The following is a 57,671-nucleotide window of genomic DNA, read 5'->3' on the forward strand; positions in this document are numbered from 1 at the left end:
ATGAACTATTACAATCACGAGCGCATCAAGAAAAAACTAAAAGGCATGAGCCCGGTACAGTACCGAACTCATGCCTCACAGGCTGCATAACATAAATGTCTAACTTTTGGGGGTCAGTTCACAACTGGCGGTTTTTTGTGGGCTCATTATGAAGGGTAAGCGTCGGTGCTGATAATAGCCGATAGAAGCTTGCGCATCGATCGCGTGCCGACTTTATCCATGATTTTCTCGATGTGTACTTTGACTGTTTTCTCACTGATAAAGCAATAATCTGCGATTTCTTTGTTGCTATAACCACGCAAAGCGATCAGGCTAATAATTTCGGCTTCACGCGTTGTAAGGACATGTCGAGATGCAAAATGTGTGATAACAGAAGGTAGTTTGGTAGGAAGAAGATTTCTTACAAGATTCTCTTGAACAGTGGGCATGCGTAAACGACCTCAATATCTCAATAAATGTCTAGCGTATCCTTTATTCTAACAGAATTAGCTATCCAATAGCAGGGAAGGGCGTGTCGAATTTCCAAATTTTTATGTAATTTCTGTCGAGTGAATCTTATGAAATACGGATTCCCTGGTTAATTGAAGCCGTCTGTACAAGTGTGGAAAGAGTGGAGACTAGCATCTTTCTAATCCTTGCTTTGAATTACAAGCAAGAGGCCTGAGGATAGGTCGATGAGACCCTCTGGTTCAAGGAGAATATTACTGATGCCAAGCGACATCCCAATTTCAAGCGTTGCTTGATGAAGGGGATATTGGAAGCCATGCAACGTAATTCCCTTGACCTCTAGGCTCAATGGGAGAAGGGAAGTATGGGTGTAAGGACCCTTCTTCACGGGAGTGGGTCGATCAATCACCATAATGAGATTATTAGCATCCATAATCGCACAGGGAATGCCGTGCGCGATGCCCTTGCGAAGCAAATGCACATTGGCAAGGGAGTGATCGAACCGTGTGCCTAACGCGCCAACGAGCAGAATTTGGCTTGGCTTTTGATCCAGCGCCCAATTAAAAGCCATTTCCGTATCCGTCAGATCCTTATAAATCGGATCACAGTCTATGAATTCTTGGCTAGAAGCTCGAATGAGGGCGAGCTCCTCGGTTGTAACGGAGTCGAAATCTCCCATCGAAATATGAGGGAGATAGCCATTTTGAATGAGAAAGAGAGCCCCACGATCGGAACCAACCAGAATATCATCCGCGCGAATCTCCTCAATCGCCCAATCGCCAAGTGTGCCGCCTGTAATTATCATTATGCGTGTCATATAAGAATCCCCCGGGGAAAAATTAACCAATGTATTCCCCTTAGTATAGCACAGAAGAGTAAAAAACCGAGAAGCCATAGAGGCCGCTCGGTTTCTTGGCAGGATGCACGCTTAGTGCAGCTTAGGTTCTTGCATCTACACGCTTACGCATGGGGTTAAGTTCAGACTGATCGTGATCAATTTCCGCCTCATCGGCAAAGCCTTGCAGCTCATACGTACTGCGGCCCAGAACCAGATCGGCGGGGAACTCATCACCTCGTTTAAGTGTAACCTCTTGCCCAGCTTCATTGGCGTAAATACCATCGGTTTCGACCGTATCGCCAGTCATGGGATCCATCGATTTGTTCTTCGACATTCAACATGCCTCCTTTCCTGTTGCTTATCCTTACCATTTCCAAGGTGGCAGGAAATTATGAGGAGAATCATGTAGAATGAGAAGGTCATCATAGCTTGTACGCAGAGAGGAATGAAAGACATGGCTTTATGGGGGACGATCGTGAACGCAGTTGCCATTATTATCGGTGGATTATTAGGCATCCTGCTGCCCCGCATCTCAGAAAGTATAAAAAACACAGTTCTGCAGGGCCTAGGGCTCGCAATCACTGTGTTAGGTATTACAATGGCACTCAAATCAGATCAAATTGTGCTCGTTATCATGAGCATTGTGATTGGCGGTATTCTTGGAGAGCTCATGCGGATAGAAGCGAATCTGACCAAACTTGGCGACTGGCTGCAGACCAAGATAAGCAAGCAACCGGCATCTCATCCAGCAGCGCCAACTAGTATATCGGAAGGCTTCGTCACCTGCACGCTAGTTTATTGCATCGGCGCTATGGCGATACTAGGCCCTTTGGATGGCGGGCTGCGGCATAATCATGATATTTTATACACCAAGTCATTGCTGGACGGGTTCTTATCCATCATATTCGCATCCACCTTGGGGATTGGCGTTGTCTTCTCTGCCGCATCCGTGTTTGTGATGCAAGGAACGATTGCCTTGTTGGCAACCGTGATCGCCATGGCGTTCAGCCAAGCGTCTCTGGATGCCATGATTGTTCAAATTACCGCAGTAGGCGGAGTTTTGGTCATTGGTGTCGGGATCAATATTTTGCAAATCAGAAAAATCAACGTGGCCAACATGTTACCTTCACTGGTCATTGCCGCGGCAGCGGTGCCTCTGCAACAGTTCATAACGGAGTGGCTGCATCGCTAGATTTACCCAGCGGAGCCGTTAAATTTGTAGCCAACGCCGCGTACCGTAATGATGTAGCGGGGCTCAGCTGGATTAAGTTCGATTTTTTTGCGTAAGTTGCTAATATGTACAATGAGTGTGCGCGGATCGCCCATGCTGTCCAAGCTCCAGATAAGTTCAAAGAGGTGTTCGATTTTATAGACACGGTTAGGCGTCTTGGCCATTAGGGAGAGCAGGTCAAATTCTTTGGCTGAAAGGGAGATCGTTTGTCCATTCGCTCGTACGATGTGGCTCACGAGATCGATTTCTAAACCAGGGAATTTCACCAATTGGGGATCATCTTGATGCTGCTCGCGAATCGAGTTGCGGCGAAGAAGTGCTTTGACCCGGGCTACAAGCTGACTTGGGCTGAATGGCTTCGTCATATAATCATCGCCACCCATGCTAAGACCAAGAATGATGTCAATATCCTCACTTTTACATGAAATGAATAGGATGGGCGTATTACTCGTTTTGCGGAGCTGACGACACACCTCTATACCATCAAGTCCTGGCAGCAAAATATCCAGAATAATAAGATCAGGCTTATGTTCTTTAACAATGCCAAACACATCATGTCCGTTATTGGCACTAATCACTTTGTAGCCTTCACGCGCCAAGTAGAGTTGAATTAACTGGACAATTTCTGGTTCGTCATCAACGACTAAAATGGTTTCTCCTGCCATGTTTGAAATCCCCCTCAGTGATGAAACAACTCCTAAAGTAAGAAGGGTGTTTCCCTCTCTCAAATATTACATATATTACCTACATTATAGAACGATTCTCCTAATAATTTCTATCCATTTATTGACAATGAGGGGGTTCTCGCATGCAAAATGGACACATTTAGGTAGAAAGTAGGGTTCGGGTCTTCTGAAATGGAGGAAGTCGACAGCAATCGCTAATTTTCGACCTTTTGGCGGATTTGTTCCCTAGTCATGGGAATCTGATATTCGGAAAGAACAGGCGAGAAATAAACCGCTACACACGAGTCCCAAACTCTGCCGTAACGGTTTTTTGTCATATCCCCAGTATTTACTCGTAGCGATTTTGGTAACTTTCTAGGATGATAGAAGGAATCATAACGAATCGAATAGGGGATGAGACAAGGTGAAATCCAAACGTGGATGGCGAAGGCTTGTTGTGGCCCTAGTCGTTGTCGGTGCGATATGTCAGGTTAGCTTTGTGTACAAACAAGAGGTTTTCGCAGGGGCTACGGTGGCTCAGGGGAAGTTTAATATGTCCTACTTATTCAGTGGAGCTCCAAGCACGTATACGTCACAAGTCAATAAGAGCGGTGATACCTTAGACGTGGTCTCGCCGAGTTATTATCATATTAACGAAAATGGCCGTTTAGAGGTGACGGATCTACAAGCGTCCTTCATCACGGAGATGCACAAACAAGGGAAGAGAGTTGTCCCTTTTCTAAGTAACGATTTCGACAGAATGATTGGTGAAAAAGCGATCGATGAACGCGAAACACTGGTGAAAGAACTCGTTGCAAGTATCAAAGCCAATCAACTTGATGGCATTCAGTTAGATATTGAAAATGTAGGAGCAGAATACCGAGACAAGTATACCGATTTTGTTAAAAGGCTGCGCGCAGAGCTGCCGGGTACGATGGAGGTATCTGTTGCTGTCGCCGCGAATCCAACAGGGTCTACGACGAACTGGATTGGTCTGTATGACTATAAAGCATTGGCAGCGGTCAGTGATTATCTGATGGTCATGACCTATGATGAGAGCTATCCTGGCGATCCTACACCGGGTCCTGTTGCTAGTCTGCCCTTCGTCGAGAAATCCATTCAGTATGCATTGTCCCAAGCTCCGGCGAATAAAATCGTGTTGGGCATGCCGTTATATGGCCGCTATTGGAACCAAGATCCTGCATCCGATGGGGCAGGGATCGCTGCTAGAAGCGTTCAAAAGCTGGTTGACCAATATCAAGGGACAGTCCGTTATGATACAGCAAGCCAGTCACCCGTTGCTACCTTCACAATTCAAGCAACGGATGTGCAAGCAACCGTGAACGGTAAAGAATTAGCTGCCGGTACTTACACAGTTTGGTTCGATAATGAGCAATCGATGAAAGCGAAGCTGAAATTAGTAGGGAAATATCAGTTGAAAGGGACTGGCAGCTGGAGCTTAAATCAAGAGTCTGACGATACTTGGAGTTACTATCAGCTATGGGCCGATGGTTTTTACTTCACCGATATGCAAAAGCATTGGGCGCAGGCCGACGTCCTGAGCGCCGCGAACCGCGGCTGGATGGTTGGTACAGCCGCAGACCAGTTCGCGCCCGACGCGGCGCTCACAAGGGCAGAAGCCGCGACGATTATCGTGCGCGCGCTTGGGTTAGAGAGCGCGGCGTCCACCGTTGCCGCGTTCAAGGATGTGCCTGCGACCCACTGGGCGTCGCAGAATATCGGGATCGCGCAGCAGAACGGGCTGATGCAAGGCATCAGCAGTGATCGCTTCGCGCCCGATCAGAGCATGACGCGGGAGCAGATGAGTGTGCTGCTCTCCCGCGCCTTAAAGCTGACCACGCCAGTGAGCGGCGTGGCAAAGACGTTCACGGACGTGCCAGCGGATAGCTGGTCGGCAGAGGCCATTGCTGCGATGAGCAGCAGGGGCCTTGTCGACGGCTTCGAAGGCGGCACGTTCCGCCCGCTCGCGTCCTTGACGCGAGCGCAGATGGCTGCGCTGCTGAGCCGCGCACAGCCGCTGCTCACGCAGTGATAGGCAAAGGGTCCCAAGCCATGTGTGGCGAGGGACCTTCTTTTTTTGCGATAAGGTGTATTCGTGGCATGAATGCACTTGCGAAGGAGCTTGCAAAATTGCAAAAAAGCAACTATTTCTGCCTGCGCCCGCCATTTTGGTAGCTTTAGGCGCTAAAGGATGCCTTTTCGCACGTATTCCTCTTTTTAAGCTGTGTACGCCGAAAATAAGTGTATTATTGCATTTTTGACTTTTGCGCTTACACTTCCCTATGCCTTCTTATCGTCCGTGTAACACGTAGCGCCATTTCAATCCCTACGTTGGTTTAGATTGTTGCTGTTGGGTAACGAAGACCATACGTGGCGGTTTGTTCTCAGTAGTTTCTGTCGGCTTCGTTGGAATATCACCAAGCGCATCATCGGTCCCTGTATATACGAACGTCTTTTGTCCCTTGGGACCAGGTTTATTGGTTACGAATTGACGGATGTTTTTGATACGGGTTTCCGACCTCGTTACGCGATTGCTGCCAATTTGAAAAAGAGATGAAGCCGCGACTCCGAGAATGCGTATGTTACGAACCGTAATATAACTTCCTAAGTTATCCACACACATTGTGAAAGGTTCGGGAGGCTGAGGGATAGGAAAAGGTCGTTGGTAGAAAGGATAAGCCGCGAAGCTACCCTCGTTCCCATAATAAATAGGTACTTCACGCTGTACGGCAAAGACTCTGTTCTGCAAGGCTGTATAAACATTATCCCCTGCATGCATCGTACTTGATGAGCCTATGCTATTGATATAAATATTGCCAACAATCGATAGTCGTGCCATTGCTATCCCTCCGAAGGAAGTGGAACGAAAGGGGAGATGATGACCGATTCCGGAGGCGTGTCAAACATCGAAGATAAGGTGATGACCTCCGTATCCCCAATCAGGAAAACGGATGAACTGGATACCCCAACGATACGGACATCGCCAACGCAGATTTGTTTGTTTTCTACATGTAAATTAAACATCTTTAGCCCTTCTCTCCCTTAAAATAGTTGATGTAAATGCAGCCATTTATTTGGGCAGACTGGATATGTAAGTCTCAATCGCGGTAAGGATGTCTTGCTTTGTTTTGTCCATAATGTTATTGGTTACAGCCTCCAACGGTTCTTTGAACCCAACGCCGCGGTATTGATTTACATAATGTTGAATGCGCGTATCGAGCTGCTTGCGAATATCATCGATGATCAAATCTTTGTAATCCTCATCGAGTGGATGCTGATATTTATGTTCAAGGTTGTTAATATCACCCTGTACGCCAAATTGCAGATACTGTTCAATGCCGCTAGCAACATCTGCTTGAATGTCTTTACCTTGCTTTGCAGCTTCTCCGCGCACTGCCTCTTGACCCGCGCCGATCCCACCACCTGGCCCTGCCCCCTGATATTGACCGCCCTGGTAAAAAGGATTCATATCCATGGGAGCCATGCCGCCACCGTTACTTTCTTTGTTCAAGGAATTACCGTTTACACTGAGGTCCTCAATTTGATCTATTGCGCTGGGACTGATTCCGATCGTGAGCGTTCCGTCTAGCTTTTCAACTTTAAGCTGATCAAAATTATATTCTATTTTATCAATATGAATGCGCTTCTCGTCCTTCAAGGCTTTCAGATCCGCCTGCAGCTTATTTACGGTTTGCTCTAATTTATCGATGCGCTGTTTCTGCATGTCGACATAGCTGCAGAGTTGTTGGGCCCATTGCTGCCACGTGATCGCATTATTCATTCGAGAATGCACCTCCTTCCGGATGACTCCGATAGTTCAAGGACTGCCTGGCTAATCTTGAAGCGCAGCAAATAAAGTTTAGTTAAGCATTATGTCGGTGCTGGCAAAGGAACAAGGGCTACAGGGTTAACCTCACTTGTTCCAAGCTCAGGGGCAGGCTCTACGAAGCCGCCTGTATTGTATAGATTAGACAAGGAACGAATCGAACCTGCTGTGCCAATTTGGAGGACCGAAGAGTTGGCGACAGAGTTTACTTTTAGCTGCTGAATCATAATGGTTTGATGGATGGTCCAGTTCATAGGCCGTGGAACACCTCGCTCTAGGCTGACAATTGTCAGAGGATATTGCCGCTCGCATTCGCATCAATAAAGTCAGAATCATTGGTGACTGTCGTACTGTACGTATTATAAACACGTGGGAAATCCCCGGTGTTAAATGAACCGGCTCCGGCAAAAGTCTTGGAGGAGCTAGTAGGTGAAATAATAAAGGAATCGCCGAAATGAACGACAGAGCTGGAGCCGACACTAATAATTTTCACATTCCCGACGATAGCTGGCATAATCCGATCCCCCTTGCGTTATCACACCTACAGTATATGAGGTATCCGCCTAGAGGTGCTCTGAATTTTCGGGAGGGTGTCACATCGGGACGTAGGCACATATACTGTTAGCAAAATGAGGTGATAGGCTTGAGCGGATTTAATCGCCATCCTTGGCTGAAGTGGGAACAGGTTGAGAAGTTTCTTGGACAAAAGCTGCCGTTCGCCGAAAAAGGGCAGACCTTTCTAGATAATATGACGTGGGCTGAAGGATATGTACAGGACATGCTGAAAAAAGCGATGCCAGGCATGGATGCCAGCATTTCCTCCTCTGGTGCCATTGGTACAGAGATTTTTGAAACACATGAGCATGTCATTATTAAGGTGAAAATTGCGAAGGAAGAAGATCCAAGAGCGCTCCAAGTGTTCGTCAAATCGAATCAAATTAAGCTGACAGGATTTACGAATGGGAAGAATCGCATTGTAAAAGTGCCAACGTTGGTGGTGCCGAGAACTGCCAATGTCACCTATAAGCAGCGAGTATTGGAGATCAAGATTCGCAAGCGCGGGTTGAAGGAGAGCTACCATGAGGCGTATATCCGGTACTAGTCACCGCGTAGTAACCGAAAGAACCCCCTTAGGCCGTATGGCTGAGGGGGTTCTGTTGGTTGGTGGGTAGCACGGGCCGAAAATGAAAACAAATGGATTATATGCAGCTAATTTCAGTATTTCCTCACTCGATCGCCCAAATAGCCAATAATAACGGCAGAAAATCCAGCTATTTTGTTTTATCACGCAAAAAGAGCCGAAATAGATGGAGGTTTTCCATCTAATCCGACTCTCGTTTATTTGCTAATTAAGCAGTGGCTGCCATTAACTTACTACAGCACGCGACGTGCTGTCATATAACGGGAAGCCCACGTGCCGCTGTTCATGTCGGTGATACGTACACCGCCAGCGCCGTAAGTTTGAAGGATTTTGTTATTGCCCATGTAGATTGCAACGTGGTGAATCACACCAGGTTTGCCTGGGATCGAGTAAAATACCAAATCGCCAACACGCAGATTGCCACGGGAAACATACTTACCTACACGTGCTTGTTGTTGAGATGTACGCGGCAGACTAACGCCTACTTTTTTAAATACATATTGTGTAAAGGAAGAACAGTCAAAGTTACGTGTTTGACCTGAAGTTGCTCCGAATTTGTAAGGTGTTCCTAAATATCTTTTACCAATAGAAATAACTTGGCTGCCTCTCGAAGTCGACGTTGCTGATGCTGTAAGCGCTGTAGCATTGGTTACTTCTGTAGATGTAGCCGCTTCCGCTTTACCTGGTGCACCTGCTGCAATGACTGATAATCCTATAGATACGGATAATGCCGTAACGACTAATTTTTTGTACCAAGTTTTTTGTGGGTTTTTCATGGGGTTTGCCTCCTTAGAGTTTTCGCTGAGTTTTCGCCAATCTATCTTGCATTGAAGACAATGGTAAGCTTCAATTGAATGTTGGCAAGAATAGAATCTTGGTCAGTTGACTCTTAATTTGAGTAACCTTGCGATGTGGTTGTCCACCTGAGACTCAGTATACCAGATGAAAATTGCCCTATTATTTACCATGCAACCTTTTAAATAGCGCTATAACAGGGGGAAAGCTCAATTCTGAGAGAATGATGAGAATCCCCTTATAATGTTCTTATTGACAGGATTGTGGAAGCGTTACAACAGCCGTGGAGCCTAGTCCTAGACTACTTTGGATCTCTATGGTTCCTTGATGTTTTTGTACAATATGTTGGGCAATAGCGAGTCCAAGACCTGCTCCACCTTGCTTACGGTTCCTAGCTTTATCAGACCGATAGAAGCGGTCAAAGACATGGGGAAGGTCCTCTTCAGCGATGCCGATACCTTGATCCATGACTTCAATGATCACGCGTTTCTCTTGCAAACAGATGCGAATATCCACGATCTTCTGACTATATTTTAAAGCGTTGTCTATTAAAATAATAAGCAACTGCCTAATCTGATAGGCATCGCCAGTCATCGGGAGTTCCTTCATATTGTGTTCGGACTGTACCCGAATCTCTCGGGAAGAAGTAACGCGGAGAGACGCGGCAGTCTGCTCTACCAGTGGAATAAGGTCGAAATCGGTATTCTGCTCACAATTTTCACGGTTCTTATTGGTGAGCGACAGCAGATTTTGCGTGAGCAGTTTCAGCTGGGCGGACTCAGACACGATGGCCTCTAGGGCTTCTTCGCGCAATTGATCATTGCTAGAAGCCCATCTGCGCAAAAGGCTTGCGTAGCTTTCAATAATCGTTAGCGGGGTTCTAAGCTCATGAGACGCATCGGCGAGGAATTGCTCCTGTTTACGAAACATCTCTTGCAGTCTATCGATCATGCGATTAAACGTGTTGCCAAGCATCATCAGTTCATCATTTGCTTGGTTATCAGGCAGTGTGATATGACGGAATGAACCGCTCTCCTCAATGTTTTGCATGGTAGCGATGAATTGTTTAAGCGGTCGAAACAGCACATTGGTATAAAAATAACCCCCAATCAGAGCCAATATGAGCGCACCAATGGAAGTCAGGACAAGAATGGAGATCAACATTTCGGAGTACATGCCAAGTCTTCGCAGGCTGCGTCCTATTTCTAAAAGGGCTACTTGTTTACCATCTTTGAACACGGGTGTCCGAACGAATAGTATGATGCCATCTGCATCTGTTAATAGAGTTTCAGACGCCTTAGTCGAATAGCTTGCAGGGTAACTGGCCAGATTGGTATCGGAATAAATCTCATGTGCGACCTTCGAATCTGGTGTAATATATCGCAGCATCTCTTGTGGGATGAGGAGCTCATCCATTTGCATATTATCTTTCCAATACTCGGGATGGTTAGGCAGATCCTTCAGCAACAAAGCGCTGGCTTTATCCTTCAATAGGTCAATTTCACCCTTCGTTGTCACACGGATAAACATGTAATAAACGAAAGTAAAGCTAAAGAATAGGATGACCATTAAGCCAATGGACACCCAGAGTGTAATTTTTAGTCTTAAGCTCATACAGGCTCCTGCCCATCCGCGGGGGTGGAACTACCATCGGATACGGCCTCTTTCGATTTAATTAAATAGCCGATGCCGCGAATCGTCTGAATCAGCTTCGTGGTAAAGGGCTTGTCCACTTTCTGACGTAAATAGCGGATATATACGTCCACAACGTTCGTATCCCCGATAAAATCATAGCCCCACACCTCGCTGATAATTTGCTCCCGCGTCATGACCTCATTCTGATGCTGAATGAGGAATCGCAGCAAATCAAACTCCGTTGGTGTCAGCTCTATGGCCGTGCCCTCGCGCGAGACCGCGCGGCTCTTCAAATCCATCGTGAGGTCATCGATTTTCAGCAAATGATCCTGTTCAGGCACTTGCTCTTGCAGACTTTTCTGCCGGAGCAGACTGCGAATGCGGGCTAACAGTTCTACTGTGGCAAAAGGCTTCGTGACATAATCGTTGGCGCCCTGATCCAGCCCGCTGACGCGATCAGGAATAGCATCGCGTGCAGTGAGGAGAATGACAGGCAGTGTGGCATTAACCTGTCTAAGACGTCTTAGAACTTCCAGTCCGTTGAGTTCTGGGAGCATAACGTCAAGAAGGATGAGATCCCATCCTTCTTGATCTAAGGCAGCTTCAAGACCTGAGCGTCCATCTCCACAAATAAGCACCTCATACCCTTCATGCTCAAGCTCTAACTGGAGCACACGAGCAATACGTTCTTCATCTTCAATCAACAATATGCGGCTCATAGCGGATCATGTTCACTCCCAAGCCACTGCATGCAGTGGTAGTTATTTAGTCAGATTCGGAATCCAGAAAACCTCTTCGCATTTGATAAAAGATTGCAGAAATTCCGGTTCGACTGGAATCTGCGAACGATAAGCAAGCAACGCTTGCCACTTGCAATAGGCTTGAGCCAACGTCAATGGTCGACGGATCGGCGGAGGCCAAGGTACGTTCAACGGAACGCGATGGCCCTCTACAAGGTGGGCTTCGAAAGGAAGCTCCGGTGTAATGCCTCTTGGCCATGGCCACTGGGATTCCGCACCGCTATGGATTAAATATGTGTAAACCGCACCTGCATACCCAGTTTGCAGGACGGCTTCCATGACGAAAGCATGGGCCGCGGCATGGTCGAGATGGGTATCAGCAGCATCCGTGACATAAATCTCATGAGGCTGCAGCATCGTGATTATGGCCTTCGTATCACCGAGGGCGCAAGCTTTCCGATACGGAGCGGGGCAGCCGTAATACATCGAGTGAAAATCAGGCACGAGCCCGCCGTAGGTCGCCTGTCGCTGCGTGAAACGCTGCTGAAAGGGCGGCATCGCGCCCGTAGTGGCATATACGCGGCCCAGCCCGGCATCCGGATAGCCCAGGAACGTCAAATCCTGTGGGCGAAGCCCAATCAGCGCTGCGGCTGCCAGAGTCTCTTGCTGGCGTATACGCGCCAGCTCCAAGTAATGCTCAGGCCCTAGCTCTTCTGGGGGGTTGCCGAATAAGAGGGTAGCCGCTTCCGGGTAGCCATCGCCGTTCGTGAAGAACACGACATGAACTCTCTTGCCACAGGCAATGGCGTCCATGATTGTGCCAGCTGTCCCGAGTATTTCATCATCGGGATGCGGAGCAAATATAAGCAAATCAACCGGGTATTTCTTCAACACGATTCCTCCCACGCATACATTAATCAATGATATTAATGTATGTGGGCAGAAGCGGATGCGTGTTAACCCAACCTACTTCCAGCCAGGAAATAAGGGGGTTGTAGGTTCTGGAAGACGGAATCCGCTGATAAAGGCGCATCCGATTCCCCAAGCTAAGATCATCCAGATGAGAAAGACTATCGCTTGTTTACGGCTTCCTTTCCCTTGTTTCATCCAATAGGTCATTTGCTGGATAGCAATGAGGATGGATGGAATCGTAAGAGCGGTCAATTTAATCCACATTATTGACTAATCTCATCCTCTCTTAAGTAATAAGGAGCGCCTTGAACACCAATTTGATAAATATTCGCGTCAACCTTGAACTGGACGTCGACTTCAGGGAAAATAGTTTCCCAATCCTTCTCGATCTTTTTCCACAGTTTTGGATACTTCCGATAGACCGATTGTCCGAGACCTACGTTGTCCGTCTTGTAAGTTGTTTGCAGGGTGTGGAAGAGCTTCTGATAGCACTGCGTTAGTTGTTCTTGAAAGGACGCATCGAGCTTCTCCATAATAGCCGGATCACTTGGATCCAGCTTCGTTCGATTATCCATGATACGACCTGTAGCTGTAATTTCCACAATAAAATGTGGTTGCTGATCGGGGGAGACTTTCACTCGTTTCTTCGCTTTTAGCGTAGTAACCCGAACAGACAATTTATTTTCCTGATCAGGGAGAGCTACGTCCACGTCGCCGAATGGCTTTCTGCCTAGCAGACTCGTAAGCGCGATCGCTTGCATATCATCCACATACCCGACCAATGTGGTTTTATTAAATAAGGCAACGCTTCTCAACAGAATTTTACCGTCATGATCCTTGGAGAATGCCGCTGCAACGGGCTCAATGCCGGTTGCAGCGGAGGAGGCATAGAAATTGCGGAGCATGGAAGGAATTTGCATTTTACGAACAATGATTTCCCGTAAAGCTTCTTCTTTCGTGGCTTCCAAGGAATAATCCGACTCGACGAGACTTTTGGCATCGGTATCCCTAGCAATAACAAGATAGGTGCGCAATCGATTTTTGGGGTTTCTTGAAATCAAATCTAGGAAGGGCGCCATGTTTTGTCGAGCTAAGGATTCTCCGACCATGAAGATCCTGCGGTGTGACGGCAACGCATCTCTTGAGAGCTTTCGCTCTAGCTTTATGGTCATCGCTTCTATATTTTCACCATAATCGACGAGCGGCATGTACGTCTTCTGTTGCGTGCCACCACTTGTGGTTAATTGGCCGGCACCAATCGATTTGGGAATTGCAACTTGAACATAGCCGCGGTACTTGCCTGTATCCGTCATGAGATCAAAGGCAGAAAGCTGCAGAATGGCAATGTCATTAATTTCTTTGCGATCCCAGCACCCCGTTAGCAGGATAAGAATCATCGTATACGTCATCAGTTGACTCATTTTTCTCATCATTCGTGCCTCTTGGTATCCGCCTCTGGCGGCGTTGCAACCAGATCACGGTCAAGAATCCAATGCGGAGAACGGACTAGAAAGTCCCGCAGTCCTTTTAACCGCAAAGGTCCAATTGGAGATAAGTAGGGAACGCCAACAGAGCGGATTCCCGTCAAATAGAGGGCAAGCGTAAAGAGTCCCAGCAGGATTCCGACGAAACCGAGCGTGCCAGCGAGCAAGAGCAGCAACAAGCGCATGATTCGAATAGAAAAGGTCATGTTATAGCGCGGAATCATGAAGGAAGCGATTCCCGTCACGGAAACAACGATGACCATGGGTGTAGATACGATGCCAGCTTGCACAACCGCTTGCCCGATAACAAGAGCACCGACGATACTGACGGTTTGTCCCATGACGCGTGGTAATCTCAGTATCGCTTCCCGGAGTGCTTCAAATGTAATTTCCATGATGAGGGCCTCGACCATAGCTGGGAACGGGGAGGCTTCACGAGCCCCTGCAACAGCAAGCAATAGATTCGTAGGCAGCATTTCAGGATGGAAGGTTGTGATGGCCACATAGAGCGAAGGCAATAGTAGAGCTAGAATGATTGACAAAGAGCGAATGAACCGTATGAAGGTTGCACTGGTGAACATCAAGTAGTAGTCTTCGCTGGACTGAAAAGCCGACCAGAATTGAAAAGGAGCGATTAACACGAAAGGCGTATTATTGGTGAAAATAGAGACTTTCCCTTCTAGGAGGGCGCCTGCCACCACGTCTGGCCTTTCCGTGTATTCCATAGTAGGGAAAATGCTGAAGGGATTATCCCGAATTAGTTCTTCGATATAGCTGCTTTCCAGTACGGCATCAATATGAATAGCGGATAATCGCTTTATGATTTCATCGACAATTTCTTGATCCGCAATACCGTCCAAATAAATGAGCCGTACTTCCGTTTGGCTGAGCGCTCCGATCTGCCAGGTTTTAATCCGCATTTTATCTGTTTTCAAACGGCGACGCAGCAAGGCAACATTCGTTTCCAAATGTTCTGTAAAGCCTTCTCTTGGGCCGCGGACTCCAGATTCTGTTTGAGGCTGCTCGATACTACGATGGGGCAGGCAGGCCAAATTGGCCAATTGCACCTGCATCTCCCCTTGCTCGGCGACCATTACAAAGCCAATAAGCAGGCTATCGATTAATGTTTCAAAGAGATTGGTTCTTTTGATTTCAGGCGACAGAATGTGGGAAGAGAGGGTCTCTGTTGTTGATTCTGCTTCGGATATGGGCTTAGTTATTTCACGTTCAATCCGCTCTGCGTCAACCAAGCCTGAGATGTAGGCTATGAGGGTAGAACGGATGTGTACAAAGACTAAATCTGGATCGTGATCAAGCTGCTGATTGATATCCGTTTGCAGCTGAGTAATATCAATAGCTTCATCAACAGGCGTTTGTTGCATCCACTTCTCCCTCCTTAGCTCTCTACGCTGCGTTTTCTGAATACCCCGTTCAGGATGAAAATAACCAATGGGATTAGGACGAATAAAGGAAGTTCGATAATCCAGGGCACAACTTTTAGGCCTACAAAAATATGGCTGGCAATGTTTTTGGCTGTATAGATGGAAATCAACCAAATCAGCAAAGCGACTGGTATAATCACCACACGGTGATTTTCCGTTTTCCACTGCATGGTGATCATTGTGCATGCCGCGTAGGCGTACAGAATGATTTTGAACAAGCCGCCTGTAATGAAAGTTGTGACGACAAAGGGATCCAAATTATCGATGAAATCGGCAATTCGGATCAACTGGAAGCTGGTCAGGAGCGGATAAAAGGAGCGGTAGAACAGGTCTGGCCCCAGTGTACTAACTGCAATAAGATCCAGTACGACAAAAACAGCTCCGACTAGTAGGGAGGAGTAAAGGGCAGCCTTGCGAAACTTGCTAGGGCTGACAGTTAATTTCCAAAATACAGCGAAGATGATAACTTCACCGAAGGTCGTTGTTAATCCTAGTGGGAATACGGTTACGCCAATGCTTCGCCAATCCGATGCAACAGGCAGCAGCCACGAGAAGTCAATGGCATTCGAGAAGAATAGCAGAATGAGTTGGATGCAGGTAAACAAAAAAACGATGATAATACTGAGTTCAGCCAATCGAGCAATTCGTTCAATCCCTGCATAGCAGGCATAAGCAACCAATAAGACAAGAAGCAGCATTAAGAACGGAGCTGGCGTACTAGGGAGTAGGAATGTGCCCATTAACTCACCGAGATCCCTTAGAATGCGCGCCGATTCGTAAACAAAAGCAAAAATATAAATTGTGGTTAATAGGTGGCCGACGTACTTGCCGAAGGTTATTTGAAGCAGGGAAACTAAGGTTTCGCCTGGATTGCGTTCATATATACGAGTAAACATCCATACGATGCTTATTCCAAAGGTGGCACTTAGAAGGGCAGCTAACCAAGCGTCCTGCTTAGCACCGCCAGCGAAGCCAAATACAATGGTTGTACCCAGCTGGAATAAAAACAAAAGACAGAATGTTTGCCATGTCGAGAGCACTTGAATCACGCAGAACCCCCCTGACGTGCTAATGATCTTACTATTTTCAAATTTGGGAAAAAATATCCTTCCTTTCCTTTAAACACCTGAAGTCATACGGAATAGAGGAGTGAAATTGTCCATTAGCCTAGTCCACATGACCCGATGCCGACATAAAATAATTCCATAGACGTAATGAAGGAGTAGAACCTATGAGCATATCTCCCAAAAAGAAGGTGCGCATCAAAGTCAAACACAAGGTAGCGATTTTACTCCAAGATCGTGATGCTACTGCTAAAGTTTATGTGGAGATTTTTGGAGATTTGAAATCGCGGGAAGTCATGATGGAAGCCATAAAGCGCTTAGAAGATGGATTAATCTATACAGATGAGAAATGTACGATGCTCATTGATAGTGATTATATTGAGGTACTTCCGAGAAGGAATCTCAGTCGTAGAGAAGGGGAGGATTTCATTTTCTTAATCGATCGGGCTTATGCAGAAAACTATGTCGTTTCGGCAAAAATTATCAAGTAAGGGTTAACATGTGTGCAAAAAACCCCTAATCGTTGCAGTCAGGAGTTAATTTTCCTGATCTGGCGAATAGGGGTTATTGAGGTTGCGTTGCTTATTTCTTGCTTGCTGATGGGAATGTTTCTACGGAAGTTAAACGATCGTAGAAGTCAGTGAAATTATTTCTCTCAGCTGAGTCAAGCAAGGCCATTGCTGTGCGAGGGTGCTCGTCTAGCGCACCAACGATCATGTATGGAATGAGGTAACCCCAATCCCATTTCTCGCGCATTGTGATCATATGCTTCTCAATGATTTCAAGAACAGGACGCACATCGTAGCGTGCACCCTTGAGGTGGCTGAGCAACAATTCAGTTGTACAGTTACCAGCAGCGCGACCCATACCGTACACGGATGAATCCAAGAAAGTTACACCTTTGGATGCTCCTGTGATCGTGTTAGCGAAAGCAAGCTGCATGTTGTTGTGCATATGCAAGCCTAGTTCCTTCTCAGGAAGTAAGCGTTGGAATTTGGATACAAGGTAGTCAATATCTTTGCTGCCCATGCTGCCGTAAGAGTCTACGACATAAACAACGTCAACTGCGCTTTTGTTGATTTCTTCAAAAGCTTCCGTTAATTCGTTCTCCATTACGTGGGAAAGCGCCATGATATTCAGGGACGTTTCGTAACCCATGTCATGGAATTTTTGAACAAGCTCAAGACCTTTATCAACATCCTTGATGTAACAAGCAACGCGGATCAGGTCAAGTAAGCTGTCTTCACGAGGTAAGATATCTTTTTCATCCACACGTCCGATATCAACAAGAGCGGATAGTTTTGTATCTGTTTTTTTGGTGATAACATCACGCAAGAAGGATTCGTTTAGGAATCTCCAAGGGCCGGATGATCCGCCTTTAAGTAACTTCTCTGAGTTTTTGTAACCAATTTCCATATATTCTACGCCGGCAGCGCTCAAGCCGCGATACATATCTTGGACAAACTCCACGCTAAAATCCCAATCGTTCACTAAACCGCCGTCTCGAATCGTACAATCCAAAATCTTGTGTTGATGATGCTTTACCATACTCGCAAATACCCCTTTCGACAGCTCTTGTCGCCTTCTGATTTTGCTATATTATCACTTATGAACAGGTGGCTTGTCAATCCAAGCGTAGGCTTCCACACAACTTTTCTAGGTAGGATATGGTAATATGGAATGGACAGAAGTGATCACGTGAGGAGGATGCACGGAATGAATCGGAATGAATGGACATTAGCAAGAGAGGTTGCTGTAGGGGCAGCTGTGAAAGCAGGTGAATTAGCCAAGAAACGTTTCGGTGGTCAATTCATCCTTCAGCACAAAGATGAGCGCGGTGATCTCGTGACAGAGGTGGATGTGCAGGCGGATCGTCTTATCGTGGATGACATCCTGAGTGTGTTTCCGACTCATCGCATCTATAGTGAAGAAGCGGGTGAGGGTGGAGCAGCAAGTGATTGGGTGTGGCACGTGGATCCCTTAGATGGGACGAATAATTTCGCACTGGGCCTCCCCTTGTACGGTGTTTCCATTTCTTTGAGTTACCAAGGTCGGATTGTACTAGGTGTTGTGCATGATTCAGCTATGGAACTCACTTACGTGGCTGTTCAAGACGAAGGTGCTTGGCAAGGTGACAGGCGGCTATTGGCGAGTCCAAGCGGCGTGCTGACGAAGTCTAGTCTTTCATGGATTCAAGGGCATGCCGTAACGAAGGACGATCAGCGTGCCTTAGCCCTCCGACATCATCTGGAGTATTCAGTCAAAAGAGTGATGCGCTTATGGGCGCCATCCCTTGTGTGGGCGATGCTGGCTAGAGGTGATCTGCACGGGGTTGTTCTATACAACTCCGAAGGGGAAGATCTCTATGCAGGCTTACTGCTTGCGCAGGAGGCCGGTGTGAAAGTGACGGATTTCTCAGGTAATCCGATTGCTTTTCTTGGTGGCACGGCAGTGGTAGAGGCAGCGGACGGGGACGGGGCAATCTATTTGGTCGCTGCCGTTCCTGCCTACCACGCCGAGCTGCTCCAGCTTGTTCAAGAAGCACTAAAGACGACGGCGAAGTAGGTTTTCGAATAGGATAGGAACAATTGGTCAAACCTAATGGCAGACTTTCCATTTGAGCTTATGGTTACGATGCCAGTTTTTCTGGCGAGAACCTTTATGGAGAAAGGGTGCTGTTAGATGAAGGACTTTGTTCCTATCTTTTTTGAGTTCAATCAAACGCGAGATGCGTTGCTGGCGTTAGACACATTAGAAGAGCTTGGCTACAAGCCAGAGCTGCTTGAAGGGGAGCGCGCAACGCTGCACATTCATCTTGATGAGCAGGAGATTACCTCGGCCATCGAAATCGCGCAGTCCCACGGCGGACGGCTCGTGGATCGGCCGCAGACGCAGTCCGAGCGGGCCACTTTCGCAATGGCGTATGACCTGGAGGGCTCCATCCGCATTCCGGCACATACCGTGAATGAGGATTGGTCCGACAGCTATGCTTCATCTGTTGCCGCAGTCGATCGAGATGCGGTTCCGAGTGATGACGAGGCGGCTTTCGATCCTTCGGCGGATGACTATAATCACTTTAGCGCCGGTATTCGTATTTAACCGACGGTGGTTGTGGTTGCGTGGCAGGGCAGAGGTTGGATAGAGTGTGGACTGCTAGGTGAGAAGCGCGGGGTTCAGCGTTGGCCGCGTGCAGAATGAGCTGCGCTTGGTAAGAGCATGGACTTTGTAAAGATAGATGAGCTCGAGGGCTGGATCCTCGGGCTTTTTGGGTTTGTGTGTGGAATAAATGTATTTTCTACAGTTAATTCCAATGTATTTCCCCCGAAAACCAGAATAGATGGATTTCATACAGTTAAAATAAGCGATTTGCGCCAGCATGATCAAATATGGAGGAATTAACAGTATATTTTCCATCTAATTCTAATATTAAAGGAAAATCTCCTGAAATAGCTGTAGATCTTCCAGTTATTTCTTGTTAACTAGACCTCAAGGCTGGCGCCACAGTCGAGTAAACCGCTAACTTGTCACACCACTCCGCAATCGGGTACCACAAAATCTAACTTGTCAAAACACTTCTCGTCGCCCCCAAACCAGCCTGCCACAAGTGCTCCTCATAGTACCCCAAACTAGCTAGTCCCAACACTCTTCAGTACCCCCACAATCCCGCTCATCACAACACATTCTTATCGCACTCTCATCCTCAACTCAGCAGTCAAAGGAAAGAACTAAAGTGGCATAGGTGACGGAGAAGAATTTCTTAAAGATGTTGCAAATGAAGTAACCTTTCACTTCCTGCTTGCGTTTAAAGTAATAAGGAAGAATATAGAAGAAGGAGTGGTTATCATGGGACGTAGGAGAAGAGTTGCCATCGTTATGGTTACGGTCATGGTCAGTTTGGCCAGCGCACTGGCAGGTTGCAGTGCGAAACCAGCCAATCAGGGGGGAACGAGCATCCCGATCCCCACAATACAACCAACTTCGTCGCCCTCCCCAGAACCAACGTTGGCAGGGTCACCAGTGCCCGCAACGGCAACTCCACCGGTTGCAACGTCGAAGCCTACGCCAGCAACGACGCCCCCCAGCTTCTCTACCGCGGCAGATGCGAAGAAAGTGATCGAAGCCCGTGCCCAAGAAGTGATAGCCACTCTGAAAGAGAAAAATATATCGAAACTCGCAGATCTCGTGCATCCGAAGAAAGGTGTCCAGTTCTCACCGTATTCCTACATCCAAACCGCGACAGACATTCAAGTGCAAGGAGGCAATCTTGCGACATTATGGGCGAGCACAAGTCTCACGCATTGGGGCACTTTCGATGGCTCGGGCGATCCGATTGATCTCACATTTCCTAACTATTGGGCAAAATTTGTGTACAACGCTAACTTTGCTGCCGCACCACAGATTAGTTATAACACGCTGATTGGCAAGGGGAATATGATCAACAATGTGTTCAGCGTGTATCCCACGTCTTCCTATATAACAGTTGAATACCATTTCCCTGGCTTCGATCCGCAGTATCAAGGTATGGATTGGACCAGCTTGCGACTCGTTTTTGAATACACAGGAACACAATGGTATGTGGTAGCTATTGTGCATGATCAGCATACGATGTAGACGATTGCTCCAACGAAAGCTAAAGACGAACGGCACCGAGAGGTGCTCGTTTGTCTTTTTTAGTTGGCGCATACGCGATTAATCCCACAGACACCGATAAGAATAGGTGGTATAATTTGCGTTGGTGAGGAGTAGTGGGATTTTATGAAAAATTGGAAAATAAAACATAAACTTTTTATATTTATTTTAGGCGGCGTACTGGCCTCGAGCGGGTTGGCATGGATCTTTGTTCAACAGTCACATAAGTTGTACGAGCAAATTATTTATCGAGAGGCAACAGACAAATTTTATTTATTTTCAGAGAGGATGGAAGAAAAACTAAGGGAGATCGATAAACTCTCGATTTCCATTTTATCCGATCCTGACGTGCAAGCGGATTTGAAGAAGATGAAAATGTCTCCCTCCACTTATGAAGGCTTTGATGCCGCCAACAAACTGAAACGCAAACTGCTTACCTACCATCAGACCGATTTCTCTGTTTCTTCCATTACGATTCTTGATTTAAGCGGTAATTTGCTTAGTACAGGCATCAATGCTGCGAGTATCAATGATCGGAATAAAGATCGCTATCGACAACTTGCGAATGAACAGGGTGGGGCAAGCGTCTGGGTTGGTGGAGAAGAGGAGGAAGAAACGTTTTATACGGTGAGAGATATTCGGGAGATTGCAGATTTGAATCTTGAGCGTCTAGGTACATTGATGATCGGTATCCAAGCGTCGAAGGTGATGTATGCCTCGAGTGAGCGGCATGGCAACTATGATTCTATGCTGATGGTCGCATCCGGCGATAAAGTGCTGTTTACAAGCAATCGGGATTTGCCGTTACCTGCCGCCCGAATGAACGGCTCCAGCATAGTGGAAATAGACGGCAAAAACTATCTATCCGCGCAGTTTACATTAACGTATACAGGTTGGACTTTTATTCATTTCATTCCATATGATGCGGTATTCAGTCATGTGAAAATGATGAAAAATTGGCTGCTGGGGTTATATGTCTTTCTAGCGATTGTATTGTTGTGGCTGGGTATGCGTTTCTCGCTTAGTATGACGCGTCCGCTCGAAGCGCTTACGCAACGTATTAGCCTGGTCGAGAAAGGGAATTTCGCCCTAAGCGAACCTTTAAACATAGTAAAGAGGGATGAATTTAGTATTTTAAACCGTAATTTCGATAAAATGACAGAGCGTCTTGATGTACTCATTAAAGAAAACTACGTGAAACAAATTCAACTCAAGGAAGCGGAATACGAAGCACTGAAATCTAAGGTAAATCCACATTTTCTATACAACACACTCGACTCCATTCATTGGATGGCCAAAGGCTTCGGCCATACGGATATGGCGCGAATGGTTAAGGCGCTCGGGGATATGCTGCGCAACGCGATTAGGCAAAAGGAATTTGTTACGTTGCGTGAGGAATTGGCCCATTTACACAACTATATTATGATTCAACAAATCCGTTTTGAAGAGCGGCTGGTGTATTGCACGGACATAGCGGATAACGCCCTCGACCTGCATCTGCCTTGGATGATTGTGCAGCCAATCGTTGAAAATTGCTTGAAGTATGGTGTTGACGCAGAAACGGGACGTTGTGAGATTAGTTTAACCGTAAAGATCCAAGAGGATCGACTCGTATTGACTGTACAGGATAAGGGACCAGGCATTCACACGCAACTGGATAAAGGTATTTCTGACACAGGTCCTGATTCTGATCGTACAGGGATAGGTCTGTCTAACATTAACGAACGTATTCAATTATGGTTTGGTGAAGCATACGGGATTGCAATTGAGCGGGGACATGTGCAAGGAGCTGTCATTCGTGTGGTGTTGCCGATTTTGCCGAAGATGCCAAGAGAGAAGAGAAACAGGGGGTGAAACGATGAGTACCTACAAAATTTTATTAGTTGATGACGAAAGAATTATTCGCGAAGCCATCGCTAGAACAGTTGATTGGGAGGGGCTTGGACTTGAGTTGATTGGGACAGCGGCAGATGGGCTTCAAGCGTGGGAACAAATCGAGGCGTTGAGACCGGATATTATCCTGACGGATATTAAAATGCCACGACTAGACGGTCTGGAACTCATCCGTCGTACGAAGGAGCAGCAGCCAGAGGCGCGATTCGCTGTGCTGTCTGGTTATGATGAATTCGATCTTGCTGTAGGGGCCATGAGCATGGGTGTGAAACATTATCTGCTCAAGCCGTGCGACGAGCAAGAGATCGGTAGGGCGCTGAGTGAACTCGTCCGTGAATTGGACGAGTCACGTCGCCGTGAACAACTGCTCGTTGCCGCTCGCAAGATGGATGATTCAAGAGTGTCAGAGCGCGAGCCTCTTCTCGCTCTATTGCTCGAAGAGCCCGTAGCGGAGGACGCTGCTGAGCGTCTACGGCTAACGATGCAGCTGCACCACCAGATAAAGCTTCGCCTCATCTTCGTGCAATGGGAGAAGATCACCGCTTGTCAGGAGCTGCGCGTTCGTGAAATAGCCGCTGCGCAGAGCGGGGCTGGGCGGTCGCTTTTGCTAAGCACCGTAGCCGGGAATCGGCTGCTTGCCGCTGTGGCAGATGCGGGGCTTGCTGAGGCCGTAGCAGCGGGGTCTCGGCTGCGCGATGAGCTTCAGAGCCGCTGTCCAGGCTTACAGCTCACGATGGCGGTCAGCGAAGCGGGGCCGCTGGACGGGCTATCGCAGTTGTACCAAGACGTGCAGACCTATGCGGCTTTCGCCTTTTATCTGGGCGCGGGCGGCATTGCCACGCGCGAGCTTGTTGAGCCGCAGCGTACAAGCAGCGCTGTACCGGAGGCAGCGAGTGGGGAATTAATCGCAGCCGCACTGCGTATTGGGGACGTAGAGGGCGCGCGCTACGAATTGGCAGCGTTCTTTCAGGCGCTTGCTGGGGCTCGCTCAGAACGTCACGCGTCGCTGAGCTTGTGTCTGCAACTGTTGACCACAGTGTTCAAGGAAGTCCCTGTGGAGGAGTTGCAGGGCAAGATGGCCAGACTGCTGAGTCTGCCAACACTGGGTGATATTGAAACCTACGTTGCTTCCGAGATGGAACAATGGATAGAACGCTTCGGCGAGACTCAGAGCAATCGGGGGTCAGCCATTGTGCTGCGCATGAAGAGGTTGATTGCCTATCACTTAGCCAATGAAGATTTGTCACTGCAATGGCTGTCGCAACAACATATTTTCATGAACGCAGAGTATTTGGGGCGTTTGTTCCGCAAGGAGACAGGCGAGAAGTTTTCACAGTATTTGACACGCCAGCGGATTGAGAAATCGAAGCAATTAATTGCGACGGAGACAGAAAGCAAAATGTATGAAATCGCCGCGCGTGCTGGCTTTGGTGGTGACCAACAGTATTTCGGCAATGTTTTCAAAAAGTATACGGGCTATTCGCCGCTTGAATATAGAAAGAGCTTAACCGAGAGGAATCAGTAGTACGCGTCGATTTCTCTCGGATTTTCACAAAAAAAGTATCGGTTTTTTCTATGTAGGTTTGATCAGATCAGGTATATACTCGATCTAATTCCTAGTATTCACATATGATTTTACGTAAAAGAGAGGGGGAAGGAGATGACGAAGGACGGATTTATTCGGAATCGTCGGGAAGAAGAGATTGCGGACCGATCGGATCGATTGGCTGCGCGTTTCGCTGAGCGGTCCGCTCAGCATGATGCAGAGGGCAGCTTCCCCTTTGCCAATTTCGCGGATCTACACGATGCAGGTTATTTGCGGCTGACACTGCCGCGGATTTATGGAGGGGAAGAGGCAACGCTTTACGAGCTTGTGCTTGCACAGGAGCGACTTGCGCGCGGCGATGGGTCAACGGCACTTGCTGTAGGCTGGCATGTGGGCCAATTACTGCAGCTGCGCAACACGAATGCTTGGCCAGAGGCATTGTTTGAATGGTTTTGTAGTGAAACAGCCCACAAGGGGACACTGATTAATCACTTAGCGTCAGAGCGGGCAACAGGGAGTCCAAGCCGTGGCGGAAGACCGGAAACAAAGGCAGTCGCCACGGATAAGGGGTGGCTGCTGAACGGACGTAAGACGTATAGCACATTAAGTCCTATTCTCACGTGCTTTACAGTTTCGGCGGCGATCGAAGGGACAGAGGAAATCGGTGAGTTTTTCGTTCAGACCGGTCCGGGGGTTCGTGTGGAAGAAACATGGAATACCCTTGGCATGCGTGCGACAGGGAGTCATGACGTCGTGCTGGAGAATGTATTCGTGCCAGATGAGAAGTTAGTGAACCGCTCCGGATCACCACGCAAGGGAAGATTGCTTGATGATGGGGGATGGCTCCTGCATATTCCTGCTTGTTATATCGGGATTGCTCATGCTGCCAGGGACTTCGCCATCCGTTTCGCACTGAATCATCGGCCGAACAGCTTGACTGGACCGATTGCCGATCTGCCGAATATCAGGCGTCAAATCGGTGAAATGGAAATCTCGCTGATGACGGCGCGTACCCTTCTGTATGCTGTTGCAGAACGTTGGGACCGAGAGCCGGAGCAGCGCGCATCCCTTAAGCCGGAGCTTGGATTAGCTAAGTATGTGGCCACCAACCATGCGATCTCCATTGTTGATGCAGCGATGCGTATTGTTGGTGCAGCGAGTTTATCCCGTAATCTGCCCCTGGAGCGTATGTACCGCGACGTACGGGCAGGTCTGCACAATCCGCCGATGGACGACTCTGTGGTGAATGGGCTGGCACAACGGGCATTGAATGACTTTAAATAATTTCCTAAAAGGATGGGGATTCCGAAGATGAAACGAAAAATAACAGGTTTAACATTCGCTTTGACTGCTGTAGTAGCATTAGCAGGCTGCGCCAATGGCAGCACTAGTGCTCCTGCTGCGACAACTGCTGCCGCAACGTCCGCAACGGCTGGGGCTACGCAGGCACCGGTTTCTAAAGATCCAGTAACATTGCGTATGACTTATTGGGCAGGATCGCAGCTGACGGTAGACCGAAATAATGCCGTCGTGCAGTTGTTCCAGAAGGCTTATCCGAATATTAAAGTCGAGGCCGAATATTATGCAGGCGATGCTTATTGGGACAAAATGAGCGTGCTTGCGGCTTCAAATAATTTGCCAGATGTGATCCGGATGGACTACTCCAAAATTACGAATTTCGTTAATAAAAATTTGCTATTGCCGCTCGATGACTATTTGAAAGACAAAACGATTAATCTGGAAGGCGTTAACCCGATTCATAATGCTGGAGGTCGTTTTAACGACAAGCAGTATGGTATCAACATCGGCAATAATGCACTGGTTATGTTCTATAACCCGGAGCTGCTTGAGAAAGCTGGCGTCAAACCGCCTGCGGACAATTATACGTGGGAGCAATACGAGAAGGATTTACGTACGTTCAAAGATAAGCTCGGTATTCTCGGCGATACGCACCTGACCCAGTCACACTTCAGCGTCTGGCTTCGCCAGCATAATAAGTCGCTTTTCAGCAAGGGACAAGATGCACTGGGCTATGAGGATGATCAGCTCTTTGTTGATTTCTTTAAACAGCAGCTTCGTTGGCAAAAGGATGGGCTCATAACACCGCTCGGCACAGAGCTTGAGGTGAAGAGCTTGGAGGACGGTCCGTTTACGAAGGGACAGACGGCATTTGGCGGCTTTGGATATTGGAGCAATCACGTCGATATCATGGAAAAGCAATTGAAGAAGAATGTTGGGTTAGCGCCGTATCCGGGCGATGGCAAAGGCATGTACATTAAGCCGTCCTTCTTCCATTCCATTTCCAAATCGTCGAAGCATCCGAAAGAGGCTGCGCTGTTCATCGATTTCTACACGAATAACATTGAAGCGGCGAAATCACTTAATGCTTACTTTGGCATGCCGTATAACCCTAAGGTCATTCAAGGTATCCAAGATACGTTCACGGAAACGCAGAAGCGCGTCGTTACCTACTTAACGAATGTGGAGAAAACGGCCTCAGCGATTGATGCTCCGGAGCCTGCGGCTGGTGCTGAAGTGAACAAAGTATATAAAAACATTAGCGACGAAATTTTGTTTGAGAAAACCACGCCAGAAGAAGGCGCTAAGCGATTCCGTAAAGAAGCGAATGCGATTTTGGCAAAAGGGAAGTAACAGCAGAGTTGGGGCAGGGGGTAAACTTACTCCCTGCTGCTTTGCTCTGTAAGAAGAAGGGGGAACGTTAGTATGGTGCAACCTGCGCGAGGAAGGAAGCTGCGGGATTATAACAATGCAGCGGGTTACGCGTTCATTTCGCCTTGGCTGATTGGATTCATCCTGTTTTCCGTCGCACCGATGATCGTATCGCTTGCGCTCGCATTTACCCAATATGATATATTATCACCGCCGGAATGGGTTGGGCTTCGTAATTTCAAGGAGATGTTCACGGAAGATCCGCGGTATTGGAAGTCGGTGACAGCGACGCTCCTGTTTGTGTTTATTGCAGTTCCACTACGGCTGCTGTTCGCTCTCGCTGTGGCGCTGCTGTTAAATACGAACTTGAAGTTGCCTGCCTTGTTTCGCTCGGCCTTTTATTTGCCAACCTTGATTGGCGGAAGTGTCGCTGTCGCGGTGATGTGGCGTCAACTGTTTGGGGCACAAGGCGCAGTGAATTCGCTGCTGACAGCGGTAACCGGCCATGCGTTTCAAACCTCATGGATCACGCATCCATCAACAGCGATAGTCTCGCTTGTTTTGCTTGCTGTATGGCAGTTCGGTTCGGCCATGCTCATCTTTCTAGCGGGACTGAAACAGGTGCCGAAGGAACTGTATGAGGCGGTAACCGTGGATGGAGCAGGAACGTGGCAGCGATTCCGCTGGATTACCCTCCCACTATTAACGCCCGTTATTTTTTTTAATCTAGTGATGGGGATCATTAACGGGTTCAAAGTATTTACAGAGGGGATGCTCGTAACTGGCGGAGGACCATTTGATAAAACGTTGTTTTACGCCTTATATGTGTATGAGAAATCATTCCGTTATTACGAGATGGGCTATGGGTCAGCCATGTCCTGGGTGCTGCTTACCGTGATCGCTTGTTTCACTGCTGCGCTGTTCGCTACATCCCGTAATTGGGTTCACTATGAAACGAGAGGGGAATAGGCTGTATGCTGCTCAAACAACGACAACGCTTATATACAATTCTTAGGCATGCTTTCACTTCCATCTTTGCTCTATTCATGATGTACCCACTGCTCTGGATGGTGTCCAGCTCTCTGAAAGATACCAGCGAGATCTTCATTCATGCGCATCAATTGATTCCATCCCCATTCAAATTTGCGAATTACACGAACGGGTTTAAAGGATTCGCCGGGATTTCTTTTGTCGTTTTTTTCAAAAACTCCATCATCATCACGTTCTTCTCTGTCATTGGAGCTGTCATTTCATCCCTTTTGACCGCTTATGGGTTTGCTCGGATTCGGTTTCGTGGAGCTGCCATCTGGTTCGCTTGCATGATGACGACAATGATGCTGCCGCATGAGGTGCTGACGATTCCGCAATATATTCTCTTTCAGAAGCTCGGCTGGATCAATACGTTCAAACCCTTAATCATTCCCTCATTTTTCGGCGGAGCCTTCTTTATTTTCTTACTGATTCAATTCATGCGCGGAATTCCGAAGGAGTTAGATGAGTCGGGCAAAATCGATGGATGCGGCGTGTTCGGGATTTTGATACGAATTCTACTTCCACTGCTGATATCTCCAATCATTACAGTGTCGATCTTCAAATTTTACTGGACATGGGATGATTTCTTCAGCCCCTTGCTATATCTCAATTCACCCAAGCTTGCCACGGTGGCACTAGCACTGAAAAACTTCTCAGATCCCACCATGCAAACCGATTGGGGTGCCCTATTCGCGATGTCAGTTCTGTCGCTCCTGCCCATATTGCTCGTATTCGGCTTCTTTCAGAAGTATATGGTTGAAGGAATCAGCACGACGGGTCTGAAAGGATAATCTAGGCTAATTCTCACAAAATTTTATGAAAATGATCTAAAGCCGAATCGACCTTCGTATAAATAGGAGGAATGTTCGGTTTTTCATGTTAACTGGAAATTGTAACCATTGACAGCTAATGTGAGTTGTCATATATTTATCACAATTAAACCGAGTTATCTTATAGGGATTAGGAGATGTCGATCATGCAAAACAACTTAGTAAGCGCATTTCAGACTAACTGGGTCAGTTTAGTTGTCTCATTAGTAGTGATTGGTTTTATCTATTTTTTGGGTAGAAAGAAAGTCAGTTTCGGTAACCGCGTATTCATCGGTTTAGGACTTGGTATCATCGCAGGGGTTATTTTCAATCAGGCAGGACTGCAATTTAAAAGTGTTAGCACAATCGGAACGATTTACGTCAATCTGATCAAAATGCTTGTAATGCCACTGGTATTTATTCTAGTTATTAATAGTATTTCGTCGTTGTCCAACATGGCTCAACTTCGTAAATTGGGTTTCAAAACGATTGGTTGGTTCCTACTTACAACGGGAATCGCAGCATTGATCGGTCTACTTGTGGCATTGGCGATTGATCCAGGTAATGGGATCGCACAAGCAGTTCCGAAGGATTTTAAAGCCAAAGAAATTCCAACTTTCTCCCAAGTTATTTTGGATCTAGTCCCATCCAATCCAATTAGCGACATGGCGAGTGGTAAGGTTGTGCCGGTTCTCATCTTCGCGATTTTCGTAGCTGTTGCGATCGTGTCGGTAGGTTCCAAGAAACCTGAAGCTGTAGCATCTGTAAAGGCGTTCATTTCCTCAGCTGCGGCTGTTATGCATCAAGTTGTTAAGTACGTAATTCGTTTGACACCTTATGGGGTATATGCGTTGATCGCGGCAATGGCTGCTAAATATGGTTGGGAAACGTTAGAGCCATTAGCTAAAATCATTCTGACTTCCTACGTGGCATTGATCATCCACTTCGTCTTGGTATTCGGTGGTCTTGTACTGTTGGTTGCGAAAGTGAATCCGATCAAATTCTTCAAAAAGGCATATCCGACGATCGCTGTTGCTTTTACAACACGTAGCAGCTATGCAACACTTCCTGTGAACTTGGAAGTTATCACGAAACGTCTTCGCGTATCACCGCGTATCGCAAGCTTCGTGGCACCGCTTGGGGCGACGATGAACTTCAACGGATGCGGCGGCGTTTGGCCGGCGGTTGTAGCGATTTTCGTAGCCAAAGTTTATAATCTTCCACTCGGTATCTCTGAGTATCTATTGTTGATTCTAGTAGCTGTCATCTCCTCCATCGGGGTAGCTGGTGTACCAGGTCCTGCATCCATTTCAACAACGGTTGTATTGACTGCACTTGGCTTGCCGCTTGAAGGTATGGGGCTAGTTCTAGGCGTAGAAGCATTGATCGACATGGGTCGTACAGCAGTAAATGCAACGGGAACAACTGTTACAGCATTGCTTGTAGCAGAATCCGAAGGCGAATTCGACCGCGCTGCGTTCGATCGTGACGAGGAAGAAGAATTGGAATTGGCAACTGCTTAATAGATTGACATGCAAAAAGACGAACAGCACCTTTGGTGTGTGTTCGTCTTTTTGGTTTGTGCCGATGTATGTGTTAAAACCGCGGGAAAACGTAACGGACCAGGAAAAACAGCAATCCGAACGTGATAATGATGTACGCTGCATATCTAATAAAAGTTGATGCGACAAGTCCCTTGTCATATTTCTGCTCAATTCGCTTCTGTTCAATGTCCACGCTTTTCATCGGTTCCATCGTTTTCAGCTCCCTTGTTTGGTATGAGTGATTTCTATACCAAGTAATACCCGTTCGGGTGGAAACTGAATCACCGCACTGCTGCACTTCTATATCCTAGCTGCCCGAGGGGGGCGAGTAGCTCCGCATCCTAGCTTCCCCGAGAGGGGCACGTGTAGCAATAGATGGAAAAACTACAGTTAAACTAGCTGATATTACTCGATATCTCCATTTAAATGGAAATACTCCAGCTAATTTCGCGTCATTCGTCCATTTCAACGAAGATGTGCAAAATTAGGTGGAGGAAATCCAGTTATTCAAAATAAATGGCGTTTCTTGCTTGAAATAGCTGTAATTTTTCCAGTTAGTGAAGCTCAAGAGTGTTGGTGGTGGAGTTTATAAATGAGGTATCAGCTAGCCCAGCATCGCTGCGTTTTTACCCGCCGTATAGCCGGAAGAAAAAGCAGCAGTAATGTTATACCCACCGGTATATCCGTGAATATCAAGGACTTCTCCACAAAAGTATAAACCATTCATAAGCTTGGATTGCATCGTTTTAGGATCGATCTCCTTCAGATTAACACCACCGCCTGTTACAAAGGCTTCTTCTATGGAGAGAGTACCTGATATTTGGATTGGAAAAGCTTTAATTAATTTGCTTAATGCCATCCAATTTTGTTTAGGTATATGATCATGTGTAAGTTGTTCATCCAGTTCTGCCTTCTGGAGAAGCAAAGGGATGATTCGTTCATTCAGATAGCCTCTGAGAACGTTTTTAATCGCCTTCTTAGGCTCGTTCTTAGTTAAAGCGAGGGTTTCATCATAAACCTCACTTAGACCCTTATTTGGCTGAAAATCAACAGTAAGAATAGTTTCTTTTAGCCCACTCTTCGATAACTCTTTTACAACGAATTGGCTACATCTTAAAGCGATTGGTCCAGAAATACCAAAGTGTGTGAATAGCATGTCACCACTATGAGAAATGATTGGCTTGCCTTTACTATTCCATACCGTCAATGTCACATCCCTAAGTGAAAGCCCCTGTAATTCACGACTTTTGATAAAAGAATCATTAGAGGTTAATGGGACTTCTGTAGGAAAAAGCTCAGTAATGGAATGGCCCGCATCTTTGGCCCACAAATAACCGTCTCCAGTTGAACCTGTATGAGGGACAGATTTGCCGCCGGAGGCAATAATCACATTCTTGCTGCGAATGGTTTCTCCAGATTTTAAACGTATCCCAGAGACTGAGCCATTATTAAAATTAATGTTATCTACAGGGCTATTAATTCTTATATCCACACCTTGTTTACGAACTTGATTTACAAGAGCGTCTACAACCGTTTTGGCTTTATCACTAACAGGGAACATGCGACCGTTGTCTTCTTCTTTGAGACGAATTCCTAGATTTTCAAAAAACGCAATGATATCCTTGTTACTAAAATTATTGAACGCACTATGTAAAAAGCGACCATTACCAGGGATATGTTTGATTAATTCATCCGTCTCTTTATTATTTGTTACATTACATCTACCACCACCAGAAATCCCAAGTTTACGCCCCAATTTATCTCCCTTATCGAGGAGAAGAACTTTAGCTCCATTTAAGCTGGCAGCTATACTCGCCATTAAACCTGCAGATCCTCCACCGACCACAATTACATCGTATGCCATACAAAACTCCTTGACTCATTTTTGCAAATTGTATCATTAATTAGAGCTAAACCCAAGTAGGATGAGTATTCACCATACATTTGTCTTTCCTTTAACTTGACGGAAATACGAAGTGGAATTTTTTCATGATATCTCCTTAATAGCCTTTGTTTTTTACACTATGATGTATAGTATAATAGCATAGACTATTTTCTAGTTATATTTTCAAAAAGAGGTGTCACATGATTTTGCTTTATGTAAGCCAAAGTTTGCTTTATGTTTGCTTTACCGTGCTTTTTGGAGGGCTGCTGTTTTCGCTAGTACCGGAGAACAAACAACCTGAAGTGCAAGTGCCCCAAAATGTCATGTTAGCTTGTCTTATTGGTATTGCGGTATTCACATATGCTCCAATAGTAAGACTTATTTTGATATTTGGACCAGACGTAGGATATTGGCTTACCTTTAAAAGCGTCATGCTTACCTTTGAAGAAGGTAGATCTTATTTGATTGTCCTGCTTTTGTCCATATTAGTATTTGTATTCATGAAGACAACGAGGATAAAGGAAAACCCGAATCTAATTGCCGTTTCTCTATTGTTTGTCGTGTTCATGGTAACAGCTCTTGGTTATTCTAGTCACGTTGCGTCTCAGACGAATGGATCAGGATTTATTGCACAAACATTGCATTACCTATCCGTTGTTGTATGGGGTGGGATTCTTTTGACGGTTGCTTGGTTTTCAAAAAGGAAGGAAAACTGGCTTATTTTTATCCGCTGGTTCTCTCCAATTGCTTTCACTTGTGTAATCATTATTTCGATTTCCGGTTTATTCATGATGACTATTGTAGTTCCTGAGTATTTTAATTCGTGGATTTTATCTTACGGTCAGGCGCTACTTATCAAACATTTGTTGTTTATTCCCCTTATAGCAATGGCATGCATCAATGGTTTTCTAATTAGGAAGCGGTTAGTTCAAGACCCATCTTATCATCCTCTTTCTTGGATAAGAGTTGAGAGTATTATTGCTATTGTGGTATTTATGGTTACTGGTTTCATGGGTCAACAACCGCCACCCCATAAAGTCGCGCTAACACTGGTTGAAAACAAGCCTTCGCAACTTTTTTTAGCCTTTTATCAAGAGAAACTAAGTGCAAATCCGGCTTTGAATCTGAATCTAAACTCACTTAGCATAATCTTAGCCATTGCTGCGGTTCTGTTACTTATATCCATTTTCACCTTCTTTTCAAAAAAAGCATTCTCGATATATGCGGTAATTAGCAGTATTGGTTTCTGTGTTACAGCTTATTTATCATTGATGATCGCATTAATTTAAGTAATAATTACGATCTAAACCGATTCTTTCTAGAGTCGGTTTTTCTTTTTTGATATAATGGGGTAATTAGAGGTAGTAGGGAGCAGTGAAGCATGACAATAACCAATCCAAATCTTACACCAGACCAGTGTGATGATACGTGTGAAGGAAGTACGAATGTAGTAGAAATTAAACAAAAAATGATCGCTGAGGAATCCGCGGCTAGTTTATCAGAAATTTTTAAAGCTCTAGGGGATCCTACGCGGATTAAAATAATATACGCACTGTTGCAAAGTGAACTATGTGTTCATGATTTGACTTTGGTTCTAGAGATGGGACAATCCGCTGTATCACATCAACTGCGCTACTTAAGGAATTTACGAATTGTTAAACGTAGAAAAGTAGGTAAAACGGTTTACTATTCTTTGGATGATGCACATATCGAACAAATCTTTTCACTAACCTTGCAACACATCACACATAATTAAAGATGAGGATCCATCTCTATGAAAATCAAGACATATCAAGTACAAGAAAAAGGTCTTTATCGTTTTTTGGGTTCATTGGAAGTCCAGATCATGGAGATTATGTGGACCGTAGATAAAGTGAGTATTAAAGATGTTCAAGAAATACTAAGTAAAGTGACTCCTTACTCGTTTACAACAATTATGACGGTTATGAACCGGTTATATGATAAAGGCTTATTAGAGAAGGAGACGCTTGGGAAAGGGAGAACTAAATCCACACTTTTTCAGGCATTATCTACAAAAGATGATTTTTTAACGGAACATACGAGGGATGTCACGAGAGGACTCATGGATGAGTTTGAAGACTATGTAGTCACTCATTTTATTGATGCCATGGATGAAGTGGATCCAAGTCTTATTCAAAAGTTAGAGCAAAAGCTCGAGTCCATAAAAAAGAGGACTGACGGATGAAACAAGCTACCAGGCCACAAGTTGCGTTCCTGATTATTTTGTTGATGTCAGGGTGGATCCTCCTGCAAATGGGGTTCGTTGTCTTCCACCAGATAAGCGATGTGAGATACGATGGTAACCTTTCTACTTATTTTGTTGATTTGATTACTGACATTTGGGGCAGGCATTCTGTGTATAAAATGGTATTTACCTGCTTGCTCATTATTACAATTACACGCATCTGTTACTTTATAGGCAAGCAAGCGATCCTAGATCATAGATGGCATTTAATTGTAAAAAGTCGTAAGAATGTGACTCTCTCAAGAGAGATAAATGCGACATATAAGCATCTGCAGACAGACATTATTGTGATTCATGAGCAAAAGCCAGTAGCATTAACAAATGGGGTGTGGCGTGCTCGGATTGTTATTTCAACGGGATTACTACACTTACTTTCAAATTCTGAAGTTGAGGCGGTTTTAATTCATGAGCAGTATCACCGCCTATGTCACCATCCTTTTAAAAAATGGTTGATTCATCTGGTTTGTCTCTCAATGAATTATATTCCCGCATTAGGAGCACTTCGATCTTATTTTGACGTGTGGATTGAAATACTGGCCGATAAACATGTCATTAATGAAATGAATTCAACCTATCCGCTTAGCTCAGCTTTACTCAAAATGGTCAACAGTAGAAAACAAAGCTTCAAAAGCATAGCAGTTCAATTTACAGATGGTGAAGCAATTAATTATAGATTAAGCCAGCTTATAGAACCTGACCATCCCATTAAAGTGCCACTGTTCTCTCTTCGAACTTCTTTAATGTCAATCTCGATGCTTATAGGCATGTTTATTATTGTCACTCTGAAATGCATTTAACGCCATATATGAATGAAGCAGGGAGATAGCTCTCTGCTTTTTTGTCATTCCATCACACATATGAACAAATATTGAAATATTCATATGTATGATTGACAATGCGCCTTTAGTTAACTAGATTGGAGTTATTAGTATTAAACTATGCATCATAGTGTAAATGCTGTGAAGTAGTGACAAATAGTTAACTCGCACCTTTCCAATGAAAAGTGGTGAAGATGATCATTGACATAATTAGGGGGTAAACATATGATGTAATTAATACATGAGCATGTAATCATATGTTATAAAGGAGAATGTTCTATGTCTTCAAACTCTTCTAACAATAAGCCGAATGGCGAACACAAACATGGAAATGAACCGTCATGTTGTAATCATGCCAAAGGCGACTCCCATAGCCATGAACATAATCATAATCACGATCATGACAATAGTGGGAGCCACCAACATGTGCATTCTCACGAACCTACGGAAGAACCTAAAGAACTAAACTTCACAAAGAGTTTTAAGCTTGTAGATATAACTCAGGAAAAAGGCAGAGGAAGAGTCTATGCCATTGAAGGGATGGACTGCAGTTCCTGTGCACTAACCATAGAAAAGCATATTAGGGCGCTACCATCGGTTAAAAGTGCCCATGTTAATTTCTCAACGGGGAAAATGATGACTGAGCACGAGAACTCAGCTGAGGATATCATCAAAGAAATCGCTAAAGCTGGTTACAAGGCTAAGCTTGTTTCCAAAACCAAGCAAAGCCATATATCTAAAAAAGATCATTCGGGAAGAAATTTAATTGTATTCTCAGGTGTCCTACTTCTGTTTGGCTGGATGGGCTCTTATACAAGTGCATCACCAAACTTTACTACGCTGCTTTACGCCATATCGATTATCATCGGTGGCTACAAGCCAGCTAGAAGCGCCTTTTATGCAGTAAAAAGCCGCTCTTTGGATATGAATGTATTGATGACAGCAGCTGTCCTGGGTTCCGCGGCAATAGGTCAGTGGTTAGAGGGTGCAACAATTGTATGGTTGTTTGCACTAGGGAATGTACTCCAAACGATGTCTATTGAGAAGACTCGAAATTCGATTCGAAGCTTAATCGATCTGGCTCCTCCCGAAGCATTCGTGAAAGACGGTCAAGAGCTATTGAGTAAGCCTGTAGAGGATATTTTAGTTGACGATGTCATTGTGGTTAAACCAGGAGATAAAATCCCGCTAGATGGTCTTGTCATTGCTGGGGAGTCGAGTGTGAATCAAGCGCCGATCACAGGTGAATCAATGCGAGTCGACAAGCATGTTGGAGACAGTGTATATGCAGGTACAATAAACGAACATGGATCATTGGAGATTAAAGTAACTAAGCTTGTTGAAGATACGACGATTTCCAAAATCATTCACCTAGTGGAAGAAGCGCAAGAGCAGAAGGCTCCAACGGAAGCGTTTGTAGATAAATTTGCGCGTATTTATACGCCGATTGTATTTATTCTTGCTCTCGTTGTAATGGTCTTGCCTCCACTACTTGGTAGTGGAACTTGGGGAAGTTGGTTCTATAAAGGATTAGAATTATTAGTCATTGCATGCCCTTGTGCCTTGGTCATTTCAACACCTGTAGCGATTGTTTCAGCCATAGGAAATGCAGCTAAGAATGGGGTTCTTATCAAAGGTGGCGCATTTTTAGAAATAGCGGGAAGGATTTCAACCATTGCCTTTGATAAGACGGGCACTTTAACGGAAGGAAAACCGAAGGTATCACAAGTAGTACTTTCAGGAACAAGTGAAGATGAGTTGCTTACTATTGCTAGAACACTAGAAGAATATTCGACTCACCCTATTGCCAGGGCAGTTGTTGCGTACACCAAAGACAAGGGTGTTCCTATACGCCATGGAGACACGTTCAGGAACATCGTTGGTAAAGGTGTCAGCGCGATCATAGGCGACAGTGAATACTTTGCAGGGAACATCAAATTGTTCCATGAACGGAGTATTTCTTTAGGAGAGTTAGAATCACAAATTATATCCCTCCAACAAGACGGAAATACAATTGTGATTATAGGGACAAATGAGAAAATATTAGGTGTGATAGCCGTTGCAGATGCTATTCGTAGTACTTCTGTGAAAGCTCTTAAAGGACTCCAAGCTGTTGGTATCCATGATGTTGTCATGTTAACAGGTGACAATGAGGGCACAGCTAAACAAGTTGCTTCTGAGACGGGAGTTACTCGTTATTTTGCGGAATTAATGCCCGAGGATAAAGTCAATGCAGTCAAAAAGCTTCAAAAAGAAGGACACTTTGTTGCCATGGTTGGAGATGGAATAAATGATGCTCCTGCACTTGCAACTGCCGATCTTGGAATAGCAATGGGAGGCGCAGGTACAGATACAGCTATGGAAACAGCGGACATCGTACTTATGGCAGATAATCTTGAAAAGCTGCCGCATACGATCCATTTAAGCCGAAAAGCCGTACAGATCATAAAGCAAAACATATGGTTTTCTATTGTAATTAAAGCCTTAGCCTTGCTGCTTATATTTCCAGGATTTTTGACATTATGGATGGCTGTTTTAAGTGATACCGGGGCAGCATTGCTTGTTATTTTAAACAGCTTACGATTGTTACGAATGCGGAAGTAAGTAGCTAATATCAATTCATATTTGGGGGATATCTAATGTTCACGCTTCAAAGAAGCAGCCTTCTTGCAAAATTGGTCATGGTATTGAGTATTTTATTTGTAAGTTTACCTTTGTCTTTTTCAAATCCTGTTTGGGCTCATACGGGATTTGATAAGTCGAATCCTCCAGCAAATGCAGTGGTTACGGATGAGTTAAAAGAACTCACACTAACATTTGAAGGTAAACTTGAGAGTTTAAGTACATTTAAGTTGTTTGATAGCAATAAACAGGAGATTAAATTAGATAAAGTACTGCTTAAAGAGAAGGTTATGACGGGTATTTTGAGTCAACCATTAGCAAATGGCACGTATGAAGTTCAGTGGACCATTGTCGGTGAGGATGGACATCCGATTCAAGGAAAGTACTCCTTTTCGGTGAAAAGGGAAGGGGACAAGCAGACACAAACAGAATTGAAGACTACGCCTTTACCGTCTGCAACAGTTATGCCAACAAGCACACCATCTCCAAGTGCACCAGTGGTTGAGGAACAATCTACATCACGCAATTTTTTAATTTATGTAGGGATCGGTGCATTTGTACTTATCGCGCTTGTTATATTGTTGATTGCTAGGAGGAAAAAGTAGTTGCTCTATGTACTATCGGAAGCTCTGCTTTATTGCTGTTACGCAATCCTCACTGGCGTTAGTGTCCTTGCCCTTTTGCCCGATAATAAAAAGCCCCGTTATCACCTATCAGACAATAACTTAACATGGATTTTACTTGGAATTGTCCTATTATCACTAGTTCAGGTCATAAAAATCATTGTTTTCTATAAGGGAATTCTAGGTTATGACATCCCCTATTTGCTCTTTACGGTGCTAAGTGACTATAAAATAGGCAATGCCTGGTTTGCTACCGTGATAACCGCCATGGTCATGCTACTTTTCTTAGGACTAAAACCAAACTCAAAGGCAATCCAGTATAAATGGAAAGCAATCCTCATTTTAACATTGATTTTGCTTATTGCATTTGGATATGCGAGTCATTCTGCCTCTTTGTATGGATGGATCGGCTTTGCAGCACACGCTACACATTTTATTAGTACCATGGTTTGGATAGGCGTACTTTTCGTTGTGGGATGGTTTACAATTGAACTCAAGAACTGGTCACCATTTCTGAAATGGTTTACACCACTTGCCATCGGATGTGTTTGTGTAATCATTGTGGCCGGGTTCATGTTAATGGGGAGACTGTCTCCCTATTACGTCAGTTCTTGGATTACATCATTTGGCCAAGCCATGCTCATCAAACATCTACTAATCGTTCCAATAATTGCTTTGGCAATCATTAATACATTCTGGTTACGTAAAGAAAACAGTAAAACGTTGTCCTGGATGAGAGTCGAAAGCATTGTTATTATCTTATTGCTTGTAGTTACAGCTTTCATGGGGCAACAAGAGCCACCACACGGAGATCTAAAGACCATTCTTGATGATGGGCCGCCATTGCCGTGGTTTACGTATATAAGTGGTTACGATGTGAGTAGGGGAGAAGACATGGAAATTATCTTGAATGTGGTAAGCATATGTCTTATTGCCGCTGGGCTTATTGCAATAATAGGTGGTTTGTTTGTGGCATGGAGAAAGAAAAGGCCGATGTGGTCGGTTGCCGCCGCGTTATTTTTCGTTATTTGTGGGTATTTGGGCTTGATGTTTTCGATAGTATGAAAAAGATGAAAATAGGGTCATTCGTGTAAGAATCATAACAGAATCATTGTACCAGACTTTACCTTACCCCCAAAAAAAGCAGAGATGGTCTATAATCATCTCCGCTTTTTGACGTTCTCTAGATGAATTTCGTTAGGCTAACTTTAATTACTTAGCATGTAAAGAGCAAGATATTCAAAAGATACACACAGTACGTGGATAACTTGTTGATAAAACAGCCCATTTCGTGGATAACTGACCTGTTGTCTGTGGACAAACACAGGTGAATTGTGGATAACATGCAATTTTTCCTAATTTCATCCACAAAAGATCTGCGATGTAATCCTTTAAGTGAAACTATCAACACCCTGCCTGCCATGTCCGTCGACGATAAAATGATAATGATCGACCTGAAGATCCAGCCATCGATGCCCGAGTGAGGCTTCCCGTCCATAGTAGTGAAGCTCATCATGCTTGGTAAGCACAATCGCTTCACAATCGTCACTGCGTTTGGCGAGAAGGGAGAGGCCAGCATCTAGCCCAAGTGAGCCTAATAATCGTGCCCATACGTGGCAAGCCACGAGATCACCGCCAACAACTGTGCATTGCAGGACATCGCTGCCAGCGTCACCATCGCTGAGATCCTCGAGCGGGCTGTACGTAGAAAGCGCACCCTCTGGCATCACGATTGCGCCTAACTTGGCGTTCTCGTGCCATGGGTTTTGGATTCCGATCATCCACGGCTCCTGCTCGGCGCTAGATGGCCCCCATACCGTGACATCGCCCTGAGAGAGCAAGCGTCCCCGTGAAATGGATAAGGTTCTCTTCAAATAGTCGGTTAATCGTTTCAGAGACCAGCTTTTGTCGAGTCCTTGCAAATGAATACACGTATGCTCCGGCAGTGTTACTGATTTGGTCGCAGGATTTACCCTCCAGCCTTGTATTGCAGGAGCTGGCATGTGTGTTAGCGTAGTCTTTTCTTTATATAGAAGAGGCGTGTATTTACCATCAGTGATGGCTTGATACATTTCAGCAAGGAAGAGCACCTCTAGCATGGCGTTGGACACAAGGCAGCTTTCTCCGGCTAATGTGTTTAAAAGGTTGATTTCACTGTCAGGGAGACTGAGGCTGAATCGCTTCTCTTCACGCCCGAACCATTCGTTGCCGATCTCATGAATCTGCAGCTGTTGTCTCTGCTCACCATGGGGAAGAAGAAGTTCAATAGCCGAGTCCAGCGTTTGAAAATGAAAGGGGAGGAAGGTGTTTGGTTTCATTGTCATCTGGAATTCCTCTTTTCTGTCGCATCCATACTTATTCTGAGATCAGTATATGAGGGGTAGCTGAGATGGAATTGACCGTTAGCTGAAAAATAGCTGAAGATTCTCGAACTTTCAGCTAGCTTTCAGCCGCTGCTCAGATTGCTTTTAGGCAGGATATGGGATACTGATTGTAGAAGTCGTGTACGAATGAATTTCTTGGGGGAGACGAGTGCAGATGCGTCAATTAAAAGGGATTAAAATATTACTCGTCGATGACGAGCCGCATATCTTAGAATTTCTAGAGCTAGGGCTAACGAACGAAGGCTTTGAAGTGATGACAGCACAGGATGGTATTAGTGCAATCACAGCTTGTAATAAATTTCAGCCGCATATCGCGATTCTGGATGTCATGATGCCGGGGATGGACGGTTTCGAGGTATGTCGCATGATTAAGAAGACGGACAATGTCGCGGTCATTATGCTAACAGCCAAAGATGAAATCGATGATCGGGTGAAGGGGCTCACGCTCGGAGCCGATGACTACATGATCAAACCGTTTAGCTTTGAGGAGCTGCTGGCGCGGATTTATGCGCGGATTCGCAACCATTTTCCAAACTTGTTCGGGGAAGTCGTTATTGGACCGCTCCGCATGGACGATCGCCGCAAAGAGATCAGCATGCATGATCGGATCTTGGAGCTATCGCCAACGGAATACGAGCTGCTTAAATTTATGGCCATCAATCACGGTCTCGTGCTGAGTAAGACGATGATTCTGGATAAAGTGTGGGGTTATGATTTTGGCGGTGAAGAGAATATTGTGGAAGTGTACATACGCTCCCTGCGTGACAAGTTAGGAGATAAGGAGCACAAGCTGATTCGCACCATTCGCGGGGCGGGGTATCGGATGGATTTGACATGAAGACGCGCGGCTGGTTCGCAGCTGTCTTCGAGACGAGATCTTTGAAGTTTCAAATTTTATCTCGCACGCTGCTAGTCATGTCTGCACTCTTGCTGTTGATCGGCGTGTTTCAATATGTATTCATGCAGCAGTTTATGTTTCAAAATAAAGCAGAGACGATCCGCAACCAGCTTGCAGCGCTGCCACCTAACGTGTGGCTTCGGGCTGAGCTAGGGGGAGATAAGAATACGAGCCCTTTCCTGCCAAGACAGGATTTCATGCGCAACAATCGGCAGGATAATTTCGGTGAAGGTCCGCGGATTTTCGTACCGGATTTAACGATTGCACTAATTGATGACAAAGGGACCTATAAACTCGTTTCCTCCCAAGATGAACAGTCGACGTTGGAGTTGGACAAAGAAGAATATGTGAGAATCCTGCAAAAGCGTACAAAGAAACAAGATCACCTGATCATGAAAGACAGCAAAGGGAACGAGCAATTAATTGTGTTTCATCAAATCGGGGGAGGAGAACCGGAACGTCCACGCGGCTATCAGGGGCTTATTCAAGCAAGCACAAGCACAGCGCCAATAAAGGATGTCCTTTTGAGGCAGCTGCTCACGTTCCTATTTCTATCGATGCTGGCGATGGTTATTGGACTGCTAGGATTCCTGCCTGTGCTGCGCCGGACGCTTGTGCCATTATCTAATTTGGTGGACACGGTGAAAAGTATTGATTCGGGTAATTTAAATGAACGATTCCCTGACCATCAAGGGCAGGCGGAGATGGATCGCTTAGCGACGTCCTTCAATAGCATGCTAGAGCGGTTGGAATTTTCATTTGAGGCGGAAAAAGAAGCGAAGGAGCAGATGCGGCGTTTTGCTGCGGATGCCTCGCATGAGCTTCGCACACCGCTGACCTCCATCCATGGCTTCTTGGAGGTACTGCTGCGCGGGGCGTATCAACAACCCGAACCGCTGTTGAAAGCTTTGAAAAGCATGCATGGTGAATCCGTCCGCATTAATAAATTAGTTGAGGACCTGCTGTTGTTGGCGCGGTTGGATCGAACGCCGTCTTTCCATAAGACGGAGGTGGACATGGACGATGTGCTTCATGAAATGGAGCATCAGCTGCGTCTGCTTGCAGGCGAGAGAGAGGTCACTTTCCTCTTGGAACCAGAGTCGCAGTGTCAATGCGATCCGGATAAAATCAAGCAGGTCATCCTTAACCTGTTCCACAACGCGGTTCAGCATACGCATCCCGAGACAGGTGAGGTAAAGGTCTCACTAACGAAAACGGACGCAGGTGTTGAGATCGCTGTACGCGATAATGGTCCAGGAATTGCGCCTGAGCATATCGCGCATCTGTTTGATCGGTTTTACCGCATCGACTCCTCGCGGGCAAGACGCAGCGGCGGAGCGGGCTTAGGCCTTTCGATTACGCGCTCCATCGTGGAGCTGCATGGCGGATCCATCCATGTGGAGAGCACCGTCGGTGAGGGAAGCGCGTTTATCGTACGGTTGCCGCGATAGGTAAGAGAAGAAGAGGTTGGCGCTGAGGCGTTGGCCTCTTTGGTTTGTTTGGCGCGGTGAGTGGGGAGATTGGGTGGCTAAAGAAGCCCAGAGTTGGGGGCGTAGCAGGTTCATGCCCGGTATGCAGCCTCGGCGGGGGCAATAGATGGATTTCATACAGTTAATTTGGATGAAAATCCTGTTTAGGAGCAAATAGATGGATTTCATGTAGCTAAATTCAGCCGAAATGGCTGATTTTACTGAAATCGTCAGAAATAGATGGAGGAAATCCAGTTAAACGTTGATATCTGGGGATTGTTCAGGAATTAACTGTATTTTTTACAGTTAGTGGTCGTGGAGGAGGGGGAATGGGAAGTGGAAGGAGTTTAGGATAGTAGTGAAGTGAAGTATTCGGACGCACAGTTATCGCCGCCCTACAAACTAGCTACTCTAACCCCGCGGACCCACCAACCGAGCATCCTAACGCAGACAGTTATTCCCTTCCACCTACAAACTAGCTAATTTAACTTATCCACCCACCAGCACAACACCAAAAGGCCAACCGTCGAACGGTTGGCCTTTGACATCAACAACTAAGAGATGAGCTTGCGGCTGCGCGGACGAAGTGCCCATGAGGCCATGACTAGCGCTAGAAACACAAGCGGTTGGGCAGCGAGAGCTAGGCCGTCGCCATTCAGAATATGCGAAGCAGCAGCTCCCGTGAGCTCGAAGAAAAAGCCAGCATATGCCCATTCTTTTAGTCGCGGAAAACGTGGGATCAGGATTGCGATGACGGCCATCAGTTTCCAGAAGCCCAGGATGGTTAAGATATACTCGGGATATCCGAGCCCGGTCAACGTCGTGATTTGCTGCTCACCATGGGTAATGAAGAAAAATCCGCCGATGACGAAACTTGCAGGTCCTAAGATGGTAGTTACCCAGTAAGCGATTAGCTTATTGCGCTCTTTACGGTAAGACATTAGACAGTATCCCCCTATCTATTTCGAAATTTGTGCTTATTTCATCCTTATTCTACCATGTAATAGACCAAAAGCGAACACCAGTACGCTAAAATGTATTATAATATTTTCCATGCCATTTTCAGCCAATTCTCAGATAGCTCTCAACCAACCTTCAGTTTACGCTCAGATGGGTTTCAGGTAAGGGGTCTATACTTGGTTTTGTAAGGGAAACACACACAAATTCAAAGATGAGGTGGAATACATTATGAAAAAAATCAGCAAAAAAATTCTCGCAGGTTCACTAGTAGCATCTTTTGTCATCGGAGTTGGCTTAGTAGGAGCCCTACATAATGAAGCGTTCGCAGATACAGTAGTAGGCAATTCCACAAGCACAGCGGCACCAAAAGCAGGACAGGGCGGCAAAGGCTTTAATGATAGAGGTCGTGGTCAAATGGGAGATCGCGGTGGCTTCCGTGGCGGCAACGTGATCAAAGAAACAGCAACGATTCTAGGCGTTGAAGAAAGTGTTGTGCAGGAAGCACTTAAAGCAGACAAAACTTTAGCAGCTTTGGCCGTTGAAAAAGGACTAACGAAGGAAGATTACTTGTCCAAGCTAGTTGCAGCTGAGACAGCTACGATTACAGCTGAAGTCACAGCTGGGAAGCTGACACAAGAGAAGGCAGACGAGATTATTAAAGGTCTTAGCGACCAGTTAACAAAGCAAATTGATAACACAGGCTTTAAAGGTGGTTTTCCAGGCGGCGGTAAAGGAGCAGGACAAATGGGAGATCGCGGTGGTTTCCGTGGCGGCAACGTGATCAAAGAAACAGCAACCATTTTAGGCGTTGAAGAAAGCGTTGTACAGGAAGCGCTGAAGGCTGATAAAACATTAGCAGCTTTTGCCCTTGAAAAAGGACTAACGAAGGAAGACTACTTATCCAAGCTTGTTGCAGCTGAGACAGCTACGATTACAGCTGAAGTAACCGCTGGCAAGCTGACACAAGAGAAGGCAGACGAGATTATTAAAGGTATTAGCGACCAGTTAACGAAGCAAATTGATAACACAGGCTTCAAAGGCGGGTTTCCAGGCGGCGGTAAAGGGGGCCCAGGAGGTCCTGGCGGATTTGGCCCAGGGCACTTCGGCAATCCGGAGGTCATCACGACAATTCTAGGGCTTACCCAAGATGAGTTGAGAACAGAGTTAGAATCGGGCAAATCCCTTGTGGATATCGCAACAGCGAAAGGGATTAGCGAAGATGATTTGATCAGCAAAATTAAAGACGGCATGACAGATTCGATCAAGAAGGCTGTAGAGGAAAAAGGTACGGCTCACCAGCGTCCTGAAGGCGGTCAAGGTCGTCCGGATCGCAACACTTCCAAGCAATCAGCAACACCAGCCCCGACAGCTGCCAACTAAGGGGATGTCATAGGAAGCTGCTCACTTTGTGAGCGGCTTTTTGTGCTTGTGCTTGAGGTGGAAGGTTAGATGCAATTTTGCTAGATAGGGAGCTGTTAAAGTAGCTAAGTCATAACAACTGGAAAACATACAGTTAATTTCGCATGAATTCCCGTTTTCATTCTACTAACTGTAAAAAGTACAGCTAATTTAGAGCTATTAGGCTAAGTAGGCTAGAAAGTGAAGAAATAGATGTATATTTTCCATCTAATCTCTGAATTTGTTGAAAAAAAGAAAATTAGATGGAGTTTTTCCAGTTAGTTGGGTGGCAGGGCGGACGAGTGGCAGTCTTGGTGTTAGTTGAGCGGCAAGGCGGACGAGTGGCAGTCTTGGTGTTAGTTGAGCGGCAAGGCGGACGAGTGGCAGTCTTGGTGTTAGTTGAGCGGCAGGGCGGATGAGTGGCAGTCTTGGTGTTAGTTGTGCGGAGGTGCGGACGAGTGGCAGTCTTGGTGTTAGTTGAGCGGCAAGGCGGACGAGTGGCAGTCTTGGTGTTAGTTGAGCGGCAGGGCGGACGAGTGGCAGTCTTGGTGTTAGTTGAGCGGCAGGGCGGATGAGTGGCAGTCTTGGTGTTAGTTGTGCGGTGGTGCGGACGGAGGGCAGTGTTGATGTCAGTTAGGCGGTGGCAATAGCAGCAGCATTTGTACTCGCAGCACTAGCGGTAGCAACAACAGCAGCCTTGACCTTTGTCTCAGTACTCGCCTCACCCTCAGTCTCAGCAGCTAAGGCGGCAAGTAACCCCTCCCCATTTTCAGCAAACACTCAGCTTTCGTTCAACCTACTTTCAGCTTACACTCAGACAGGTTTCAGTCGCCCCTAGTAGACTACATCTTGTGAAGATTGTACGACCTAGGCAACGAGTGTTTAGGTAAACCGTGAGAGGGGTTATGACGGATGAAAGTAGGCAGTAAAAAAAGGTGGCTCATTGTAGCCCTGGCGGCCATCCTGTGTGGGGCAGGTACATACTACTATGTACATAATAATACGAAGCCAGCTGCAACGGCAGCACAACAAACGACAATGAAAGTGACCAAGGGTGCCATTTCGATGGCTGTATCGGGTACCTCTCAATTGGACGCTAAGGATAAGCAAAACATCGTGATTCCGATCGAAGGGATCATCAAAACGATGAATCTAACCCAGAATCAAGCCGTCAAAAAAGGTGATGTGCTCGTCGAACTTTCTGTCCCGTCAACGGAAACGAATCTCAAGGAAGCGCAAGTGACTTTGGGGCAGCTGGAGAGTGATCTAGTTGAGCTAAAGTCTGAACAAGGAAATATGAGCGTATCCTCTCCGATGTCGGGCAAGATTACCTTGAATGCTAATTTTGATGTCGGCAGCCAAGTAAATAAAACGACGAAGATCGGTACGATTTCAGATACAACGCAGTTTAAGGTGAAACTGCCATTTTCACTGCAAGAAGCGGTGCAATTGAAAAAAGGTGACCCCGTGGAGTTGAGCGTGGATGGCTACTTGTTATCGAAGGTTGGTGCTGTCGATACCATTGGTCACGAGATTAGCGCTGACGCGAATGGGAATAAAGTGGTACTGGTCGATGTACTCGTCGATAACGACGGTACCCTTTCGGCAGGCTTGAAGGTCAAAGGCAGCATCGGCAGCGGCGCTACTAAGGTAGCTTCGTCAGATCAGGCTGCACTTGCCTATGTGCGCACGGCGTCCATTTTCTCCGAAGCCAGCGGAACGGTGAAAACGCTGAAATTCAAAGATGGGGATACGATTAAACAAGGCGATCTCATTGTGACCCTTTTTAACGACGACCTCCAAAAGAATATCGTCGCCAAACAATCTGCGATTGAAAGCCAGAAAATCCGTGTCAGCGATGCCCAACAAAAAGTCGATCAATTGACGATCAAGGCACCGTTTGATGGCGTGTTCTCAGCGGATTTTGCCAATAGTAAAAATAACGTCCTTCGGAATTACCCGGTTGGCGCGCAAATTAATGCGAACACAACGCTCGGTGCAGTGGCAAGCCTAAGCACGATGCAACTCGCAATTGCTGTGGATGAGCTTGATCTGACGAGTGTGAAAGTCGGACAAAAAGTTAACGTAAAAGTCGATGCGATTGCAGGGAAAACTTTTACAGGTGAAGTGACTTCTGTTTCCAATGTGGGGACAACGACGAATGGCGTGACCACCTATGATGCGGTTGTGGCGATTCCGAATACAGCACAGAACGATTTGAAATATGCGATGACGGCGACGGCCGAAATCCTCATCCAAGATAAGAAGGATATCCTCGTTCTACCGATCCAAGTGGTGACAACAACAAGAGGCAAGTCGACGGTTACGGTGAAGAAGGCCGATGGTACAACGGAAGAGCGGGAGTTAAAAGTAGGTATTCGAAGCAAAACGCAAGTTGAAGTGCTTGATGGGGTAAAAGAGGGCGAAGAGGTAGTCACGCCGGTTCGCAGAGCGACAACGACGACAAACCAGCAAGGGCAAGGCTTCCCAGGCGGAGGTGCCTTCCCAGGTGGTGCAGGTGGATTCCAAGGCGGTGCAGGTGGAGCTGGCGGCGGTGGATTCCAGGGTGGCGGTAATGCTGGCGGTGGCGGCGGCGGAGCGCGTCAGTAAGGAGCTAACCGTGCCCCTGAAAGGAGCGAATGGGATGAATATCATTGAGCTAAATGAGATCACGAAGAGTTATACCCGTGGTGCTGAGGAATTGCAGATTTTGCGCGGCATTACCTTGCATATTGCAGAAGGCGATTTTGTCGCCATTATCGGTCCCAGTGGATCGGGGAAATCGACGTTGATGAATACAATTGGGCTGCTGGACAGCCCGACGTCAGGTTCATACACATTGGATGGCGTAGCTACGGAGAAAATGTCAGACAACGGACTTGCTCAGCTGCGCAACCGGAAGATCGGTTTTATTTTTCAACAGTTTAACCTGTTGCCCAGGCTGACAGCGACGGAGAACGTCGAGCTCCCCATGATTTATGCAGGTATACCTGCGAAACAGCGGAGAGAACAAGCCAAACGCATGCTGGAGAAGCTAGGTATGGGTGAGCGTGGACATCACAAGCCAAGTGAGCTTTCAGGTGGACAGCAGCAGCGGGTAGCGATTGCGAGAGCGTTGGCCATTTCACCGTCGCTCATTCTGGCGGATGAACCGACAGGTGCCCTAGACTCGAGGACGGGCATTGAGGTACTCGCGTTGATCAAAGAGTTAAATCAGCAGGGCAATACGATTGTGTTGATCACCCATGATCATCACATTGCAGATAATGCGAAGCGCGTGGTGGCGCTGCGAGATGGCGAAATTGTCAGTGATACGCGCAATGATGCGTGGTCGGTTGAAGTGCCTAAGTTAGAGGAGGCGCATTCATGAGAATTTGGGAGCTTTTCCAAATGGCGATGAGCACGATTCGCTCGAATCCGTTACGAACGATTTTGACGATGCTAGGCGTTATTATCGGGGTTGCTTCGGTCATCACGCTCGTATCGATCGGTCAAGGAACATCCAAAGCCATCGAAAAGCAATATGAAGGACTGGGAACGAATCTCCTGACGGTCAATTTGATGGGGAACGGACGCGCCACACAGTTGAATTACGATGAATTCATGACTCTTGAGGGTACAGCAGGCATTTCGTCCATTGCACCCACAATGACACAGAATAGCTCCATTAAATTCGACCGCACAACGGAGAGCTACAATGTGATCGGAACGAATGACCGTTATTTGGAGCTGCAAAAGGGGAAGATGGCCAGCGGGCGTTTCCTCGCTCAGGCAGATTTGGATTTCCGTAATCACGTTGCGGTTATTGGGAGTGAAGTGGCTGCGAAGTTTTTTGGCAAGGAAGATCCGATCGACGAAGAAATTAATGTGAAAGGCTACATGTACACGATTATCGGTGTTCTTCAAACGAAGGGCTCCAATACGAGCGGAACCTCTTTGGATAGCTCTGTGTTGGTGCCGCTGCCGACGATGAGCCGGGATTTTAAGCTAGGAAACATCCGAACCGCCTATGTGGAAGCATCCTCTGGTGATCTCGTTAGCCGTGCACAATTAGCCGTAGAAGCTTACTTATATCAGAAGTTTAAAAGTACAACTGGATACAATATTTTGAACTCATCTGAGCTCATTAGCGCAAGACAAACGGCGTCTAGTACGCTGACCAACCAATTGGTTGCTGTTGCTGCGATTTCCCTGCTTGTAGGCGGGATCGGGATTATGAATATTATGCTCGTTACCGTGAGTGAGCGAACCAGGGAGATCGGGATTCGGAAGTCAATTGGGGCGAAGCGGAGAAATATTTTGCTGCAATTCCTAGTCGAAGCTACCTTGATTAGCGGGATGGGCGGTTTGATCGGTCTAGTGGTTGGAATCGCGTTATCATTGGCCTGGCCGTATATCAATCCAAGTCAAGAGACGAGTCTTTCCATCAACGTTGGGCTTTACGCATTCTTATTCTCAGCACTTGTTGGTGTCATTTTTGGTTTATATCCAGCGAATAAAGCATCGAAACTAAAACCTATCGACGCGCTGCGTTACGATTAGGCAACAGGAGGTTTATACCATGATTCGTCAACTAACATCGATTGGACGTAAATCCAAAAACACACTGAAACAAACAAGTCTGGCTGTGCTGCTGACAGGAAGCTTGCTGGCTGCCTCATGGGCAGTTCCAGGGTCATCAGTCGCACACGCCGCTTCAGAGGGCGTTTTTATCTCGAAGGATTCCTATTTTATGCTAAATAGAGCGGCACTTTCGTCTTCATCGCTGCAATTTTCCGTACTTTTTCATAATGGAGAAAATCAGACGCTTGATTTTAACAAGTATGGTGTACGTGTGACGGATGGTGCTGGACATAGTTACACGGCTAACTTGAGTGAGAAAAAGAGTGGCATCGTGACGGGCGGGCAAGAAGAAAGCTTCCGATTTTACGCAAATTTGCCAGCTGGTGTAGATGCGGCTGATTTGAAAGTGGATGTATTCCGCTGGGATTATAATAAATCTGATTTCATGAATCATCTCGGGGAGTTGCCGGTATCTTCTGTCATCCAAGAAGGGCAGCTGGAAGCGCCAGAAGAGATTATTAGCTTGCGTACATTAGATAGTACACTTGCAAGTGATGCGTCCCTTGCTTTTGGGCTAGGCCAGAGTGTTCGTGTAACAGAGAATGGCAAATGGTATATGTATACGCAAGTTGCAGCGAAGAACTTAGGCTCAAGCAGTGTGAAAATACCAGCAACATTGCTGGCTAGACTTGTGGATGCCAATGGTATGAAATACACGGCGACTATTGCGAGTGGTGCGGATACGGCTATTTTGCCTAATCAGTCCGATACATTGACGCTCAAAACGCTAATTTCCAAAGGCATGCCGACAAGCGGGCTAACGTTGGAATACTATTACCTCAATCAAAGTGAAGATGTTTCACTGGGAACCTTGGGTATGAATTCGTCGCTGAAAATGGTAGCTTTGGGCGTTAAAGAGAGCTATGCGGGGCAGCAGGATGGCGAGAACGTGACAGCGAAGGCAAGCTCGTCTACGTATTCTACACAGGCAGATGGCGTCCACGTTCAGACAGTAGTTACGCTCAGCAATGATGGGGACGTGGTCGCTCCTGTTCCTTCATTGGCCGCCTCCTACCAGTTCGGTGACTCTGGCTCATCCGTGTCATCGACAGATAATAGTACGCGCAGCGGCTTTTTAGCGCCGAAGGAGACGGCGACTTATTACTTTAATGCGACGTTGCCAACGGGCGTCGATCCCAATGCGGCACAGCTCGTGCTGTGGCAGAAAGCAGCGGCGAGCACGGGAAGCACGGGAAGCACGGCGGGGAGCGGGACAACTGGTAGCACGGGAAGTGGATCAACGACAGGTAGCAGTGGGGCGACGACGGGAACAACAGGATCTACAGGATCTACAGGAACGACAGGATCAACAGGTACAACAGGATCAACAGGATCAACAGGATCAACGACAACATCAGGACAACAGCCTGTGGCTGTGTTCCTGCTCAAAGGCGCGAGCGTAGCCCAAAACGGCTTTACCACAGCGGTAGACTATGAGCTTGGAAGCAAGCTTGCTCTGGGCAGCAGCGTTGTGAACGCGAATCTGGATGTATCGCTCATTGAGCTTCATACGCATGAGAATGACGATCTTGGCTACAAAACGGCGATTGCCAAATACAAAATCACAAACAACGGCACGAGCACGCTTGCGCTTCCTGAGTTGCAGAACGAGCTCATCGATAATAAAGGCAATGCATATACCGGCTCACGCCAAAGCGCGGCAGCCACGCAAATTACACCAGGAAGCTCCTATGTAGTAAGCTACTCCTACTTGCTGCCTAATAAGGAAACGACAGCGGATGATTCATTTGCGCTGAATGTGTACGATGATAAGTCCGTTTCTGAAGGAAATGTATCCGCAGGGACGTTCAAAGTGGCTCTGCAGGGAGAAGAAACTGGGGATACCATTGCGATCTATCCATTCTCGCTTAAAGTGAATGACAGCTCGATTGGCTGGACGTATAGTGGGGGTACCTATTCGTATGTTCTTCAACTAGACATGGATATTACGCATGAAGATCAAGTCATTATTGATTCTAATTTCTCCAAAATCCAATTTGAAATGGTCGACTCTCTCGGACGTATCGTTGGCACCCAAGATGCTTCATTAATGGGCACTGGCAAATTAACGAGCGGCAGCCAGCGAGTAACAATTTCTGGACTGAAAAACGAGCAAGTGAATAACGGCATCATCGTCAATATGTACGAGGTCATCAACACACCGAACGGAACGGCGAAGCGCCTTCTGAAGCAATTTAAGTAAAAGAGAAACAGCCCTACCCTGGAGTTGCCGGGGTGGGCTGTTTTTCTTTATTAGCCGATAAATACGAAAGCCGAAATGCCGGAACGAACTGTACGTGTACGGAAGATGACACCATCTTCATCAAAAGTTCTAAGAACTAGAGTACGTGAAGTAGGCGTGCCAATTGTACGGAATACGGCAGTTCCAAATGCATCAAAGCGAGCTGTTGCAAGGCGGGTTCCATTTAAAGTACGAGCCTCACAGAAAAAGCCAGAAGTGACGAAAGGAACACCGGCGTTATCTACCCAAAGAATAGTAAGTCGTCTAAGTGTTTGTGTAGGACCGAACTTTTTGCCCACAGGAATGCGCGTGTACGATTTACCAAACTTGCCAGAGTCTTTGAGAGTAGGGATGCTGCGTTTTGTGTTTTGCATGTAAGTTTCACCTCCTTCTCTCTATCTGCTTATAGTAGATGTCGAAGGAGGCATGCCCGTTAACTAGATTTACCTATGTAATAGAAAATGTGTGAATAGATTGTTAGTTTAGCAGATTCGAGGGTTGTGCGAATGAGCCCATGGTTAAACTTAAGAAGAGCGTTTATAATTTAACTTTCGTGAAAAAACAAGAGAGCAAGGCTATGAGATGTCCCGAAATCGCCCAAGATCAGAAGACGAGATTCTAGCCTTAAACTATATTGCTCGGTCGACTTTGAGGAAAGCTTTGACAACGGGCAGCATCAAGTACAATAAAGAAAGCCGGGTGCTGTTTATTGCAGAATATATCTAAAGCTAAGGAAGCACTTACGTTGCTAGGGAATGGGGATATGGGCACGGACCTCAAGTAGGGTCTGTGTCTTTTTATTTGGTTCTATTCAAACGTTGCTCGACCGAGTCGCTGGAGTGTCCTTACACGCGGATACGTCATAGATAATCGGTTTTTTGATGAGAGTATGCTTATGTAAGAGGGGTTCGTGATTAAATAAAGTTTAGTCTAGCGGATCCAGCATACCTTAATAATTTTCCCCGCGGTAATAGCGCTTAAGTTTTTCTTCCAAATGAACGAGCTGTGCTTCCTTTTCTTCAATATCTTGCAGCAACTTTTGTTTTTGATCTTCAATCAGTTTGATTCTCTCCGGCAGAGTTGAGGTTCCTTCGTTCACCTTATCATAATACTTTTTGATATCTTCTACACTCATCCCGGTTTCGCGCAGACATTTGATAAACACCAGCCAATTCAAATCACCATCTGTATAGAGACGGTTATTCTGCTCGCTTCGGGCGGCAGGTTTTAACAGTCCCTTTCGTTCGTAAAAGCGGATCGCTCCAATATTGATCCCGACTTCCTTTGCCACTTCTCCAATCGTTAGCATATGAACCCTCTTTTATTAAAAATTAATAGTTGACCTACACTAAGTGTAGCATAGTAACTTTGAAATCGTAAAAGAAAATCAAATTAGGGAAAGAAGGATAAGCATGAAAAAGACTGCTTTTGTAACTGGAGCAAATAAAGGAATCGGGTTTGAAATTGTTAAACAGTTAGGTGAAGCAGGATGGAAAGTCCTCCTTGGTGCACGCGATGCCGAACGGGGGAAAGCAGCCGTTTCTGAGTTAACTTCCAAAGGGTTAGACGTAGTATTTGTGCAAATCGACATGGGTGACTTAAAGAGCATCGAACAAGCAACTGATACGATCGACAAGAATTATTCAGATTTGAAACTCCTGATCAATAACGCTGGTATGCCTGGCGCTTTCTCCCGTTCTTTCATGGATACCAAAGAGGAAGATCTACGGAATGCATTCGAAGTTAACTTTTTCGGAACTTTCCGTTTGAACCAACGCTTATTCCCGTTAATCAAAGATAACGAAGGCACCATTGTCAATGTATCCACGGATATGGCCTCTCTGGATCATATGCAAAATGCTGAAAGAACTTTAAACGCGTTCGATTATAACTCATCTAAAACGGCTAACAATGCCATGACACTTTCAATGGCTTATGAAGTCAAAAACAGCAGAGCTCAAGTATTCGCTGTAACACCTGGATTCACCACAACAGACCTTAATGGCAATTCCGCAGGTGGAAAATCGAAAGAAGCCGCCGCTGCGATTATAGTGAGTTATGCGACAGATGGCAAACGTCATAACGCCGAATTCTTGGATGAGAAGGGCGTTTATGCCTGGTAACAAGGAACTCCTGATAAGAAAAACTCTTGCCGCGTATGTTGCGGACAAGTGTTTTTTTGAATACCATGACGAGGCTACTTGTATGATTAGGTATGCAATGCGTATTGATATGTCGAAGCGTTACCCCTATAGCGGTTTATCAGGCTGAACCCACATATCCCCGGCCCAAGTATGAATATGATACCACCGTTCACCTTGCGAATTGGTCCATCGTTCGAATGCATCTACAGTTTGAGCTGATAACACCCCAAAGGTTGGGAAAGGCATTGTTGGAAATAGATAGAGCCTGACATCCTTCAATAGAGTGAGCCGTTCATTGATTGTTTCAGACCCTACAGGCTCAGCAAATTCAGGCTGAATCCAAAAAATATTGCCATCCTGAGACCGAACATGGTAGACGCCATTCTGTGTTTTTTCCAAGGCAAATACTTTCTGTGGAGGAATCAGCTTAGCATCTGAGGGACGTTGCAGACGATTTGATGTATCATAGTCTTCCATGTACAAGGTTTCGGTCGGGAGATCCATCTCCTGATTCACAATCTCCATATCTAGTAACATTTGAGGCTGAGAGACAACCCACATATCTCCCAGCCAAGAAGTCTCAATGCGATAAGAGTTGGTTAAGTACGATGCAGGCGATTCAAATATGGCATTCGCATGAACCGTTTGCGGGGCGAGTACAGCATCCGTTCTCGTTGATAAAGATGGTTGCGTATAAAGATAGGAGTCCCACAGCAATGCAATGTTCGTATCAAGCTGCTTGAGGATGCCAATTTTGTCATAATCCAGGTGCATCCAGAGATCACCGGCCCATGTGGTCTTAATTTTAATCCATACCTTTTCCCCGCGCTGTTTGGTGTACCAAGCTTGCTCTGCATCAACGGTAGTCACATCTTGAGGAGTAAGTGCAGCAAATGGTTTGCGCGATTCGTCTGTTGTGGAGTAAAGCGGCGTCTGCTCGAGTAAGGTGATGACCGGTGGGATTTTAGGCGGAATAAATTCTTTGTGCGGTGGTGGCGCAGCAGTTGCCTGCAAAGTGCTAATAACAGTGAACAACATCATGACAAAGACGAGGGCAATGACATTCCTGATTCGTGTTTTGAATTGCATATACTGTTTTCACCTCAATTACCTAATGTTGTAAATATAGACTCGGTAAAGAGCTAAATTGTTGCGAAAGTATCGAATTTTTTCGTTACAACAAGAACAGGAATATACATAAAAGAAAAAGCCAGCCCTTTGGATGCACCGAAGGACTGACTTTCCATTATTCATAAACGTCTGTAGCCGCGTGGGAGTCGGCCGGTATTGTTGATGATGCGAATCTGAGCAGCCGTTAGGCGTTGGTTCGTAGAAATGAGCGATTCCACATCGTTGCCTCGAATTAAATCATCCAAGTCTCTTAAGCTCCGACTGCCTCTGTACACAATGTATCTGCCTCCGAAATTCCGCTGGCTAAATACAATTAATGTTGCATTCGGACTAGTTGAGAAAAATCGTAAACTTTCGATGCCATCAAAGATAGACTCTAAATTGGTAATACCAAGGTTACCTCTGTAAGTCTGACGTGCTCCAAAGAAGTTTTCTTCCGAGTACACCGTCAAGCGTGGATAAGTCACTAGCGCGTTTACTTGTAGCATTACTATCATTCCTCCTTTTTATTAACTATATGAAAGGATGGAAGAAGTAGATTGGATGAATAACTGCTAGATTAGCCTCTTTTTACACGAGGAATCTCAGCAAGAAGAGACCCTCCCATTACAGGAGGGTCTCTTTCCATGTAAATAGTTCGGATATTTCGACTTAAATGAGCCTCGTCGGCTCTGAAGCGAGCTTTAATCCGATTTTACCGAACTAAATAGCCGATAATTGTGATGACAGGTAATTAAGGGCATTTTAAGTGGGCAAATTCGGACTATAGCTGCTAAACACAGGCAACGGTCACAATTAAGTGGGGAATGTCGGACTAAAGCTCCTAAATGCCACGAACAATAAGAATTAAGCTGGGCAGCGCTACTTCACATCATACCCCTTCGCGATGGATGGCTCGATCCATCGCTTTTCGGTATGCTCGCGGCGCAGTATGACGACGCGTTCAGGGTAGACGTCGACGACGAGGCTCTGGCTGAGCAACTGCGTCTCGGGCTCGTTCTTAGCGCTCCACACCTCGCGGATGGAGGCGCTGGAAGCGGCAAGAAACTTCAGCTGCTTTACTTGGCTGGTCGTTTCAACGTTCCAGTGGGTGTGCCCACTGAACAAAATGACGTTCGGGTGCGCGTCAAGCAGCGCACGCAGTTCCTTGTGCTGGACGACGCCCAGCTCCGTATCTGTACCATCCAGCGTGCTTGGCAGCGGCTGATGGAGGAACACGAACACGGGCTTGCTGGCATCCGCCGAGCTCGCCGCCGTGAGCCGCTCGCTCAGCCAGCTGAGCTGCGTGGGAGAGAGGTACGCATCCTCGTTGACGGATGCGTCCACGTCTCTATACGCTTCCCCGCTAAGGAACAGGAAGCGGTAGCCCTCCACGACAAGCTCGTGATAAGGCTTGTCGTACCCCATCATGCGTTCGAATAACGCGACCGCATCACGGCTTGTCCACGAAGTGTTTATCTTCGTGTAATCCATCTTGCCATCCGGCGAGCGGTACATGCCGTAGTACTCGTGGTTGCCCATGGTTGCCTGCACAGGGGCATGAGGCTGGCGGCTGAGCAGCCCCAGCAAGCTGCGATAATCGCTCTCGCTGCCATTCGTGAGATCGCCATTCAGGACAAGCAACTTGCTGTCTGGGCGCAGCTCATGGTGATCGGCGAGCGCTTGCCGCAGCAGCAGCTGGGAAGCCGAGTCCGACGACAGGATATGAACGTCGCTCATTACCGAGAAGGAAAACAACGGTGCAGCTGTTTTCGGCTCTGCCTGTGCAGCAGCTGTTTTCGGTTCTACCTGCGCAGCAGCGGGTTGTATCTCTGTTTGAGCACTGGCGGTTTGCGATTCATCTT

Annotated in this window: 57 protein-coding genes (1 of these 57 running past the window's edge); 30 read left to right on the forward strand and 27 right to left on the reverse strand. The window is 46.3% G+C overall.

From position 1 onward, the window contains the following. Positions 1 to 90: IS3 family transposase (locus tag HQN88_RS26020; protein ID WP_173115701.1), on the forward strand; the 90-nt coding region annotated here is incomplete at its 5' end. A gap of 56 nt (positions 91 to 146) precedes the next feature. On the opposite strand, the gene HQN88_RS26025 is transcribed toward HQN88_RS26020, so the two are convergent. From HQN88_RS26025 to HQN88_RS26035, 3 genes are all read right to left on the reverse strand, one after another. Further along, entirely contained in the window at positions 147 to 428 is a 282-nt protein-coding gene (locus HQN88_RS26025; protein WP_173118030.1) for a response regulator transcription factor, read from the reverse strand. 200 nt (positions 429 to 628) lie between these two features. Next, positions 629 to 1,264 (reverse strand): thiamine diphosphokinase, encoded by a 636-nt coding sequence (locus HQN88_RS26030; RefSeq protein WP_173118032.1) that lies wholly within the window; start codon positions 1,262 to 1,264, stop codon positions 629 to 631. Between the two features lie 121 nt (positions 1,265 to 1,385). Then, entirely contained in the window at positions 1,386 to 1,619 is a 234-nt protein-coding gene (locus HQN88_RS26035; protein WP_056610744.1) for a hypothetical protein, read from the reverse strand. A gap of 120 nt (positions 1,620 to 1,739) precedes the next feature. Between HQN88_RS26035 and HQN88_RS26040 the strand changes: the two genes are divergently transcribed. Then, complete coding sequence (locus tag HQN88_RS26040; protein ID WP_173118034.1) at positions 1,740 to 2,477, forward strand: DUF554 domain-containing protein; 738 nt, start codon at positions 1,740 to 1,742, stop codon at positions 2,475 to 2,477. 2 nt (positions 2,478 to 2,479) lie between these two features. On the opposite strand, the gene HQN88_RS26045 is transcribed toward HQN88_RS26040, so the two are convergent. After that, positions 2,480 to 3,181 (reverse strand): response regulator transcription factor, encoded by a 702-nt coding sequence (locus HQN88_RS26045; protein ID WP_173118036.1) that lies wholly within the window; start codon positions 3,179 to 3,181, stop codon positions 2,480 to 2,482. Between the two features lie 424 nt (positions 3,182 to 3,605). Between HQN88_RS26045 and HQN88_RS26050 the strand changes: the two genes are divergently transcribed. Beyond that, positions 3,606 to 5,234, forward strand: a complete 1,629-nt coding sequence (locus HQN88_RS26050; RefSeq protein WP_173118038.1) for an S-layer homology domain-containing protein — start codon at positions 3,606 to 3,608, stop codon at positions 5,232 to 5,234. 294 nt (positions 5,235 to 5,528) lie between these two features. Here the strand turns inward: HQN88_RS26050 and HQN88_RS26055 are convergent, their stop codons facing one another. From HQN88_RS26055 to HQN88_RS26075, 5 genes are all read right to left on the reverse strand, one after another. Then, entirely contained in the window at positions 5,529 to 6,041 is a 513-nt protein-coding gene (locus HQN88_RS26055) for a spore germination protein GerPE (protein ID WP_173118040.1), read from the reverse strand. A gap of 2 nt (positions 6,042 to 6,043) precedes the next feature. Further along, positions 6,044 to 6,226 carry a spore gernimation protein GerPD gene (locus HQN88_RS26060; protein ID WP_173118042.1) on the reverse strand — a complete coding sequence of 61 codons (183 nt, stop codon included), beginning with the start codon at positions 6,224 to 6,226 and terminating at the stop codon, positions 6,044 to 6,046. A gap of 46 nt (positions 6,227 to 6,272) precedes the next feature. Then, positions 6,273 to 6,983, reverse strand: a complete 711-nt coding sequence (gene gerPC / locus HQN88_RS26065; protein WP_173118044.1) for a spore germination protein GerPC — start codon at positions 6,981 to 6,983, stop codon at positions 6,273 to 6,275. 89 nt (positions 6,984 to 7,072) lie between these two features. Next, positions 7,073 to 7,282 (reverse strand): spore germination protein GerPB, encoded by a 210-nt coding sequence (locus tag HQN88_RS26070; RefSeq protein WP_173118046.1) that lies wholly within the window; start codon positions 7,280 to 7,282, stop codon positions 7,073 to 7,075. 35 nt (positions 7,283 to 7,317) lie between these two features. Then, entirely contained in the window at positions 7,318 to 7,542 is a 225-nt protein-coding gene (locus tag HQN88_RS26075) for a spore germination protein (RefSeq protein WP_056610720.1), read from the reverse strand. A 129-nt stretch (positions 7,543 to 7,671) separates the two neighbouring features. Here HQN88_RS26075 and HQN88_RS26080 point away from each other — a divergent pair, with 129 nt between their 5' ends. Then, the gene (locus tag HQN88_RS26080; protein WP_173118048.1) at positions 7,672 to 8,130 is read left to right on the forward strand and encodes an Hsp20/alpha crystallin family protein; all 459 of its coding nucleotides are present in this window, start codon (positions 7,672 to 7,674) and stop codon (positions 8,128 to 8,130) included. Between the two features lie 272 nt (positions 8,131 to 8,402). On the opposite strand, the gene HQN88_RS26085 is transcribed toward HQN88_RS26080, so the two are convergent. From HQN88_RS26085 to HQN88_RS26120, 8 genes are all read right to left on the reverse strand, one after another. After that, positions 8,403 to 8,945 (reverse strand): C40 family peptidase, encoded by a 543-nt coding sequence (locus HQN88_RS26085; RefSeq protein ID WP_173118050.1) that lies wholly within the window; start codon positions 8,943 to 8,945, stop codon positions 8,403 to 8,405. Positions 8,946 to 9,213: 268 nt separating this feature from the next. Beyond that, positions 9,214 to 10,578: a sensor histidine kinase gene (locus tag HQN88_RS26090; RefSeq protein ID WP_173118052.1), complete on the reverse strand. Its 1,365-nt coding sequence runs from the start codon at positions 10,576 to 10,578 to the stop codon at positions 9,214 to 9,216. Further along, positions 10,575 to 11,318, reverse strand: coding sequence for a response regulator transcription factor (locus HQN88_RS26095; protein WP_173118054.1), 744 nt, complete (start codon positions 11,316 to 11,318; stop codon positions 10,575 to 10,577). Before HQN88_RS26095 ends, HQN88_RS26090 begins: the two co-directional genes overlap by 4 nt. 42 nt (positions 11,319 to 11,360) lie before the next feature. Next, the gene (locus HQN88_RS26100) at positions 11,361 to 12,230 is read right to left on the reverse strand and encodes a PIG-L deacetylase family protein (RefSeq protein WP_173118056.1); all 870 of its coding nucleotides are present in this window, start codon (positions 12,228 to 12,230) and stop codon (positions 11,361 to 11,363) included. Between the two features lie 75 nt (positions 12,231 to 12,305). Beyond that, positions 12,306 to 12,515: a hypothetical protein gene (locus HQN88_RS26105; protein ID WP_173118058.1), complete on the reverse strand. Its 210-nt coding sequence runs from the start codon at positions 12,513 to 12,515 to the stop codon at positions 12,306 to 12,308. After that, the gene (locus HQN88_RS26110; RefSeq protein ID WP_173118060.1) at positions 12,515 to 13,684 is read right to left on the reverse strand and encodes a Ger(x)C family spore germination protein; all 1,170 of its coding nucleotides are present in this window, start codon (positions 13,682 to 13,684) and stop codon (positions 12,515 to 12,517) included. Before HQN88_RS26110 ends, HQN88_RS26105 begins: the two co-directional genes overlap by 1 nt. Then, the gene (locus HQN88_RS26115) at positions 13,681 to 15,117 is read right to left on the reverse strand and encodes a spore germination protein (RefSeq protein WP_173118062.1); all 1,437 of its coding nucleotides are present in this window, start codon (positions 15,115 to 15,117) and stop codon (positions 13,681 to 13,683) included. Before HQN88_RS26115 ends, HQN88_RS26110 begins: the two co-directional genes overlap by 4 nt. Before the next feature lie 14 nt (positions 15,118 to 15,131). Continuing rightward, complete coding sequence (locus tag HQN88_RS26120) at positions 15,132 to 16,226, reverse strand: GerAB/ArcD/ProY family transporter (RefSeq protein WP_173118065.1); 1,095 nt, start codon at positions 16,224 to 16,226, stop codon at positions 15,132 to 15,134. 182 nt (positions 16,227 to 16,408) lie between these two features. Here HQN88_RS26120 and HQN88_RS26125 point away from each other — a divergent pair, with 182 nt between their 5' ends. Then, positions 16,409 to 16,732: a hypothetical protein gene (locus HQN88_RS26125; protein WP_173118067.1), complete on the forward strand. Its 324-nt coding sequence runs from the start codon at positions 16,409 to 16,411 to the stop codon at positions 16,730 to 16,732. Between the two features lie 91 nt (positions 16,733 to 16,823). Here HQN88_RS26125 and HQN88_RS26130 read toward each other — a convergent pair whose 3' ends face one another. Next, positions 16,824 to 17,789, reverse strand: coding sequence for an aldolase catalytic domain-containing protein (locus HQN88_RS26130; RefSeq protein WP_056610687.1), 966 nt, complete (start codon positions 17,787 to 17,789; stop codon positions 16,824 to 16,826). A 168-nt stretch (positions 17,790 to 17,957) separates the two neighbouring features. Between HQN88_RS26130 and HQN88_RS26135 the strand changes: the two genes are divergently transcribed. From HQN88_RS26135 to HQN88_RS26180, 10 genes are all read left to right on the forward strand, one after another. After that, complete coding sequence (locus tag HQN88_RS26135) at positions 17,958 to 18,806, forward strand: inositol monophosphatase family protein (RefSeq protein ID WP_173118069.1); 849 nt, start codon at positions 17,958 to 17,960, stop codon at positions 18,804 to 18,806. 117 nt (positions 18,807 to 18,923) lie between these two features. Next, complete coding sequence (locus tag HQN88_RS26140; protein WP_173118071.1) at positions 18,924 to 19,340, forward strand: hypothetical protein; 417 nt, start codon at positions 18,924 to 18,926, stop codon at positions 19,338 to 19,340. 744 nt (positions 19,341 to 20,084) lie between these two features. After that, complete coding sequence (locus HQN88_RS26145; RefSeq protein WP_173118073.1) at positions 20,085 to 20,852, forward strand: RAD23 family protein; 768 nt, start codon at positions 20,085 to 20,087, stop codon at positions 20,850 to 20,852. Positions 20,853 to 20,996: 144 nt separating this feature from the next. Beyond that, positions 20,997 to 22,724, forward strand: a complete 1,728-nt coding sequence (locus tag HQN88_RS26150) for a sensor histidine kinase (protein ID WP_173118075.1) — start codon at positions 20,997 to 20,999, stop codon at positions 22,722 to 22,724. A gap of 4 nt (positions 22,725 to 22,728) precedes the next feature. After that, positions 22,729 to 24,288, forward strand: coding sequence for a response regulator (locus HQN88_RS26155; protein WP_173118077.1), 1,560 nt, complete (start codon positions 22,729 to 22,731; stop codon positions 24,286 to 24,288). A 135-nt stretch (positions 24,289 to 24,423) separates the two neighbouring features. Beyond that, complete coding sequence (locus HQN88_RS26160; protein ID WP_173118079.1) at positions 24,424 to 25,593, forward strand: acyl-CoA dehydrogenase family protein; 1,170 nt, start codon at positions 24,424 to 24,426, stop codon at positions 25,591 to 25,593. A gap of 27 nt (positions 25,594 to 25,620) precedes the next feature. Next, the gene (locus tag HQN88_RS26165) at positions 25,621 to 26,961 is read left to right on the forward strand and encodes an ABC transporter substrate-binding protein (protein ID WP_173118081.1); all 1,341 of its coding nucleotides are present in this window, start codon (positions 25,621 to 25,623) and stop codon (positions 26,959 to 26,961) included. Between the two features lie 72 nt (positions 26,962 to 27,033). Beyond that, positions 27,034 to 27,948: a carbohydrate ABC transporter permease gene (locus tag HQN88_RS26170; RefSeq protein ID WP_173118082.1), complete on the forward strand. Its 915-nt coding sequence runs from the start codon at positions 27,034 to 27,036 to the stop codon at positions 27,946 to 27,948. Positions 27,949 to 27,953: 5 nt separating this feature from the next. Next, positions 27,954 to 28,802: a carbohydrate ABC transporter permease gene (locus tag HQN88_RS26175; RefSeq protein WP_173118084.1), complete on the forward strand. Its 849-nt coding sequence runs from the start codon at positions 27,954 to 27,956 to the stop codon at positions 28,800 to 28,802. A gap of 185 nt (positions 28,803 to 28,987) precedes the next feature. Then, on the forward strand, positions 28,988 to 30,343 hold the full coding sequence (locus tag HQN88_RS26180) for a dicarboxylate/amino acid:cation symporter (protein WP_068665835.1): 1,356 nt from the start codon (positions 28,988 to 28,990) through the stop codon (positions 30,341 to 30,343). Positions 30,344 to 30,416: 73 nt separating this feature from the next. Here the strand turns inward: HQN88_RS26180 and HQN88_RS26185 are convergent, their stop codons facing one another. Together HQN88_RS26185 and HQN88_RS26190 are read right to left on the reverse strand one after the other, a co-directional pair. Next, the gene (locus HQN88_RS26185; protein ID WP_173118087.1) at positions 30,417 to 30,575 is read right to left on the reverse strand and encodes a hypothetical protein; all 159 of its coding nucleotides are present in this window, start codon (positions 30,573 to 30,575) and stop codon (positions 30,417 to 30,419) included. Positions 30,576 to 30,968: 393 nt separating this feature from the next. After that, complete coding sequence (locus tag HQN88_RS26190) at positions 30,969 to 32,228, reverse strand: BaiN/RdsA family NAD(P)/FAD-dependent oxidoreductase (protein ID WP_173118088.1); 1,260 nt, start codon at positions 32,226 to 32,228, stop codon at positions 30,969 to 30,971. Between the two features lie 221 nt (positions 32,229 to 32,449). Here HQN88_RS26190 and HQN88_RS26195 point away from each other — a divergent pair, with 221 nt between their 5' ends. The 7 genes from HQN88_RS26195 (at position 32,450) to HQN88_RS26225 (ending at position 39,643) form a co-directional block, all read left to right on the forward strand. Next, the gene (locus HQN88_RS26195; protein ID WP_173118090.1) at positions 32,450 to 33,538 is read left to right on the forward strand and encodes a copper resistance D family protein; all 1,089 of its coding nucleotides are present in this window, start codon (positions 32,450 to 32,452) and stop codon (positions 33,536 to 33,538) included. Positions 33,539 to 33,630: 92 nt separating this feature from the next. Beyond that, positions 33,631 to 34,005 carry an ArsR/SmtB family transcription factor gene (locus HQN88_RS26200; protein WP_173118092.1) on the forward strand — a complete coding sequence of 125 codons (375 nt, stop codon included), beginning with the start codon at positions 33,631 to 33,633 and terminating at the stop codon, positions 34,003 to 34,005. Between the two features lie 18 nt (positions 34,006 to 34,023). Beyond that, on the forward strand, positions 34,024 to 34,455 hold the full coding sequence (locus HQN88_RS26205; RefSeq protein ID WP_173118093.1) for a BlaI/MecI/CopY family transcriptional regulator: 432 nt from the start codon (positions 34,024 to 34,026) through the stop codon (positions 34,453 to 34,455). Next, positions 34,452 to 35,312: a M56 family metallopeptidase gene (locus tag HQN88_RS26210; protein WP_173118095.1), complete on the forward strand. Its 861-nt coding sequence runs from the start codon at positions 34,452 to 34,454 to the stop codon at positions 35,310 to 35,312. The genes HQN88_RS26205 and HQN88_RS26210 overlap by 4 nt, the downstream gene beginning before the upstream one ends. 300 nt (positions 35,313 to 35,612) lie before the next feature. Next, positions 35,613 to 37,937: a heavy metal translocating P-type ATPase gene (locus tag HQN88_RS26215; RefSeq protein ID WP_173118097.1), complete on the forward strand. Its 2,325-nt coding sequence runs from the start codon at positions 35,613 to 35,615 to the stop codon at positions 37,935 to 37,937. Positions 37,938 to 37,972: 35 nt separating this feature from the next. Continuing rightward, positions 37,973 to 38,560: a copper resistance CopC family protein gene (locus tag HQN88_RS26220; protein ID WP_173118099.1), complete on the forward strand. Its 588-nt coding sequence runs from the start codon at positions 37,973 to 37,975 to the stop codon at positions 38,558 to 38,560. Continuing rightward, positions 38,561 to 39,643: a CopD family protein gene (locus tag HQN88_RS26225; protein ID WP_173118101.1), complete on the forward strand. Its 1,083-nt coding sequence runs from the start codon at positions 38,561 to 38,563 to the stop codon at positions 39,641 to 39,643. It begins immediately after the preceding gene. A 326-nt stretch (positions 39,644 to 39,969) separates the two neighbouring features. Here HQN88_RS26225 and HQN88_RS26230 read toward each other — a convergent pair whose 3' ends face one another. Continuing rightward, a complete protein-coding gene (locus HQN88_RS26230) occupies positions 39,970 to 40,902 on the reverse strand; it encodes an FAD:protein FMN transferase (RefSeq protein ID WP_173118103.1) in 933 nt (310 codons plus the stop codon). Between the two features lie 214 nt (positions 40,903 to 41,116). On the opposite strand from HQN88_RS26230, the gene HQN88_RS26235 reads away from it, so the two are divergent. Together HQN88_RS26235 and HQN88_RS26240 are read left to right on the forward strand one after the other, a co-directional pair. Beyond that, on the forward strand, positions 41,117 to 41,800 hold the full coding sequence (locus HQN88_RS26235; RefSeq protein ID WP_056610663.1) for a response regulator transcription factor: 684 nt from the start codon (positions 41,117 to 41,119) through the stop codon (positions 41,798 to 41,800). Further along, positions 41,797 to 43,311 (forward strand): sensor histidine kinase, encoded by a 1,515-nt coding sequence (locus HQN88_RS26240; RefSeq protein WP_173118105.1) that lies wholly within the window; start codon positions 41,797 to 41,799, stop codon positions 43,309 to 43,311. The genes HQN88_RS26235 and HQN88_RS26240 overlap by 4 nt, the downstream gene beginning before the upstream one ends. 572 nt (positions 43,312 to 43,883) lie before the next feature. On the opposite strand, the gene HQN88_RS26245 is transcribed toward HQN88_RS26240, so the two are convergent. Next, positions 43,884 to 44,270, reverse strand: coding sequence for a DoxX family protein (locus HQN88_RS26245; protein WP_173118107.1), 387 nt, complete (start codon positions 44,268 to 44,270; stop codon positions 43,884 to 43,886). A gap of 247 nt (positions 44,271 to 44,517) precedes the next feature. Between HQN88_RS26245 and HQN88_RS26250 the strand changes: the two genes are divergently transcribed. The 5 genes from HQN88_RS26250 to HQN88_RS26270 all read left to right on the forward strand — a co-directional run bounded on the left by HQN88_RS26250 (position 44,518) and on the right by HQN88_RS26270 (position 52,513). Beyond that, the gene (locus tag HQN88_RS26250; protein WP_173118109.1) at positions 44,518 to 45,669 is read left to right on the forward strand and encodes a hypothetical protein; all 1,152 of its coding nucleotides are present in this window, start codon (positions 44,518 to 44,520) and stop codon (positions 45,667 to 45,669) included. A gap of 930 nt (positions 45,670 to 46,599) precedes the next feature. Continuing rightward, a complete protein-coding gene (locus tag HQN88_RS26255) occupies positions 46,600 to 48,297 on the forward strand; it encodes a permuted SH3 domain-containing protein (RefSeq protein ID WP_173118111.1) in 1,698 nt (565 codons plus the stop codon). 34 nt (positions 48,298 to 48,331) lie between these two features. Continuing rightward, on the forward strand, positions 48,332 to 49,057 hold the full coding sequence (locus HQN88_RS26260) for an ABC transporter ATP-binding protein (protein ID WP_216855837.1): 726 nt from the start codon (positions 48,332 to 48,334) through the stop codon (positions 49,055 to 49,057). Beyond that, positions 49,054 to 50,229 (forward strand): ABC transporter permease, encoded by a 1,176-nt coding sequence (locus HQN88_RS26265; protein WP_173118114.1) that lies wholly within the window; start codon positions 49,054 to 49,056, stop codon positions 50,227 to 50,229. The genes HQN88_RS26260 and HQN88_RS26265 overlap by 4 nt, the downstream gene beginning before the upstream one ends. A gap of 19 nt (positions 50,230 to 50,248) precedes the next feature. Continuing rightward, positions 50,249 to 52,513, forward strand: a complete 2,265-nt coding sequence (locus HQN88_RS26270) for a hypothetical protein (RefSeq protein WP_173118116.1) — start codon at positions 50,249 to 50,251, stop codon at positions 52,511 to 52,513. Between the two features lie 50 nt (positions 52,514 to 52,563). Here HQN88_RS26270 and HQN88_RS26275 read toward each other — a convergent pair whose 3' ends face one another. Further along, positions 52,564 to 52,926 carry a hypothetical protein gene (locus HQN88_RS26275; RefSeq protein ID WP_173118118.1) on the reverse strand — a complete coding sequence of 121 codons (363 nt, stop codon included), beginning with the start codon at positions 52,924 to 52,926 and terminating at the stop codon, positions 52,564 to 52,566. 575 nt (positions 52,927 to 53,501) lie between these two features. Then, entirely contained in the window at positions 53,502 to 53,861 is a 360-nt protein-coding gene (locus HQN88_RS26280; RefSeq protein ID WP_173118120.1) for a MerR family transcriptional regulator, read from the reverse strand. 103 nt (positions 53,862 to 53,964) lie between these two features. Here HQN88_RS26280 and HQN88_RS26285 point away from each other — a divergent pair, with 103 nt between their 5' ends. Continuing rightward, a complete protein-coding gene (locus HQN88_RS26285) occupies positions 53,965 to 54,675 on the forward strand; it encodes an SDR family NAD(P)-dependent oxidoreductase (RefSeq protein ID WP_173118122.1) in 711 nt (236 codons plus the stop codon). A gap of 126 nt (positions 54,676 to 54,801) precedes the next feature. Here the strand turns inward: HQN88_RS26285 and HQN88_RS26290 are convergent, their stop codons facing one another. From HQN88_RS26290 to HQN88_RS26300, 3 genes are all read right to left on the reverse strand, one after another. Further along, on the reverse strand, positions 54,802 to 55,785 hold the full coding sequence (locus HQN88_RS26290; protein ID WP_173118024.1) for a hypothetical protein: 984 nt from the start codon (positions 55,783 to 55,785) through the stop codon (positions 54,802 to 54,804). Positions 55,786 to 55,946: 161 nt separating this feature from the next. After that, complete coding sequence (locus HQN88_RS26295; RefSeq protein WP_173118124.1) at positions 55,947 to 56,315, reverse strand: hypothetical protein; 369 nt, start codon at positions 56,313 to 56,315, stop codon at positions 55,947 to 55,949. Positions 56,316 to 56,688: 373 nt separating this feature from the next. Continuing rightward, positions 56,689 to 57,671: the 3' portion of a metallophosphoesterase family protein gene (locus tag HQN88_RS26300; RefSeq protein ID WP_173118125.1), read on the reverse strand. The gene runs 148 nt beyond the window's last position; 983 of the gene's 1,131 nt are visible here — the last part of the coding sequence; its start codon lies off the right edge, out of view; it ends in the stop codon at positions 56,689 to 56,691.

It is taken from the genome of Paenibacillus qinlingensis (assembly GCF_013204845.1).
In the GTDB taxonomy this organism is placed as follows: domain Bacteria; phylum Bacillota; class Bacilli; order Paenibacillales; family NBRC-103111; genus Paenibacillus_E; species Paenibacillus_E qinlingensis.

Coding starts and splice junctions, on each gene's coding strand:
- HQN88_RS26025 (WP_173118030.1), bottom strand. CDS start 428: ATGCCCACTGTTCAAGAGAATCTTGTAAGAAATCTTCTTCCTACCAAA.
- HQN88_RS26030 (WP_173118032.1), bottom strand. CDS start 1,264: ATGACACGCATAATGATAATTACAGGCGGCACACTTGGCGATTGGGCG.
- HQN88_RS26035 (WP_056610744.1), bottom strand. CDS start 1,619: ATGTCGAAGAACAAATCGATGGATCCCATGACTGGCGATACGGTCGAA.
- HQN88_RS26040 (WP_173118034.1), top strand. CDS start 1,740: ATGGCTTTATGGGGGACGATCGTGAACGCAGTTGCCATTATTATCGGT.
- HQN88_RS26045 (WP_173118036.1), bottom strand. CDS start 3,181: ATGGCAGGAGAAACCATTTTAGTCGTTGATGACGAACCAGAAATTGTC.
- HQN88_RS26055 (WP_173118040.1), bottom strand. CDS start 6,041: ATGGCACGACTATCGATTGTTGGCAATATTTATATCAATAGCATAGGC.
- HQN88_RS26060 (WP_173118042.1), bottom strand. CDS start 6,226: ATGTTTAATTTACATGTAGAAAACAAACAAATCTGCGTTGGCGATGTC.
- gerPC (WP_173118044.1), bottom strand. CDS start 6,983: ATGAATAATGCGATCACGTGGCAGCAATGGGCCCAACAACTCTGCAGC.
- HQN88_RS26070 (WP_173118046.1), bottom strand. CDS start 7,282: ATGAACTGGACCATCCATCAAACCATTATGATTCAGCAGCTAAAAGTA.
- HQN88_RS26075 (WP_056610720.1), bottom strand. CDS start 7,542: ATGCCAGCTATCGTCGGGAATGTGAAAATTATTAGTGTCGGCTCCAGC.
- HQN88_RS26085 (WP_173118050.1), bottom strand. CDS start 8,945: ATGAAAAACCCACAAAAAACTTGGTACAAAAAATTAGTCGTTACGGCA.
- HQN88_RS26090 (WP_173118052.1), bottom strand. CDS start 10,578: ATGAGCTTAAGACTAAAAATTACACTCTGGGTGTCCATTGGCTTAATG.
- HQN88_RS26095 (WP_173118054.1), bottom strand. CDS start 11,318: ATGAGCCGCATATTGTTGATTGAAGATGAAGAACGTATTGCTCGTGTG.
- HQN88_RS26105 (WP_173118058.1), bottom strand. CDS start 12,515: ATGTGGATTAAATTGACCGCTCTTACGATTCCATCCATCCTCATTGCT.
- HQN88_RS26110 (WP_173118060.1), bottom strand. CDS start 13,684: ATGATGAGAAAAATGAGTCAACTGATGACGTATACGATGATTCTTATC.
- HQN88_RS26115 (WP_173118062.1), bottom strand. CDS start 15,117: ATGCAACAAACGCCTGTTGATGAAGCTATTGATATTACTCAGCTGCAA.
- HQN88_RS26125 (WP_173118067.1), top strand. CDS start 16,409: ATGAGCATATCTCCCAAAAAGAAGGTGCGCATCAAAGTCAAACACAAG.
- HQN88_RS26130 (WP_056610687.1), bottom strand. CDS start 17,789: ATGGTAAAGCATCATCAACACAAGATTTTGGATTGTACGATTCGAGAC.
- HQN88_RS26135 (WP_173118069.1), top strand. CDS start 17,958: ATGAATCGGAATGAATGGACATTAGCAAGAGAGGTTGCTGTAGGGGCA.
- HQN88_RS26140 (WP_173118071.1), top strand. CDS start 18,924: ATGAAGGACTTTGTTCCTATCTTTTTTGAGTTCAATCAAACGCGAGAT.
- HQN88_RS26145 (WP_173118073.1), top strand. CDS start 20,085: ATGGGACGTAGGAGAAGAGTTGCCATCGTTATGGTTACGGTCATGGTC.
- HQN88_RS26150 (WP_173118075.1), top strand. CDS start 20,997: ATGAAAAATTGGAAAATAAAACATAAACTTTTTATATTTATTTTAGGC.
- HQN88_RS26155 (WP_173118077.1), top strand. CDS start 22,729: ATGAGTACCTACAAAATTTTATTAGTTGATGACGAAAGAATTATTCGC.
- HQN88_RS26160 (WP_173118079.1), top strand. CDS start 24,424: ATGACGAAGGACGGATTTATTCGGAATCGTCGGGAAGAAGAGATTGCG.
- HQN88_RS26165 (WP_173118081.1), top strand. CDS start 25,621: ATGAAACGAAAAATAACAGGTTTAACATTCGCTTTGACTGCTGTAGTA.
- HQN88_RS26170 (WP_173118082.1), top strand. CDS start 27,034: ATGGTGCAACCTGCGCGAGGAAGGAAGCTGCGGGATTATAACAATGCA.
- HQN88_RS26175 (WP_173118084.1), top strand. CDS start 27,954: ATGCTGCTCAAACAACGACAACGCTTATATACAATTCTTAGGCATGCT.
- HQN88_RS26180 (WP_068665835.1), top strand. CDS start 28,988: ATGCAAAACAACTTAGTAAGCGCATTTCAGACTAACTGGGTCAGTTTA.
- HQN88_RS26185 (WP_173118087.1), bottom strand. CDS start 30,575: ATGGAACCGATGAAAAGCGTGGACATTGAACAGAAGCGAATTGAGCAG.
- HQN88_RS26190 (WP_173118088.1), bottom strand. CDS start 32,228: ATGGCATACGATGTAATTGTGGTCGGTGGAGGATCTGCAGGTTTAATG.
- HQN88_RS26195 (WP_173118090.1), top strand. CDS start 32,450: ATGATTTTGCTTTATGTAAGCCAAAGTTTGCTTTATGTTTGCTTTACC.
- HQN88_RS26200 (WP_173118092.1), top strand. CDS start 33,631: ATGACAATAACCAATCCAAATCTTACACCAGACCAGTGTGATGATACG.
- HQN88_RS26205 (WP_173118093.1), top strand. CDS start 34,024: ATGAAAATCAAGACATATCAAGTACAAGAAAAAGGTCTTTATCGTTTT.
- HQN88_RS26210 (WP_173118095.1), top strand. CDS start 34,452: ATGAAACAAGCTACCAGGCCACAAGTTGCGTTCCTGATTATTTTGTTG.
- HQN88_RS26215 (WP_173118097.1), top strand. CDS start 35,613: ATGTCTTCAAACTCTTCTAACAATAAGCCGAATGGCGAACACAAACAT.
- HQN88_RS26220 (WP_173118099.1), top strand. CDS start 37,973: ATGTTCACGCTTCAAAGAAGCAGCCTTCTTGCAAAATTGGTCATGGTA.
- HQN88_RS26230 (WP_173118103.1), bottom strand. CDS start 40,902: ATGACAATGAAACCAAACACCTTCCTCCCCTTTCATTTTCAAACGCTG.
- HQN88_RS26235 (WP_056610663.1), top strand. CDS start 41,117: ATGCGTCAATTAAAAGGGATTAAAATATTACTCGTCGATGACGAGCCG.
- HQN88_RS26240 (WP_173118105.1), top strand. CDS start 41,797: ATGAAGACGCGCGGCTGGTTCGCAGCTGTCTTCGAGACGAGATCTTTG.
- HQN88_RS26245 (WP_173118107.1), bottom strand. CDS start 44,270: ATGTCTTACCGTAAAGAGCGCAATAAGCTAATCGCTTACTGGGTAACT.
- HQN88_RS26250 (WP_173118109.1), top strand. CDS start 44,518: ATGAAAAAAATCAGCAAAAAAATTCTCGCAGGTTCACTAGTAGCATCT.
- HQN88_RS26255 (WP_173118111.1), top strand. CDS start 46,600: ATGAAAGTAGGCAGTAAAAAAAGGTGGCTCATTGTAGCCCTGGCGGCC.
- HQN88_RS26260 (WP_216855837.1), top strand. CDS start 48,332: ATGAATATCATTGAGCTAAATGAGATCACGAAGAGTTATACCCGTGGT.
- HQN88_RS26265 (WP_173118114.1), top strand. CDS start 49,054: ATGAGAATTTGGGAGCTTTTCCAAATGGCGATGAGCACGATTCGCTCG.
- HQN88_RS26270 (WP_173118116.1), top strand. CDS start 50,249: ATGATTCGTCAACTAACATCGATTGGACGTAAATCCAAAAACACACTG.
- HQN88_RS26275 (WP_173118118.1), bottom strand. CDS start 52,926: ATGCAAAACACAAAACGCAGCATCCCTACTCTCAAAGACTCTGGCAAG.
- HQN88_RS26280 (WP_173118120.1), bottom strand. CDS start 53,861: ATGCTAACGATTGGAGAAGTGGCAAAGGAAGTCGGGATCAATATTGGA.
- HQN88_RS26285 (WP_173118122.1), top strand. CDS start 53,965: ATGAAAAAGACTGCTTTTGTAACTGGAGCAAATAAAGGAATCGGGTTT.
- HQN88_RS26290 (WP_173118024.1), bottom strand. CDS start 55,785: ATGCAATTCAAAACACGAATCAGGAATGTCATTGCCCTCGTCTTTGTC.
- HQN88_RS26295 (WP_173118124.1), bottom strand. CDS start 56,315: ATGCTACAAGTAAACGCGCTAGTGACTTATCCACGCTTGACGGTGTAC.